Source organism: Streptomyces jeddahensis, from assembly GCF_001642995.1.
In the GTDB taxonomy this organism is placed as follows: Bacteria; Actinomycetota; Actinomycetes; order Streptomycetales; family Streptomycetaceae; genus Streptomyces; species Streptomyces jeddahensis.
Genome location: NZ_LOHS01000027.1, coordinates 1 through 57,671 on the forward strand (window position 1 = coordinate 1; position 57,671 = coordinate 57,671).

Genomic DNA, 57,671 nt, shown 5'->3' on the forward strand with positions numbered 1-57,671 from the left:
CCCACACCCCCTACGGCACCCCCGACGCCCCCCGCATCGCCGTCCGCGGCGAAGCCCACATCGAAGCCGACCCCGAAATCGCCCGCATCGGCATCACCGTCACCGCCCGCGGCACCAGCCGCCGAGAAGCCCTCGACGACCTCACCCGCCGCAACACCGCCGTCCTCGACCTCGTCAAAACCTACGGAGAAGCCGTCGAGAAACTCGAAACCGGCGCCTTCTCCATCGCACCCGAACTCACCCGACACGGCCGCGGCGAACGCATCCGCGCCTACCACGGACGCGTCCACATCACCGCCGAACTCACCGACTTCACCGCCCTCGGTGAGCTCGCCACCCGCCTCGCCGACCTCGACCTCACCCGCGTCGACGGCCCCTGGTGGGCCCTCCGCCCCGACTCACCCGCCCACCGCCAAGCCCGCCAACAAGCCGTCCACGACGCCGTCCAACGCGCCCGCGAATACGCCGCCGCCCTCGGCACCACCCTCGCCGCCCTCATCGAACTCGCCGACATCGGTGCCGAAACCCCCACCCCCTACACCGCCATGCAACCCACCGCCGCCCGCATGCGCACCGCCGCCTACGCCGCCGAAGCCGCAGACGAAGCCGCACCCCTCGACCTCGAACCCCAACGCCAGCACGTCTACGCCGAGGTCAACGCCCGCTTTACGATGACGCCACCCCGACTGGAGGCCTAGCGGAAAAGACCCGGCAAAAGACCCGGAAAAACCACAGGAACACCCATACGGGCGGCACATCGAATGCTCATCGGAGCACCCCCGCGCGCAATTCAACCCTTGTCAAGAGACCTTCACGCAAAGGTTGTTGTGTAGTCATGCGCAGCCAATTCCCTACCCGCCGGTAAGGCCTACGCTCGACGTATGCGCCGAGCAAAGATCGTCTGTACCCTGGGCCCCGCCACCGACTCATACGACCAGATCAAAGCCCTGGTCGAAGCCGGAATGGACGTCGCCCGCTTCAACCTCAGCCACGGCACCCACGCCGAACACGAGGAGCGCTACCAACGCGTCCGAAAAGCATCCGACGAAACCGGCCGCAGCGTCGGAATCCTCGCCGACCTTCAAGGCCCGAAGATCCGCCTCGGCCGCTTCAGCGAAGGCCCCGTACTCCTTGAACGCGGCGACCAATTCACCATCACCGTCGAAGAAGGCACCCAAGGCGACCGCCACACCTGCGGCACCACCTACGCCGGCCTCGCCACCGACGTCACCCCCGGCGAACGCATCCTCGTCGACGACGGCAAAGTCTGCCTCCACGTCACCGGCGTCGACGGCCCCCGCGTCCACACCACCGTCATCGAAGGCGGCATGGTCTCCGACCATAAAGGCCTCAACCTCCCCGGCGTCGCCGTCTCCGTCCCCGCACTCTCCGAAAAAGACGAAGACGACCTCCGCTGGGCCCTCAACACCGGCTTCGACATCATCGCCCTCTCCTTCGTCCGCAGCGGACGCGACATCATCGACGTCCACCGCATCATGCGCGAAGAAGGCCGCCGCCTCCCCGTCATCGCCAAAGTCGAAAAACCCCAAGCCGTCGAGAACATCGACGACATCGTCGCCGCATTCGACGGCATCATGGTCGCCCGCGGAGACCTCGGCGTCGAAATGCCACTCGAACAAGTCCCCCTCGTCCAAAAGCGCGCCATCAAACTCGCCAAACGCAACGCCAAACCGGTCATCGTCGCCACCCAAATGCTCGACTCGATGATCGACAACTCCCGGCCCACCCGCGCCGAAGCCTCCGACGTCGCCAACGCCGTCATCGACGGCACCGACGCCGTCATGCTCTCCGGCGAAACCAGCGTCGGCAAATACCCCATCGAGACGGTCAAAACCATGTCGAGGATCGTCGAGGCGGCTGAGGAAGACATCCTCGCCAAGGGCCTCCCGCCCCTGACCGAACGCAACAAGCCCCGCACCCAGGGCGGCGCCGTCGCCCGCGCAGCCGCCGAAATCGGCGACTTCCTCGGCGCCAAATACCTCGTCGCCTTCACCCAGTCCGGCGACACCGCCCGCCGCCTCTCCCGCTACCGCTCACCCATCCCCCTCCTCGCCTTCACCCCCGACGCCGCCACCCGCTCCCAGCTCAACCTCACCTGGGGCGTCGAAACCTTCCTCGGCCCCCACGTCGACTCCACCGACGCCATGGTCGACCAGGTCGACGAACAGCTCCTCAAGATCGGCCGCTGCGAGAAGGGCGACATCGTGGTCATCACGGCCGGCTCGCCGCCCGGGGTCCCCGGCTCGACGAACCTGGTGCGCGTGCACCACATCGGCGAGGACGACTCGCCGAAGTAGGGGCAGGGGAGAGGGCGCGGGTGCCTCCTCAGACGGGCCGGAGACATGCGGCTACTCTGCGTCACGCAAAGTGGCCGAAGGTATCAAAAAGCGGATATTCACGAGAACGTGAACATCCGCTTTCCAGGGTGCCGGGTGCGGGATTCGAACCCGCAAGCCCTCACGGGCAGAGGTGTTTGAGACCTCCGTGTATGCCGTTCCACCAACCCGGCTCGGCACTTCGGGAAGTGTACCGGGTCACCGCAGCTCCCCGCCGCTAGGTACTCTGCATAGGCAGCAGTAACATGCCCGACCTGCGCAACGAGGAGCCCACGTGACCGCCCCCGAGTCTCCCCAGCCCGTAGCCGATGACGACGACAAGTCGCACGTGCCTCCGCTGACGACCCGTGTCGTCATCGCCGAGGACGAGGCGCTCATCCGTATGGATCTGAAGGAGATGCTGGAGGAGGAGGGCTACACCGTCGTGGCTGAGGCCGGTGACGGTGAGGAGGCGGTGGAGCTGGCGCGGGAGCACAAGCCGGATCTGGTGATCTTGGATGTGAAGATGCCGAAGCTGGATGGCATCTCGGCGGCGGAGAAGATCGGTGAGGAGTCGATTGCTCCGGTGTTGATGCTGACGGCGTTCTCGCAGCGTGATCTGGTGGAGCGGGCGCGGGATGCGGGTGCGATGGCGTATCTGGTGAAGCCGTTCAGTAAGAGTGATGTCGTGCCGGCGATCGAGATGGCGGTGTCGCGGTACCAGCAGTTGAAGACGTTGGAGAAGGAGGTCGCGGACCTTGCTCAGCGTTTGGAGACGCGGAAGCTGGTGGATCGGGCGAAGTCGATTCTGCAGACGGAGTATGGGCTGACGGAGCCGGCGGCGTTCCGTTGGATTCAGAAGACGTCGATGGATCGGCGTTTGTCGATGCAGCAGGTTGCTGAGGCGGTTATTCAGGATTCTGAGGAGAAGAAGGCGGCGAAGGGCCAGTAGGCCGGGCCGGTTTTTTCAGTGGCGAGGCCCGCCTCCCTTGTGGGGGAGGCGGGCCTCGTCGTTTTTTTGTCGGCTGGTGCCGGTCGGCGGGGTTTAGTCCTCGCCGAGGTACGCCTTGCGTACGGATTCGTCGTGGAGGAGGTCCTGGCCGGTGCCGGAGAGGACGATCTTGCCGACCTCCATGACGTGGCCCTGGTCGGCGAGGGAGAGCGCGGCCTGGGCGTTCTGTTCGACGAGCAGGATCGTGGTGCCCTGGGCTTTGAGCTCGGCGATGGTCGCCATGATCTTCTGCATCATGATCGGGGAGAGGCCCATGGAGGGCTCGTCGAGCATGAGGAGCTTCGGCTGGGACATCAGGGCGCGGCCCATCGCCAGCATCTGCTGTTCGCCGCCGGAGAGGGTGCCTGCGGCCTGCTTGCGGCGTTCGCCGAGGATGGGGAACAGCTCGTAGGCGCGCTGGATGTCCTTCTCGATTCCCGCTGTGTCTTTGCGGAGGAATGCTCCGAGTTGGAGATTTTCCGCGATGGTGAGGCGGGGGAAGATGTGGCGGCCTTCGGGGGAGTGGGCGAGTCCGAGGGCGACGATTTTGTGTGCGGGGACGCCGGTCAGGGGCTTTCCGTCGAAGGTGATTTTGCCGCTGAGGGGCTTGAGGAGGCCTGAGAGCGTCCGCAGTGTGGTGGTTTTTCCGGCGCCGTTGGTACCGATGAGGGTGACGACCTGGCCGGCTTCGACGCTGAAGGAGATGCCTTTGACGGCTTCGATTTTGCCGTAGGCGACCTTGAGGTCTTCGACCTCGAGGAGTGCGGTCACTTCTGGTCTCCTTCAACTTCAACGCTGGTGGTGCTGGTGGCGCTGTGGGCCTCGGCGGCTTCGACTTCGTCGAGTGCGCTGTCCTCGGGGACGCCTTCGAAGGGGGTGCCGAGGTAGGCGGCGACGACGCGTTCGTCGCTCTGGACGACGTCGGAGGTGCCTTCGACGAGCTTTTCGCCCTGGACGAGGCAGGCGACGCGGTCGCAGAGGTTGAAGACGAAGCGCATGTCGTGCTCGATGAGGAGGACGGCGATGCCCTTGTCGCGGATGGCGAAGACGAGTTCTTCGGTGGCCCGGGTCTCCTGGGGGTTCATGCCGGCGGTGGGCTCGTCGAGGAGGAGGAGTCCGGGTTCGCTGGCGAGGGCGCGGGCGATTTCGAGCTTGCGTTGTTCGCCGTAGGGGAGGTTGCGGGCGAGGTGGTCGCGCTTGTTGGCGAGGCCGACGAACTCGAGGAGTTCCATGGCGCGTTCTTCGCTCTCGCGTTCGGCCTTCTTGAAGCCGGGGCCGCGGAGGAGGGCCGACCAGAGGCCTTCCTTGGTCCGGGTGTGGCGGCCGACGAGCACGTTTTCCAGGACGGTCATGTTGGCGAAGAGCCGGATGTTCTGGAACGTGCGGGCGATGCCGGCCTTGGTGACGAGGTGCGGCTTGGGCGGCAGGACGGTGCCCTTGTAGGAGACGGTGCCTTCGGTGGGGACGTACAGGCCGGTGAGGCAGTTGAAGAAGGTCGTCTTGCCTGCGCCGTTGGGTCCGATGAGGCCGACGATTTCGCCGCTGTTGACGGTGAAGTCGACGGAGCGTACGGCGGTGAGGCCGCCGAAGCGCATCGTGACGTTGGTGGCTTCGAGTACCGGGGTGCCGGTCGTGGTGGTAGTGGTCATGGTGATCACGCCCCCGCCTTGGTGACGCTGACGGCGGTGTCGTCGGTGTCGTCGATTCGTTGTTCGGGTACGTCGAGTTGGCCGGTTTCGTGGAACTCGAGCTGCTGGCGGCGGTTGGCGATGACGCCTTCGGGCCGGAAGCGCATCAGCAGGATGAGGGCGATACCGAAGGCCAGGAGCGACTTGTCCTGCAGGAAGACGAGCTTCTCGGGGAGCAGGTAGAGGAGTGCCGCGCCGAGCAGGGGGCCGGCGACCGTACCCATGCCGCCGAGGACGACGGCGGCGAGGAGGAATGCGGAGTTGGGCGGGGTGGAGCCGGCGAACTGGTACGGCGTGGGGACGACGCTGTAGGTGACGTGGGCGCTGACGGTGCCGGCGAGGCCGGCGAGGGCGGCGCCGAGTGCGAAGGCGATGAGTTTGACGCGGAAGCCGTTGATGCCCATGGCGGTGGCGGCAGTTTCGTCTTCGCGGATGGCAATCCAGGAGCGGCCGATGCGGGAGTCGGCGGCGCGGGTGTAGACGAGGACGACGATGGCCATGATGAGGACCATCAGCAGGTAGTAGTTGGCGAAGCGGCCGAGGGTGAATCCGCCGATGTCGTGTGACTGCCCGAAGTTGAATCCGAGGAAGTTCAGGTCGGGGATGGACGGGATGCCGTTCGGGCCGTTGGTGATGTCGGGGCCGGAGTCGCCGTCCATGTTGTTGACGGCGATGCGGAAGATCTCTCCGAAGCCGAGGGTGACGATGGCGAGGTAGTCGCCGCGCAGTCGCAGGGTGGGGGCGCCGATGAGGACGCCGAAGATGAGGGATGCGGCGGCGCCGGTGAGGGCGGAGGCCCAGAACGGGAACTGGACGCCGGAGAAGCGGGAGAATTCGGAGCCGGAGACGAGGGCGGCGGTGTAGGCGCCGACGCCGAGGAAGGCGACGTATCCGAGGTCGAGGAGGCCCGCGAGGCCGACGACGATGTTCAGGCCGAGTGCGACGGTTCCGAAGATGAGGATGTTGACGCCGATGTTGGCGTAGTGGTCGTCGGTCTGGGTGAAGGGGAAGGCGATGGCGGCGACGAAGCCCATGGCGAGCGTGAAGCTGCGGTTGTGGGCGACGAGGCGGGAGAACCGGTCGAGGAGGCCCGCGGTGTGGAGGGCCCACATGGCGAAGACGACGGTGATGAGGTAGCCGACGAAGAGTTCGCCGTATTCGGTGTCGATGCCGTAGGTGAAGACGCCGAGGCCGATCGCGGTGACGACGGTGATGACGAGTCGTTCGATCCAGGGGGAGACGGCCGCGGGGGCGGGGATCTTCTCGGCCTTGGCGATGGAGGCTTTGAAGGTTTCCTTGGCGTTGCCGGTGTTCTCCTGGGGGAGGGCGAGGGCGCCGAGGAGGGGGAGTGCGGCGGCGATGGCCGCGATCCAGCCGCCGGGTTCGAGGTTGGCGAGGCCGCCCAGTTCGACGCTGATCGCGATGATCGTGAACCAGGTGGTGGCGAAGGCGCCGAGGGCGGTGAGGACGAGCGGTGCGGTGTTGCGGGCGGGCAGGAGCCAGCCGAGGCCGCGGATGTCGTACGACGCCAGGGTGAACAGGACGGTGAGGATGCCGGCGACGACGGTGAGCCATTGCAGGCCGCCGGGGTAGCCGTTGATGGTGAGGTCGCCGGGGAATTCGGCGGTCCAGGTCCAGGCGAGGAAGGCGGAGGCGGCGGTGGCGATGCCGCCGGCGAGGAGGAGCGGGCGGGCGGCTGCGGTGGGCAGCGGCAGGACGCCGCGCGTGGTGGGGGCGGGGGTGACCGGGGTGGTCTTGGTGTCGGTCATGTGATCACGCCCTGTCCGCGACTCGTTCGCCGAGCAGGCCTTGGGGCCTGACGAGGAGCACGATGATGAGGAGGCAGAAGGCCCAGACGTTGGCCCAGCTCTGGCCGCCGAGCTGCTGCATGCCGGGGATTTCGTCGATGTAGGCGGAGGCGAGGGTTTCGGCGATGCCGAGGACGAGGCCGCCGAGCATGGCGCCGTAGATGTTGCCGATGCCGCCGAGGACTGCTGCGGTGAAGGCCTTGAGGCCCATGAGGAAGCCCATGCGGTAGTCGACGTTGCCGTATTTGAGGCCGTAGGCGACGGCGGCGACGGCGGCGAAGAAGCCGCCGATGGCGAAGGCGATGACGATGATGCGGTTGGTGTCGATGCCCATGAGCTGTGCGGTGTCGGGGTCCTGGGCGGTGGCCTGCATGGCGCGGCCGGTGCGGCTCTTGCGGACGAAGTAGGCGAGGGCCGCCATGCAGACGACGGCCGACACGATGAGGAAGATGTCGGCGTCCTTGATGGTGATGGAGCCGAGGTCGTGGGTGGCGTCGAGGCCGGGGAAGGCGCGGGCTCGGTCGGCGCCGGGGTAGAAGTTGCGGACGACTTCCTGGAGGGCCAGGGAGAGGCCGATGGCGGTGATGAGTGGTGCCAGGCGTGGTGCTCCGCGCAGTGGTCGGTAGGCGAACCGTTCCGCTCCGACGGCGATGAGGATGGCGACGATGCCGCCGCCTATCAGCATCAGGGGGACCGCGACGGCCATGGGGGTGCCGTCGGGCAGGATGTAGAAGTAGACCGTGAGGGCGCCGAACGCTCCGGTCATGAAGATCTCGCCGTGCGCGAAGTTGATGAGCTGGACGATGCCGTACACCATCGTGTAGCCGATGGCGATCAGCCCGTACATCGAGCCTAGGAGCAGCCCGTTGGCCAGCTGCTGCGGCAGGGTGTTCACCGCGTGGCCTCCATGTCGCTGGTGGTCGTGTGCACTGGTCGTGTGCTGGGTCTGGGTGTGAGAACGGGCCGCGCGGTCGGGGTCCTCCTCCGCGCGGCCCGTGTGTGGCGTGCTGGGGGGCCTGGACTACTTGGCGGTGCCGGTCTTCACGGCCTTCCACTCGCCCTTTTCGACCTGGTAGACCGTCAGCTGCTTGTTGGTGGTGTCGCCGTACTCGTCGAAGGAGACCTTGCCCGAGATGCCTTCGAAGTCGGACTTCTGGACGGCGTCGACGACCTTGGAGCGCAGGTCGTTGATGTCGGTGGGCACCTTGCCGCCGTTGGCGTCGGCGACGGCCTTCACGGCGTTGATGATGGCGGTGGCGGCGTCGTAGGAGTAGGCGCCGTAGGCGCCGTAGTCACCCTTGTAGCCCTTGGCCTTGTAGGTCTCGATGAACTGCTTGGCGGCGGGCAGGGTGTCGGCGGGGACGCCGATGGCGGTGGCGAGGTCGCCTTCGGCGGCCTTGCCGGCGGTCTCGATGTAGGTGGAGGCGAACATGCCGTCGCCGCCGAACAGCGGGATGTTGACGCCGGCGTCCTTGAGCTGCTTGGTGATCAGCGAGGACTCGTCGTACTGGCCGCCGTAGTAGAGCAGGTCGGCACCGGAGTTCTTGATCTTGGTGACGAGGGAGCCGAAGTCCTTGTCGCCCGTGTTGACGTGGTCGGTGCCGACGACCTTGCCGCCGAACTCCTTGTACTTCTCGTTGAAGATCTTCGCCAGGCCGGCGCCGTAGGTCTGCTTGTCGTCGACGACGAAGGCCGTCTTCTTCTTGAGGCCGTTGTAGGCGTAGTCGGCGGCGAAGCTGCCCTGGAGCTCGTCGGTGGTGGCGGTGCGGAAGTACGTCTTGAACGGCCGCTTCTTGTCCGTCTGCCAGTTCTTGCCCTGGGTCAGCTCGGGGGCGGTGTTCGACGGAGAGATCTGGACCATGTTGGCGGAGGCGAACACCTGCTGCATCGTCTGGGCGACGCCGGAGTTCAGCGGGCCGACGGCGCCGACGGCGGTCTTGTCGCCGGTGATGGCGGTGGCGTTCGACTGGCCGGTGGCGGGCTGGGCCTTGTCGTCGTAGGCCTTGAGCTTGAAGGTCACGCCCGGCACGAGCTTCTTCTTGTTGGCGTCGTCGACGGCGATCTGGGCGCCGTACTGGATGCCGAGGCCGGTGGTGGAGTTCTCGCCGGAGAGCGGGGCGTCGACACCGATGGTGAGGGTGGTGGTGCTGCCGCCGCTGTTGTTGGAGTCGCCGCCCTTGTCGTCACGGGAGCCGCAAGCGGTGAGGGTCAGAGCTCCGGTGGTGAGAACGGAGGTAAGTATCACCAGAGAACGCTGTCGCACAATCAGTCCTTTCGGCAGGCATGATCGTCCCCCTTCTGGGACGACCTGTGCCGCGCTGGTACCGAACTCCCCATGGAGCGGTGACTGGGCGTGACTCTAAGCCCGGTCCCTGGCCAGAGGCATCTACGCGGGCTGCCTTGTGACTTTCTTGTTATGCCGCGCCGGAATCGACCATTCCGCAAAGGTGACTCTCGGCCGGTTTGGTGGAATTCCCAAAAGTCCACATTTTGAGAATCCGCACTTCCCCTCGTGGGTGGGCCGACCTGGGGGGAATGTCGTCGGGGGCGCTGTGGAGTGGCCGGGAAAGATCACGTGAGTACGCTCCGCCGGAGATAAATCCGGGCTGCTGTATTGCGCGCGTGTTACGGAGCGTTACATTCAGGAAGGCGAGCCTGGCGTGCAGGGGGAGCCTCGCGCGCCGGGTCACGGATATCCGTGGCGTCTGTATCCCGGCCGAGCCGGCTGCTTGGACAGGCCGACAAGATGGCCGATGCCGGCCGGTTCGGTGCGGCTGAACCGGCCGGCGGGCTCGGCCCGGGCGTCGGCCGGACGGCGGCCGTGGCGGGAAAGGTCCCAGGCGGCGGCCGTGGCTGGAACGGCGCCGTTCCGCCGGGGGCCCGCGCGGGGTGCGGGCCCGCGGGGTCGCTAGGGCAGCTTCACGTACGGCGCGAGGAAGGCCCGTGCGGCGGGAGTGTCCAGCCGGTACGTCACGTTCGTCGCGTAGCACGGGGTGTCGCCGGTGATGGTCGTGGCGGCGAGGATGTTCTTGCCGTCGATGACCGCGAAGTTGGGGCCGCCCGAATCGCCGTAGCAGGCGCCTCCGTTGCCCTGAGGGGCGGTCATGGCGAGGCGCACCCAGGCGTCGTTGAGGGCGTCGAAGGTCTCGGGGGCCTTCATGCGGACCCCGCCGCCGGGGTGGGTGTGGCCGCCGGGGCCGTTGACGGCCTCCTGCGTGCCGTATCCGGCGACGAACCAGTCCGTGGAGTTCAGGCCCTGCGGGCGGAGCGCGCCCAGCTGGTTCGCGGTCGGCAGGGTGGCCGGGGTGAACGACCAGCGGGACTTGACCTTCGCGGCGGGCAGTTCGACGACCGAGATGTCGTGCGTGTCCGAGGCGGGGCCCGGGTAGTCGGGGTGGCTGTGGGCGGTGCCCTGGACGGCGACGGCGTTCGCCTGGGCGGCCGGGTCGCCCGGGTACTTCTTCGCGGCGGCGTCGAGACCGGCCTGCACGTCCTGATCGAGCGAGACGTAGAACTTCACGTTGTCCGGCCAGTCGGTGGTGCAGTGCGCGGCGGTCAGGAACGTGTCGGAGTCGATCATGGTGCCGGAGCAGACCCAGTCGACCCGGTCCGGGGTTGCCGGGTCGTCGTCGTTGTCCCAGGTGGCGACGAGCGCCCCGACCTCGGTGCGTTCGGGTGCCGGCGTGGCGTTGTAGGAGTTGATCGCGGAGGAGGGCAGCGCGGTGGCGAGCACGGCGGCACAGGCCGCTGCGGTGACGGCGGTGGCGCGTATGGCGGTCAAGAAGTACCTCTTCGATGGAAGTGGGACCGGATGTTCTCCTGTGGGGGGTGAGCGCCAGTGAAGCGTCTGGGGAGGTCCCCGACAAGTGGGGATCTCCCTAGGCCCTGTAAGCGGGTGGGGAGTTGAGTCGCCCCGCCGTGTCGGAACCGGTTCGTCGGCGGGCAGGAGCGGCCGCCCTGCCGGGCTGGAGCGGAGGCTGACCTGCACCGCCCGGCGGGGTGCGCGCCGGGCGTCAGCCCGCGGCGCGGATGTGCTCCTCGTCGCTGGGGCCTACGTCCCGCAGCAGGCACGTCAGCCGTGCCGTGCAGACGCGCTTGTCCTGCTCGTCCGTGATGACGATCTCGTACGTGGCCGTGGAGCGGCCCCGGTGCAGCGGCGTCGCGACGCCGGTCACCAGGCCCGAGCGCACCCCGCGGTGGTGCGTGCAGTTGAGGTCGACGCCGACGGCGATCTTCGTGCTGCCGGCGTGCAGCATCGAGCCGACCGAGCCGAGGGTCTCGGCGAGCACGGCGGAGGCGCCGCCGTGCAGCAGACCGTACGGCTGGGTGTTGCCCTCGACGGGCATGGTGCCGACGACGCGGTCCGCCGACGCCTCCTTGATCTCGATGCCCATACGGGTGCCGAGGTGCCCCGCGGAGAAGAGCGCGGGCAGGTCGACGCCGAGCGAGGCGTACTCGTCGATGACCTCTTGCGGGAACTTGACCGTGTGCTGTTCGCCCATGGGGTGGCCGGGCTCCGTTCGTTGTCTCGCCGCCGTAGCCGTACGGCGGTGCATGGCAGGTGCACCGTTCTATCAGGACAGCTGAGCGAACGCTTAGCCCGGGTGTTCTGTTCCCGCCGGGGGGCCTGCTGTGCTGCAGCTCACCGGGATGTGCTCAGCGCCGCTCCAGGCGTATGACGACGGACTTGCTCACGGGCGTGTTGCTGGTGTCGGCGGTCGCGTCGAGCGGGACCAGGACGTTGGTCTCCGGGTAGTACGCCGCGGCGCAGCCGCGCGTGGTGGGGTAGTGCACCACCCGGAAGCCGGGCGCACGCCGCTCCACGCCGTCCTCCCACTCGCCGACCAGGTCCGCGTACGCCCCGTCGGCCAGGCCGAGCTCGGCCGCGTCGTCCGCGTTGACCAGGACGACCCGGCGGCCGTTCTTGATGCCGCGGTAGCGGTCGTCGAGGCCGTAGATCGTGGTGTTGTACTGGTCGTGCGAGCGCAGTGTCTGCAGCAGCAGACGGCCCTCGGGGACCTCGGGGTACTCCACGGGGGCGGCCGTGAAGTTGGCCTTGCCGGTGGCCGTCGGGAAGCGGCGCTCGTCGCGCGGGGCGTGCGGCAGGACGAAGCCTCCGGGGCGTGCCACGCGCGCGTTGAAGTCCTCGAAGCCGGGGACGACGCGTGCGATGCGGTCGCGGATCGTCGCGTAGTCCTTCTCGAACTCCTCCCACGGGGTGCGGCTGTCCTCGCCGAGGACCCGCCGCGCGAGACGGCACACGATGGCCGGCTCGGACAGCAGGTGGGGGCTGGCCGGCTCCAGGCGGCCGCGCGAGGCGTGCACCATGCTCATGGAGTCCTCGACGGTCACGAACTGCTCGCCACTGCCCTGCAGGTCCCGCTCGGTGCGGCCCAGCGTGGGCAGGATCAGGGCCCGGGCGCCGGTGACCGTGTGGGAGCGGTTGAGCTTCGTCGAGACGTGCACGGTCAGGCGGGCGCGGCGCATCGCCGCCTCGGTCACCTCGGTGTCGGGCGAGGCCGACACGAAGTTGCCGCCCATCGCGAAGAAGACTTTCGCCTCGCCGTCGCGGAGCGCGCGGATGGCCCGTACGACGTCGAAGCCGTGCTCGCGCGGGGGCGCGAAGCCGAACTCCCTCTCCAGCGCGTCCAGGAAGGCGGGCGCGGGGCGCTCGAAGATGCCCATCGTGCGGTCGCCCTGCACGTTCGAGTGACCGCGCACGGGGCACACGCCCGCGCCGGGGCGGCCGATGTTGCCGCGGAGCAGCAGAAAGTTGACCACCTCGCGGATGGTCGGCACCGCGTGCTTGTGCTGGGTCAGGCCCATCGCCCAGCACACGACCGTGCGCTTCGAGGCCAGCACCATGCGCAGGGCTTCCTCGATCTTCTCGCGTGTGAGGCCGGTCGCGGTGAGCGTCTCGTCCCAGTCGGCGGCCCGCGCGGCCTGAGCGAACTCCTCGTACCCATGGGTGTGCTCGCGGACGAACTCCTCGTCGACCGCGCCGTCTGTCTCGAGGATCAGCTTGTTGAGGAGCCGGAACAGGGCCTGGTCGCCGCCGATGCGGATCTGCAGGAACAGGTCCGTGAGCGCCGCGCCCTTGGTGAGGCCCTTGGGGGTCTGCGGGTTCTTGAACCGCTCCAGCCCCGCCTCGGGCAGCGGGTTGACGGAGATGATCCGCGCGCCGTTCGCCTTCGCCTTCTCCAGGGCCGTGAGCATCCGGGGGTGGTTCGTGCCCGGATTCTGCCCGGCCACGATGATCAGGTCCGCCTGGTAGAGGTCCTCCAGCAAGACGCTGCCCTTGCCGATGCCGATGGTCTCGGTGAGCGCGGAGCCCGAGGACTCGTGGCACATGTTGGAGCAGTCCGGCAGGTTGTTCGTACCGAACTCGCGGGCGAACAGCTGGTAGAGGAACGCGGCCTCATTGCTGGTGCGGCCCGAGGCGTAGAAGACGGCCTCGTCCGGCGAGGCGAGGGCCTCCAGCTCCTCGGCGATGATGTCGAAGGCCCGCTCCCACGGCACCGCCTCGTAGTGATCGGCGCCCTCCGCCAGATACATGGGGTGCGTGAGCCGGCCCTGCTGGCCCAGCCAGTAGCCGCTGCGGGTCGCGAGGTCCGCCACAGAGTGCTCGGCGAAGAAGTCGGGCGTGACGCGGCGCAGCGTGGCCTCCTCGGCGACCGCCTTCGCGCCGTTCTCACAGAACTCCGCCGTGTGCCGGTGCTCCGGCTCGGGCCAGGCGCAGCCGGGGCAGTCGAAGCCGTCCTTCTGGTTCACGCGCAGCAGCGTCAGCGTCGTGCGGCGCACGCCCATCTGCTGCTGGGCCATGCGCAGCGAGTGGCCGATCGCGGGCAGGCCCGCGGCAGCGTGCTGGGGGGCCGCGACCTGCGGCGCGTCCTGGACCGGGTCGCCGGCGGGCGGCTTGGTGGCCATCGCTGCTCCTCTTCGGGACCCCCTGCGGCCCCTTTCGATCGCATGTGTGGCGTACGTCTCCGATCCTTGCACGTCCCGCTGACAACGGCGGTGGGTGGGCGGCCACGGCGCTGCAAGCATGGGTTGGCCCGGCTGCGGTGGCGGGCTCGGTTGTCAGTGGGCCGTGGCAGGATCGGGGGCGTGGCAGAGACAGCATCGAAGAAGACCGAGAAGACGACCGCCGGGGACCGGCCGCGCCTGATGCTCATGGACGGGCACTCGCTGGCGTACCGCGCGTTCTTCGCGCTGCCCGCGGAGAACTTCACCACCGCGACAGGACAGCCGACGAACGCGATCTACGGCTTCGCGTCGATGCTGGCGAACACGCTGCGCGACGAGTCGCCCACGCACTTCGCGGTGGCGTTCGACGTGTCCCGCAAGACCTGGCGGGCGGAGCAGTTCGCGGAGTACAAGGCGAACCGCTCCAAGACCCCGGACGAGTTCAAGGGCCAGGTCGAGCTGATCGGCGAGCTGCTCGACGCGATGCACACCGAGCGGTTCGCGGTGGACGGCTTCGAGGCGGACGACGTCATCGCCACACTCGCCACACAGGCCGAGGCCCAGGGCTTCGAGGTGCTGATCGTCACCGGGGACCGGGACGCGTTCCAGCTGGTCAGCGACCATGTCACGGTGCTGTATCCGACGAAGGGCGTCTCCGAGCTCACCCGGTTCACGCCGGAGAAGGTCCAGGAGAAGTACGGCCTGACGCCCGCGCAGTACCCCGACTTCGCGGCGCTGCGCGGCGACCCGTCGGACAACCTTCCGGGCATTCCGGGCGTCGGCGAGAAGACGGCCACGAAGTGGATCAACCAGTTCGGTTCGTTCGCCGAGCTGGTGGAGCGCGTCGACGAGGTCAAGGGCAAGGCCGGGCAGAACCTCCGCGACCACCTGGAGGCGGTGAAGATGAATCGCCTGCTCACGGAGATGGTGCGGGACGTCGAGCTGCCCAAGACCGTCGACGACCTGGCCCGCGCCCCGTACGACCGCAAGGCCGTCGCGCTGTTCCTGGACACTCTGGAGATCCGCAACCCGTCGCTGCGCGAGCGGCTGCTCGCCGTCGACCCCGGCGCACAGGAGGCCGAGGAGGCACCGGTCAGCGAGGGTGTCGAGCTGCACGGTGCTGTGCTGCGTGCGGGTGAGGTGGCGCCCTGGCTCGCCGAGCACGGCAAGGCGGTGCTGGGCCTGGCCACGGTCGACTCCTGGAAGCTCGGCAGCGGCGCGGTCGCCGAGATCGCGCTCGCGGCCGCCGGGGGAGCGGCCGCCTGGTTCGACCCGACGCAGCTCGACGAGGCCGACGAGACCGCGTTCGCACAGTGGCTCGCCGACCCCGCCAAACCCAAGGTGCTGCACAACGCCAAGGGCGCCATGCGCGTCTTCGCCGAGCACGGCTGGAGCGTCGAGGGCGTGACCATGGACACGGCCCTCGCCGCGTATCTGGTCAAGCCTGGCCGCCGCTCCTTCGCGCTGGACGCCCTGTCCCTGGAGTACCTGGGCCGTGAGCTGGCACCGGCCGCCGCGGCCGACGGGCAGCTCGCCTTCGGCACCGACGAGCAGGCCGAGGCCGAGGCGCTCATGGTGCAGGCCCGCACCATCCTCGACCTGGGCACCGCCTTCGGCGATCGGCTGCGGGACGTGGGCGCCGCCGAGCTGCTGCGCGACATGGAGCTGCCCACGTCCGAGCTCCTCGCCCGCATGGAGCGGCACGGCATCGCCGCCGACCGCCCACACCTCGAGGCCATGGAGCAGATGTTCGCGGGCGCCGTGCAGCAGGCTATAAAGGAGGCGCACGCCTCCGTCGGCCACGAGTTCAACCTCGGCTCGCCCAAGCAGCTCCAGGAAGTCCTCTTCGGCGAACTCGCCCTGCCCAAGACCAAGAAGACGAAGACGGGCTACACGACGGACGCGGACGCGCTCGCCTGGCTGGCCGCGCAGACCGACCACGAACTGCCCGTGATCATGCTGCGCCACCGCGAGCAGGCGAAGCTGCGCGTCACCGTCGAGGGCCTGATCAAGACGATCGCCGAGGACGGCCGCATCCACACCACCTTCAACCAGACGGTGGCGGCGACGGGCCGGCTGTCCTCCACCGACCCGAACCTGCAGAACATCCCGGTGCGCACGGACGAGGGCCGCGCCATCCGCCGCGGCTTCGTCGTCGGCGAGGGCTTCGAGTCCCTCATGACCGCCGACTACAGCCAGATCGAGCTGCGCGTCATGGCCCATCTGTCCGAGGACGAGGGCCTTCTCGAGGCGTTCACCTCCGGCGAGGACCTGCACACCACCGTCGCCTCGCAGGTGTTCTCTGTGGAGCGGTCCGCGGTCGACGCCGAGATGCGCCGCAAGATCAAGGCCATGTCGTACGGCCTGGCGTACGGTCTTTCGGCCTTCGGCCTCTCGCAGCAGCTGAACATCGAGGCCGCCGAGGCGCGCGGGCTGATGGAGACGTACTTCGAGCGGTTCGGCGGAGTGCGCGACTATCTGCGCCGTGTCGTCGACGAGGCCCGCGCCACCGGGTACACGGAGACGCTGTTCGGCCGCCGCCGCTATCTGCCCGACCTGAACAGCGACAACCGGCAGCGCCGCGAGATGGCCGAGCGGATGGCGCTCAACGCGCCGATCCAGGGCACCGCTGCCGACATCGTCAAGCTCGCGATGCTCAAGGTGGACCGGGCGCTGACCGAGGCGCAGCTGAAGTCGCGCATGCTGCTCCAGGTCCACGACGAGATCGTCCTCGAGATCGCCCCCGGCGAACGGGAGGCGGCCGAGGAGATCGTCCGCCGCGAGATGGCGTCGGCGGTGCAGCTGCGGGCGCCGCTGGATGTTTCGGTGGGCGTGGGGGCGGACTGGGAGTCGGCGGCGCATTAGCCCCTGGCGGGGCGGCTTCTGGTGTGGGCCGTCGTCTTACTCGCGGGCGACTGACGCCTCCGCGGCCGCGGAGGCGTCAGCAACGGCGGGGGCGACCGGCCTCGCCGCCCGCAGCCCCCGCACCCCCACCCCGTACACGACAACCCCCACAGCCAAACCCGCCCCCGCCCCAAAACACAGCGTCGGGATCAGTTCCCAGGGCTTGGCGGTCTCACCCCAGTAGGCCCACCAGCGCAGTGCCCGATGCGTCGCGCCCACAGCCGCGCATCCGCCGATCAGAAGACCTGCCAACCACCGCCCACCAACGGACAATTCAGGCACACCCACCCGCTCGGCGGGCGGTACCCGACGCAGCGCGGAGGCGACGAACACGGCGATCACCACCAGGGCCAGCGCCGAACCGCCGTACTGCGCGTACCAGTACAGCGGCGAGCCCGCGACCTCCTCGCCGAGCACCGGGAACACCCGCATCCCCCACCGGTCGAGATGTGTGAACGTATCCCACACGGCATGCGTGACCGCCCCGAGCACCGCGGAGAGATACCCCCACACGATCAACGGCCCCAGCGACCGCCGCACCCGCTCTCCGGATCCGCCGCGCAACAGCGCATACGTACGGCCCTGCCAGGCGCGCGGCAGCAGCGCCACCAATGGCTCGCGCAGCACCCGCCAGACACCGACGAGCGCCGCCGCGATGAGGGCGTCGACCGTGAACACCCCTACGGCGGAGTGTGTGACATCCCCGAACTCCATGGCTCCGGGAAGAACACTCGCCGCGAAGTACGTCATGTCGGGCGCAAAGGAACCCGCGACGAGCATCGACGGAATCAACGGGCCCCGCCCGGTTCCGTCACGGCGGATCACCGGCAGTACTGCGGCCGCATGGCTGAGCGTGAACGGCAAGAGGCCCCCCTCGGACAGTTCCATTGATCGCGCCGCCCCGAACGTTCTCCGGTGCCTGCGCCCCTTCACCGTGTCGCGATCAGCGCCGCCCAGTATGCGGGACGCGCCGATCGGCCCGATGCGGGCGGCGCGGACGTGAACGATGGCCGAAATCGGGAGGTGGCCAACCGGTGAATATCGGGCACGAACAGGTGTCCTGGGGCCCCAAGTTGTCGTAGTGTCACGTGGGTCGACGCGCTGGGGAGCGCGGACGGTCCCGCACGATCGGCAATGGGAGGGGTTCTCGGAATGGCGGCGCTCTTCGGCAGGAGGCTGCGCAAGGGCATGGCATCCGCCGCCCTGGCGGCGGCCGCGGTCGCGGCATTGTCCGCGTCCCAGGCTCCCGGCCTGACCGACTCCGACACCGGCCGGCACCGCACGGACACTCCCGCGGCCGATACCGACACCGATCCGGGCGCGACCGACGACTCGTACTACACCGATCTGCCGCCCCTCAACAGTCCCACCGAGACGCCGAGCTCCGACGACAGCGACGGCAACACCGGTGACACGGAAGCCGGCATACCCGCCACCGTCCTCGACGCCTACAAGAAGGCCGAGGCCGCCCTCGCCGAGTCCAAGCCCGGCTGCAACCTCCCCTGGGAACTGCTCGCGGCCATCGGCTGGGTCGAGTCGGGCCAGGCCCGCGGCGGACGCGTGGACGCGAACGGCACCACGCTGTCGCCCATCCTCGGACCTCCCCTCAACGGCAACGGCTTCGCGAAGATCACCGACACCGACGGCGGCGCGTACGACGGCGACACGGTGCACGACCGCGCCGTCGGCCCCATGCAGTTCATCCCCTCGACCTGGGAGAGCTGGGGATCGGACGGCAACGCCGACGGCAAGAAGGACCCCAACAACATCTACGACGCGGCGCTCGCCGCCGGCCGCTACCTGTGCGCGGGCGACCGCGACCTGTCGGTCACCTCGCAGCTGCACGCGGCCATCCTCAGCTACAACCACTCGCAGGACTACCTGAACACGGTCCTGAAGTGGCTCGAGTACTACCGCAAGGGCACCCACGAGGTTCCGGACGGCAGGGGCGCCCTGCCGACCGACCGCAGCGACGACAGCGACGGTCCGAGCCCCAGCCCTTCACCGACCCCGCCCGTTACGACCACGCCCAATACGCCCAAGCCGGGCGGCACCAAGCCGGGCGGCGGTACGACGAGCCCCGCCCCGGCCGAACCCGGCTCGCCCTCGCCCAGCCCCACGCCGCCCACCGCCACCGAAACCGTGGCGCGCCTGGAGGACGCCGGCACCGGAGAGCTGACCGCGATGGCTGGTGACGCGTTCGGCGAGCGGGTGTCCGTACGGGCCGAGTCCGCCTCGGGCGTGGGCGTGCCCAAGGTCAGGGTGCGGTTCACGATCGTCGGCGACACGGACGCGACCTTCACCGGCGGCGAGACCGTCGCCACGGTCACCACGTCCGCCACCGGCACGGCCACGGCTCCCACGCTCCAGGCTGGGGAGAAGACGGGTGACTTCACCGTCCGCGCCGCCGTCGTGGGCCGCACGCTCTCCGGCCTCGACTACACGGCGACGGTCACCGAACGCCAGGCCGACACCCTCGTACGCACCAGCGACACCACGCTGACCTGCACGCCGGGCGGCCAGTTCGCCGAGGCCGTCGAGGTCAAGGCCACCTACAAGGGCGCCGTCGCGGACGGTGTCGCGGCCACCGCGACCCTCGTCAAGTCGGCGGACGACCCCACGCAGAACGACAAGGGCCCCTACTTCAAGGACGCCGACGGCAACCCCGTCCGCACCCTCACGGGCCTCGAGACGGACGCGAACGGTCTGCTGAAGCTGCCGCAGCTGTACGCGGACGACACCACCGGCACGTTCCTGCTCCGCATCAACACCACGGGCGGCGCGACGCTCACCGTCGAACTGACAGTGGAGGCGGCCACCGCCTCGTAAGCGTAAGCACGGCCCTCGCACACAGCGGCGCCCCTCTGCCACCGCCGGCAGAGGGGCGCCGCCGTTCTGCATGTGCAACGTGTTCTCATCTCGCGCGGCCGTTGCTACGGTGCCCCAGCCCTGACGCTCCATCAGTTACCGTCTACGAGCCCGCCGGGAGGCCCCATGCGTGCCCTCATCGCCGCCGCCACCGGTCTCGCCCTCGCCCTCGCCCTGGTGCTTGCGCTCACCGCCGTCGGTTCACCGCCCGGCAAGACCTCACCGAAGCCGCTGCTCACCACCGTCCCCGCACACCCCTGACCCCGTAGGAGGGCCGTCGAGATGCGCCGCAAGGCCAGCCTGGTCCTGCTCGCCCTCGCCGTGTTCTGCACGGCGCTGTCCCCGCTCGTGCGCTGGTACGCCTTTCCGCGGCTGGCGAAGATCCCGGCCAGTCACTACCAGACCATGGTGCTGGAGGCGAAGCCCGCGACCCTCCTCGACTACGGCACCATGCGGGCCAAGAAAGTCGACAAGGTCACCATCGTGCAGACCCTCAAGGGCAATGTGGAGGAGTCCGAGAAGATCGAGAAACGTGTCGGCCGCGACGTCGTGGTCTGGGACGGGCTCTCCTACGTCCAGGGACCGGACGGCAAGATGGTCTCCAAGATTCCTGAGCGGTACATCTTCGACGCGCACACCCAGGAGCCCGTCCACGCGGCGGGGGAGATGGTCGACGGGGACCGGGTCAAACGCGCGGGCATCGAGTTCAAGTGGCCTTTCCTGACCGAGAAGCGGGACTACGAGTACTTCGACGCCCAGGCCCGCATCACCGCGCCCATCCACTACAAGGGGACGCAGAACTTCCGCGGCGTCGAGGTCTACTACTTCGAGCAGACGATTCCCTGGACCAAGGTCAGCATGCCGAAGACGATGCCCGTCGAGGGCATCACCCCCGAGTCGGTCGCCGAGACGGGCACCACGCGCTGGTACTCGACCGTGCGGAAGTTCTGGGTCGAACCCGTCACCGGCGCTCCCGTCTACGGCGAGGAGATCCACAAGGAGGAGCTGCGCGGCGGCACGCTGCTCGGGGGCCGCGACAGGGTCACGGCCTTCGCCGGACACGTCAAGATGCGCGAGGACTACATCAGGTCGACGGTCGACCTGGTCTCGTCCCAGCGCACCCTGGTGATGCTGCTGACCTCGTATCTGCCGTGGGGCTTCCTCGGCCTCGGCGCCGCGCTGCTCACGCTGTCGCTCGTACTTGAGGCGCGCGGCCGCAGGCCGGGGGACCCGGCGCCGGCGGGGCAGCGCGACCCGGCACCGGAACCGGAACCGGTCAACGTCTGAGCAGCCGGTGGCCGATCGGTCAGCGCCTGAGCCGGGCGTTCGTGTGGCGGGTGGGCTCGGCGGTGGCCGGGTCCTCCGGCCACGGATGTTTGGGGTACCGGCCGCGGAGTTCGGCGCGCACGGACCGATAGCCGTCGCGCCAGAAGGAGGCCAGGTCGGCGGTGACGGCCGCCGGGCGGCCTGCGGGCGAGAGCAGATGGACGAGCAGCGGCACTCCGGCCACGCGCGGAGTCTCGGCCAGGCCGAACATCTCCTGCAGCTTCACGGCGAGCACGGGCTGGTCGGGGTCGCCGTAGTCGACCCGGATGCGGGACCCGCTCGGCACCTCGACGCGTTCCGGCGCCAGCTCGTCCAGCCGGGCCGCCTCACCGGACGCCCACGGCAGCAGCCGCGTGAGCGCCTGCCCGGCGTCGATGCGCTCCAGATCGGCTCGCCTGCGGGCACGGCTCAACTCGGGCTCCAGCCACTCGCCCACGCGCGCGTGGAGGGCGTCGTCCGACACGTCGGGCCAGGGCGCCCCCCTGTGCCGGTACAGAAAGGCCAGCCGCTGCCGCAGCGCTTCCGCGTCCCGCGTCCAGCGCAGCAGCCTCAGCCCCTCGCGCCGCAGCCCGTCCAGCAGCGCCTCGCGTACGAGGGCCGAGTCGGCATCCTTGAGGGGGCTGACCGCCAGCTCCACGGCACCCAGCCGCTCGACACGCCGGGCGACGACGTCGCCGTCCGCCCAGCCGACCTCCTCCGCCTCGTCGTACAAGGACGCGGCCGCGCGGCGCGCGGTCGACTCGTCAATCACGGCGCCGAGCTGCACGCGCGCGTGCCCGGCGCCAACGGGCCGGTCGGCCACGGCCACCGCGATCCACGGTGTCCCGCGCAACGCGGAACCCTCGCCGAGCTCGGCGCCGGTCCCCGACACCATGCGGTACGCCCCTTCGCCCCGCACCCGCGCCACCCGCTCGGGAAACGCCAGAGCGGCGATGAGCCCGGCAGCAAGGTCGTCGGTGTACCCGCCACAGGCTGCACCGCCGTCCGCAGCCGGGGCGGGCTGCCCAACCCCGTTGCGCGCGCCGCTTCCGCGCCCGGCACCACCACGCCCCAGACCGCCGCCCGTGTGCCCGTCTGCCGTGTCCCCGCCGTCCGACGGCACGGCGGCTGCGGGCGCGGCGGTCTCAGGCACGGCGCCTGCCGGCATGGCGCCCTCAGGCACAGCGCCGCCTGCCGGCTCGGCGGCCTCGGTGCCGGAGTTGCCGGAGTCGGGCTTCGCGCCCGCGGCGGCTCGGGTGGCTGTCTCGCCCCGGCCGGGTGCGGCACCGGGGCGCGCGGCACCGCCGTAAGGGCGGTCGCGGTCCGGGGTCCCGCCATCCCCGTGTCCGCCGTCCGTGCCGCCGCTGTTCGCGGGCACGGCGTGAGTCGCGTCGTCGTGAGCCGCGTCGTCGGCGGCCGGGCCGGGTCCCGCCGCCCCGGCGGGTCCGACCATCCCGGTGTCCGCCTCGCCCCCGCCCGAAGCCCCGACGGCGGACGCCAGACGCCGTGCCTCCGCACGCCAGCGCGCCCCGTAGGCGTCACGGCCGCGGCGCGCGGCCCGCCAGGCCGCGGCCAGGTCGTCGCCGTACTCACGCGGCGGCTCCTCGCTCAGCAAGGCGACCACCTCCGCCGCCCGCCGCGCGCCCACTTCGCCTGCCCCGTCGAGCAGGGCGCGCGCCAGCCGCGGATGGAGCCCGAGCCGTGCCATGCGGGTGCCCCGCTCGGTGGCCCGGCCGGCCGAGTCGACGGCACCGATGGCGTGCAGGACCTCACGCGCCGCGCCCATCGCCCCGCCCGGCGGCGGATCGAGCAGCGCCAGACCGGACGCGTCCGGGTCGCCCCAGCACGCCGCCTGCAGAGCGAACGAGGCCAGATCCGCCACCCTGATCTCCGGCGCGGGAAACCGTGGCAACCGCCCGTCCTCCGCCTCCGACCAGCACCGGTACACGGCACCCGGCGCCTCACGCCCGGCCCGCCCCGCCCGCTGCCGGCCCGCCGCCTGCGAGGCCCACACGGTGGTCAGGGCGCTCAGCCCGCGGGCGTGGTCCACCCGCGGCTCCCGCGCGAGCCCGGAGTCGACGACCACCCGCACCCCCGGCACGGTCAGGCTCGACTCCGCGACCGACGTCGCCAGCACCACCCTGCGCGTACCGTCCGGCGAGCCCGCCAGCACCGCGTCCTGCACCGCCGCCGGCGCCCGGCCGTGCACCTGAAGCACCTCGACCCCGCCCAGGTCCCCCAGCCGGCCGGCCACCCGGGCGATCTCCCCGACGCCCGGCAGGAAGCAGAGGACGTCCCCGTCCCGCTCCGCCAGGGCCCGCCGTACCACCGACGCCACATGCGTCAGCAGCACCGGATCCACGCGCATCCCGTGCGGCGGCCGCACCGGCTGCGCGGGCGGCGCCCACACCACCTCCACCGGATACGAGACGCCCTCGGCCTCGACCACCGGCGCACCGCCCAGCAGCCGCGCCCAACCCTCCGCGTCCGTCGTCGCCGAGGCCGCCAGCAACCGCAGCTCCGGCCGCAGCGCCGCACGTACGTCCAGCAGAAAGGCGGCCACCGTGTCCGCGTCCAGATGCCGTTCATGGCACTCGTCGATGACCACGGCGTCGACACCGGCCAGCTCCGGATCCCGCTGCAGCCGCTGCAGCAGGACACCGGTCGTGACGACCTCCACGCGCGCGTGCCGCCCGACCACGCGCTCACCACGCACCGTGTAACCCACGCGCTGCCCGGCCTGCTCGCCCAGCAGCCATGCCATCCGCCGGGCGGCGGCACGCGCGGCGATGCGCCTCGGCTCGGCCACGACGACACGCCGCAAAGGCCCCCTCGCGTCCGCCGGAGCGTCGCCCAGCAGACCGGCCAGCGCCAGCGGCACGAGCGTCGTCTTGCCCGTCCCAGGCGGCGCGCACAGCACCGCGGTGCCGTGTTCTTCCAGCGCCTCCCGCAGGGCGGGCACGGCGGTACGGACGGGCAGCTGCGCGAGGGCGTCGGTACGGATCACGCCCCCAGTCTCCAGCCCCGCACGCACATCACCTCACCGGTCCCGTACGTCACCTCACCGGTCCCGTAGGTCACCTGACTGGTCCCGTACGTCACCTCGCTGATCCCGCAGGTCAGCTCACTGATCCCGTACGCAGACGAAGATCGCCGTCCCCGGGATCAGATTCCCGCGCAGAGGGGACCAGCCGCCCCACTCCTGGCTGTTCCAGGCCGGCCATTCCGGCTCGACCAGGTCGACCAGCCGGAGACCCGCCGCGACCACGTCACGGACCCGGTCGCCCAGCGTCCTGTGGTGCTCGACGTACACGGCACGCCCCTGCTCGTCCTGCTCCACGTACGGCGTGCGATCGAAGTACGAGGCAGCCACCGAAAGACCCTCCGGGCCCGGCTCGTCCGGGAACGCCCACCGGATGGGATGCGTGACCGAGAAGACGAACCGGCCGCCTGGACGCAGCACCCGGCGCACCTCCCGAAGGACCTGCACCGGGTCAGCGACGAACGGCAACGCCCCGTACGCCGAGCAGGCCAGGTCGAAGGAGCCGTCAGCGAACGGCAGCGCCCCCGCATCGGCCTGCACGAGCCCGAACCCCTCGGCGCCGATCCGCAGCGCGTGCTGCAGCTGCCGGTGCGAGAGGTCGAGCGCGACGGGCCGGGCACCCTGCGCCGCCAGCCACCGCGAGCACTGCGCCGCGCCCGCACCGATCTCGAGGACGTCCTTGCCCTTCAGCTCGGCCGCGGGGCCGAGCAGCGCCGCCTGCGCCTCGTCGAGCCCTTCCGGGCCCCAGACGAAACGGTCGTCGCCGAGAAAGGCGCCGTGATCGCGCTGGTACTCGTCCGCGTTCCGGTCCCACCAGCCGCGACTGGCGCGACTGCTCTCCGCGACATCCGCCCCACGTCGGGTGGCTTCCGGTTCGGGCAGCTCCGGCTCTTGGATGATCGGCTCCCTCGTCGTACTCTTCGGTCACCTGCTGCTGATCTGTCGTGACGGGTCTCGACGGCGCCGTACCGCGGTGGCTCGCTGCCGTGTCGGCCGTGACGCTGCGTGCGTGTCGCGACCGCGTGTGGTGTGGCTCCTGTGGCCTCAGACAACAGGTCTTGTGCCGGGAATGCGGCGATCCGCCCCGGGTGTGCGCGTTCGCGCATTGACCCTGCCCGGCTGCCCCCGTATGCTACAAGTTGCGCTGCGGGCCTGCGCACCTCAGACATAGCAGGCTGCGCTCGCATCTGTTGTATGTCCCCTCGGTTGTCGAGGCGCTTTCCGTTTCTTCAATGGAAAACCGGAAAACGTGCCTCCTAAGCTGTCCGGCTTCTGCAGAGCGAAACGGGCTCCCGGCGTAAGCAGTACCTACGACTCAATGTCCGTACCGGAGCCCTTTCCCACATGACGAGCAGCACCGAGACCACCGCCACCACCCCGCAGGTTGCGGTCAACGACATCGGTAACGAGGAAGCCTTCCTCGCCGCGATCGACGAGACGATCAAGTACTTCAACGACGGCGACATCGTCGACGGCGTCATCGTGAAGGTCGACCGGGACGAGGTCCTGCTCGACATCGGTTACAAGACCGAAGGTGTCATCCCGAGCCGCGAGCTCTCGATCAAGCACGACGTCGACCCGAACGAGGTCGTCGCCGTCGGTGACGAGATCGAGGCCCTGGTCCTCCAGAAGGAGGACAAGGAAGGCCGCCTGATCCTCTCGAAGAAGCGCGCCCAGTACGAGCGTGCCTGGGGCACCATCGAGAAGATCAAGGAAGAGGACGGCATCGTCACCGGTACCGTCATCGAGGTCGTCAAGGGTGGTCTCATCCTCGACATCGGCCTCCGCGGCTTCCTCCCGGCCTCTCTCGTCGAGATGCGCCGCGTCCGCGACCTCCAGCCCTACGTGGGCAAGGAGCTCGAGGCGAAGATCATCGAGCTGGACAAGAACCGCAACAACGTGGTCCTGTCCCGCCGTGCCTGGCTGGAGCAGACCCAGTCCGAGGTCCGCCAGACCTTCCTCACCACCCTCCAGAAGGGTCAGGTGCGGTCCGGTGTGGTCTCCTCGATCGTCAACTTCGGTGCCTTCGTGGACCTGGGTGGCGTCGACGGTCTGGTCCACGTCTCCGAGCTGTCCTGGAAGCACATCGACCACCCGTCCGAGGTCGTCGAGGTCGGCCAGGAAGTCACCGTCGAGGTCCTCGACGTCGACATGGACCGCGAGCGCGTCTCCCTGTCGCTGAAGGCGACCCAGGAGGACCCGTGGCAGCAGTTCGCCCGGACCCACCAGATCGGTCAGGTCGTCCCGGGTAAGGTCACCAAGCTCGTTCCGTTCGGTGCGTTCGTCCGCGTCGACGAGGGCATCGAGGGCCTGGTCCACATCTCCGAGCTGGCCGAGCGCCACGTGGAGATCCCGGAGCAGGTCGTCCAGGTCAACGACGAGATCTTCGTCAAGGTCATCGACATCGACCTCGAGCGTCGCCGGATCTCGCTGTCGCTGAAGCAGGCCAACGAGTCCTTCGGCGCCGACCCGATGGCCGTCGAGTTCGACCCGACCCTGTACGGCATGGCCGCGTCCTACGACGACCAGGGCAACTACATCTACCCCGAGGGCTTCGACCCGGAGACCAACGACTGGCTGCCGGGCTACGAGAAGCAGCGCGAGGAGTGGGAGCGCCAGTACGCCGAGGCGCAGGCCCGCTTCGAGCAGCACCAGGCGCAGGTCGTCAAGTCCCGCGAGGCCGACGCCCAGGCTGCGGCCGAGGGTGGCGAGGCGGCGGGTGCGGCTCCGGCCGCGTCCGGTGGGTCGTACTCCTCGGAGTCGGCGGACAACTCCGGGGCGCTTGCTTCGGATGAGGCGCTGGCTGCGCTTCGGGAGAAGCTCGCCGGTGGTCAGAGCTGAACTCCCCCAACCTTCGGCCGGGGGGACCCCCAGCCGCTAGGGCTTAGCCGGTAACACGGAACCCGCACCCCTTCTGGGGTGCGGGTTCCGTGCGTTTCCGGGTGGTCCCGGTGGCCCGACCTTTTCCGGTTGCCCGGCGTCGTGGTGCTGTGCCCACCCGTTCCGTACTGCGGAACGCCTGCCCACAGCGGTACGGCGGTACGGCGGTCCAGCGGCGCAGCGGCATCGCGGTCACCCCGCGTGAGAAATGTGGTAGATACACGAATCCCGGTTGGTCGTAACAGGTTCTTGTCAGGATCCCTTCATCAATCATGATCGATTAGGGGAGCCGGAACACATGGCACAGCCTCAGGCCGGTACGGGCACGAGCCGACGAGCGTTTCTCCGCAACGTGGGTCTCACGGGTGGTGCGGGCGCGATGTTCGCCACGATGGGTGCCCTGGGCCTCGCCCCCACCGCGCAGGCGGCGCAGCGGGAGCAGCCCTTCCGCGCCCCGCAGTCCGGGGACTTCACGCTCAGCGGCCGCGGCGCGGCCAAGGTGGTCATCGTGGGAGGCGGCATCGCCGGGCTCGCCGCGGCGTACGAACTCGGCAAGGCGGGCTACGACTGTACGGTCCTGGAAGCCAGGGACCGTACCGGTGGCCGCAACTTCACGGTGCGCGGCGGCGATTCCACGACCGATCTCAACGGCAATAAGCAGACTGCGCGTTTCAGCGACGGCGAGTACATGAACGCGGGGCCCGCCCGTCTGCCGCAGTGGATGGTCACGCTCGACTACTGCCGTGAACTCGGCGTACCCGTCGAGGTGTTCACGAACACGAACGCCGACGCCTACATCTTCAACGAGTCCGCCGGCATGACCAAGCCGATGCGCTACCGCACGGCCAAGGCCGATGTGTACGGCTACGTCTCCGAGTTCCTGGCCAAGGCGACCGACAAGGGCGCTCTGGACGCGCAGTTGACGACCGCCGACCAGGAGCGGCTGATCGAGTTCCTGAAGGACTTCGGCGAGCTCGGCGACAAACTGGACTACGAGGGCGGTCCGCGCCGCGGATACACCACCGTCCCGGCCGCGGCGGGCACCCCGGGCGTGCTCCTCGGCGACGTCCCGTCCGCGTCGGAGGTCTTCGCGACCGGCGTCGGACGCTACTTCTCCTTCGAGTTCGAGTTCGACCAGGCGATGCTGATGTTCCAGCCGGTCGGCGGCATGGACCGGATACCGAAGGCCCTGACGAAGGCGATCGGCGAGCACCGTGTCCGTACCGGTGCCGCCGTCACGAAGATCACCGACAGGGGAGACGGCGTCACCGTCACCTACACACAGGGCGGCCGCACCCACACCGTCGACGCCGACTACTGCATCGCCGCAACGCCCCCCAACATCCTCGCCAAGGTCCCGCACAACCTCGGATCCGGTGTGCAGAGCGCCCTCGAGGCCATCACGCCGCAGTCAGCCGGCAAGATCGGGCTGGAGTACAAGTCCCGCTGGTGGGAGCTCGACCACCACATCTACGGCGGCATCACCGAGACCGACCTCGACGTCAGCCACATCTGGCACCCCTCGTACGGCTACCACGGCGAGCGCGGCCTGATGATCGGTTACTACAACTACGACGAGGACGCGGACTCGTACGCCGCGCTCACCCCGAAGGAGCGTGAGAAGCGCGCCGTCGCCGCGGGAGTGAAGATCTACGGCGAGAAGTACCGCACCGAGCTCGCCTCCTCCTTCTCACACCACTGGCGGCAGACCCCGTATCTCGAGGCGGCCTGGCATGACACGCCGGACGGTCCCGACCACCCGCGGTACAAGCCCCTGAACGAGCCCACCGGGCGCGTGTACTTCGCGGGCGACTGGCTGAGCTACACCGACGCGTGGCAGCACGGCGCCTTCATGTCGGCACGCAAGGCTGTTACCGCGCTCCACGCGCGCGTACTGGCATCGTGAGGCAGGCAACGCACTGCTGAGAGCAGAGGTGCAGGGGCGCGGGCGGGAATGCCCGCGCCCCGTCGCGCGTTCTGCTGTACGAACACGAGGAGGAGCGGTCACAGTGCTTGATCCGCAGGGTTTGTACGCATGGGAGCCGAAGGGGCTCGCCGCCGTCGACATGGCGCTCGCACAGGAGTCGGCGGGACTGGTCATGCTCTACCACTTCGACGGTTACATCGACGCGGGTGACACCGGCGAGCAGATCGTCGAGCGCCTCCTCGACTCCTTGCCGCAGCAGGTCGTGGCGCGCTTCGACCACGACCGCCTCGTCGACTACCGCGCCCGCAGGCCGCTGTTGACGTTCAAGCGCGACCGCTGGACCGGCTACGAGGTGCCCACGCTGGAGGTGCGGCTCGTCCAGGACGCCACCGGGGCGCCCTTCCTGCTGCTGTCGGGCCCCGAACCCGACGTCGAGTGGGAGCGCTTCGCGGCCGCCGTCCGGCAGATCGTCGAACGGCTCGGCGTGCGGCTGTCCGTGAACTTCCACGGCATTCCCATGGGGGTCCCGCACACGCGTCCCGTCGGGCTCACCCCGCACGGCAACCGCACCGACCTCGTCCCAGGCCACCGCAGCCCCTTCGAAGAGGCACAGGTGCCCGGAAGCGCCGAGTCGCTGGTCGAGTACCGGCTCTCCGAGGCCGGACACGATGTGCTCGGCGTCGCGGCACACGTTCCGCACTACGTGGCTCGCTCCCCGTATCCCGACGCCGCGCTGACCGTCCTGGAGGCGATCACGGCCGCGACCGGCCTCGTACTGCCCGGCGTCGCGCACTCCCTGCGCACCGACGCGCAGCGCACGCAGACCGAGATCGACCGGCAGATCAGGGAAGGCGACGAGGAGCTCGTCGCACTGGTCCAGGGCCTTGAGCACCAGTACGACGCCGCGGCGGGCGCCGAGACCCGCGGCAACATGCTGGCGGAGCCAGCCGACATCCCGTCCGCCGACGAGATCGGCCGCGAGTTCGAAAAGTTCCTGGCGGAGCGAGAGGGCGACGTCTAAGCAGGTCGGCCGAAGTCCGCTGCGGTTCGACAGCGCCCCGAAGGGGCGCGGGGAACTGCGCGACAAGCCACGACGGCGCTGCAGCGAACCGACGGCACATCGCGGCACTTCGAGCGGAGCGCTAGCGCGCCGGAGCAGTGCGTGAGGTGAGGGCCTAAGCTTCCGGACATGCTGAGAGTGGGCCTGACCGGGGGCATCGGTGCCGGCAAGAGCGAGGTGTCGCGGCTGCTCGTCGAGTGCGGTGCGGTGCTGATCGACGCGGACAAGATCGCACGTGAGGTGGTCGAGCCCGGAACTCCGGGGCTCGCCGCGATCGTTGAGGCCTTCGGCGAGGAGGTCCTGCGCGCGGACGGCTCCCTCGACCGTCCCAAGCTGGGTGCGGTCGTCTTCGCCGACCCCGACCGGCTCGCCGTGCTGAACTCGATCGTGCACCCGCTGGTGCGCGCCCGCTCGGCCGAGCTGGAGGCCGCTGCCCCCGACGACGCCGTCGTCGTCCACGATGTGCCGCTGCTCGCCGAGAACACCCTGGCCCCCCTGTACGACGTGGTGGTCGTCGTCGACGCGAGCCCCGGGACCCAGCTGGACAGGCTCGTTCGTCTGCGCGGCATGACGGAGGAGGACGCGCGGGCGCGCATGGCCGCGCAGGCGACCAGAGAGAAGCGGCTGCAGATCGCGGACATCGTGATCGACAACGACGTGCCGCTCGCTGAGCTGCGGCAACAGGTCCGGGCCGTGTGGCGGGAGCTGGCGGAGAGGGCGGGGGCGTCGGGCGCGGATCAGCGCTGAAGGCGCCGGTCCCGGTCGGCACGCGGTCCCGGGCGGTACACGGCCGCGGCCGGTACGCGTTCCGGCCGGTACACGTTCCCAGCCGGTACGCGCTCCCGGGGTACGCGCTTCGGGCCTGGTACGCCGTTGGCGGTCCCGGAATAGCAAGGGTTGTGGCGGGCGTTGAACAGGTGCAGTCAGGGAAGGACTCAGTCGTGCCCGAACACGCCGGACGTACGCCCGAAACCGATGTCATCGACTTCCGTGCGGCCGAGCAGCTGCTGGCCGCCCGTGACCCGCGCGGTGCGGTGAAGCTTCTCGACCGGGTCATCGCCGCCCACCCGGAGAACACCGCGGCGCGGCTGCTGCGTGCCCGTGCGTTCTTCGCCGCGGCACAACTGCGCCCCGCCGAACTCGAGTTCACGATCGTCCTGGAGCGCGAGCCCGACAACGCGTTCGCCCACTTCGCGCTCGCCCGCACCTATGAGCGTTCGGGCAAGTCCGACCAGGCGCTGCGGCACTTCCGGCTCGCCGCGGCGCTCGACCCGCGCCCGCAGTACGTCAAGGCGGCGCGGTTCGATTCCTGACGCAACCGGTGACACGGACGGGGAACGGGCGGGAAACGGGCGGCATCACCAGCGGTCGCCGGGCGGCGGGTACGGCGGGACGTCGCGCCCCGGCTGGTAGTGCGGACCCTCGCGCAAGTGCTTGAGGATCAGCGCCATGTCGATGATGGTGATCAGCCACAGAGCCGCGCAGGCCGCCGCCCATCCCGGACGTCCCGCCAGGGCGAACGCCACCGTACCCGCGACCGTGACGATCACGCCCCAGACGCTGAGCCAGAAGCGCATCCGCAGGGGACTGCGCGCGGTCACCGGTTCACTGCCTGTACGCATCGTCATCACTGCTCCCTGCCGCCGGAGTACCCATGTGGGGGTGCGGCGAACGCGGCAGGGACGAGGGAATGCGGGCGAATCCGGTCCTGGAACGATGAGTTCGGTGTCCGGGGCCGGTCTTTCTCGGTGACAGCCGAACGGCGCCTGCTCACCGAGGAGACCCTGATGTCCGAGACCACCAACCCCGCCGCAGACACCCCCGCCGCCGGAGCCACCGAGAGCGACGCCGCCGGGCAGCGCGGCCGCCGCCTGCATCTCGCGCTGCTCGTCCTTCAGGTGCTGCTCGCCCTGTTCTTCGCGTTCGCGAGCGCTCTGCCCAAGCTGATCGCGCATCCGTCGGCGGCCGAGTCCTTCGACACGATCGGGTGGGGTGCCGGCGGCATGTACACCATCGGCGCCCTGGAGCTCGCCGGGGCCATCGCCCTGCTGATTCCGGTGCTGTCGTCGGTGGCGTCCGTGGCCTTCGTCGGACTGATGATCGGGGCGTTCATCACGCAGGTCGTGGTCTTCGACGGCCAGTACGCGGCCACGCCGGTGATCCTGGTCGTGCCGTTCGCTCTCATCGCCTGGGCGCGCCGTCAGCACAACGCCGAGCTGCTGCGCCTCGTCCGGCGACGCGCGCGAGCGTGAGCAGCCCTGTGCGCTCCATCGGCGCCGGCCGGGCAGCCCTACAGCCCGGCCGACAGCCCTACTGCCCGGCGGGCGGTCCGTCAGGGCGGCCCAGCCCGCGCAGTCGCTCCATCTCGCGGCGGTCGCGCTTGGTCGGGCGGCCGGTGCCCCGGTCGCGTACGCCTGCCGGGGCGACGGCCTCGCGCGGCGGAGGCGGCGGGCTGTTGTCGACGTAGCACTCGACGGCGACCGGCGCGCCGACGCGCTTGCGGATGATGCGCTTCACCACGACGATCCGCTCCCGGCCATCGTGCCGGAGCCGCACCTCGTCGCCGACGCGCACACCGTGAGCGGGCTTCACGCGCTCGCCGTTGACCCGCACATGCCCGCCGCGGCAAGCGGCGGCCCCCATCGACCGGGTCTTGACCAGCCGTACGGACCAGATCCAGCTGTCGACGCGCACGGAGCCCTCACCGGCGGCCCCCGCCGTGCCGCCCGCGGCCCCTGGAGCCTCTGAAGCCATGTCTCGACCAGCCATGTCTCGACCTTAGTGCCCCGGGACGGCAGGCCCGGACCCCTTTTACGCCGCGCGTTTACGGTGGAAGCGTGCGCACCCTAGCCGAGCTCGACGCCGCCCTCGTCGACTGCCGTGCCTGCCCACGGCTGGTCGCGTGGCGCGAGCAGGTCGCGGAGACCAGGCGCGCTTCCTACGCGGACTGGACGTACTGGGGCCGGCCGGTACCCGGCTTCGGCCCGCCCACCGCGTCGCTGCTGGTCATCGGCCTGGCGCCGGCCGCGCACGGCGGGAACCGTACCGGACGGATGTTCACCGGAGACCGCTCGGGCGATGTGCTGTACGCGGCGCTGCACGACCTGGGCCTCGCATCCCAGCCCGACGCCGTCTCGCGCGACGACGGCCTCGCCCTGCGGGGCGTCCGTGTCACCGCGCCCGTGCACTGCGCGCCCCCCGCGAACAAGCCGACGCCTGAAGAACGCGACACCTGCCGCTCCTGGCTGGTGCAGGAGCTGGAGCTGCTGCGTCCGCATCTGCGCGCGGCTGTCATCCTCGGTGCCTTCGGCTGGGGCGCCGCGCTTCCCGCGTTCGAAGCAGCCGGGTGGGAGGTGCCCCGGCCGCGTCCGGCCTTCGCGCACGGGGCGAGCCTGACGCTGCCCGCCGCGGACGGCGGTCCACCGCTCGAGGTCTTCGGCTGCTTCCATGTCAGCCAGCGCAACACGTTCACGGGGAGGCTCACCCCCGGCATGCTGCGGGACGTGCTCGGGACGGCAGCCCGCGCGGCGGGCTTGAGTCCGCAGGGGCCGTTGCCCATGGAGCAGCGGACGGGGGGACCTCCTCGTATGGAGCAGTAGATCGGGCTTCCCAGGGCGGCTGTTCCTAGCGTGGGGGCGTGAAAGACACGAAGACCGCCCCCGCGGTCGCCGAGGGCGGCCCGGCGACCGCTCCCTCGGCGGCCGCGTACCGGAATCTGATCATGGCCACGATCGGGTTCGGGCTCACGTTCTGGGCCTGGAACCTGATCTCGCCGCTCAGCGGAGAGTTCAAGGAAGGTCTGGGCCTGAGCTCCTTCCAGCAGTCCTTCCTCGTCGCGATCCCGGTCCTGGTCGGCTCGCTGGGCCGCATCCCCGCGGGCGCGCTCACCGACCGCTACGGCGCGAAACTGATGTTCCCGCTGGTCACGGCGCTCACCATCATTCCGGTGCTGCTGGTCATTCCCGCCCGGGGCAGTTACGGGGCGATGCTCGTCGTCGGCTTTCTGCTCGGCCTCGGCGGCACGACCTTCGCGATCGGCGTTCCGCTGGTCAACTCGTGGTTCCCGCCGGCCCACCGGGGCTTCGCGCTCGGTGTGTTCGGGATGGGCATGGGCGGTGTGGCGCTGTCCGGATTCTTCACGCCGCGTATCGCCAAGCAGGGCGAGAACCTGCCGTTCATCGTGGTCGCGATCGCGCTCGCCGCCTTCGCCGTGCTGGGCGCGTTCCTCATCACCGACCGGCCCGGCCGGCCGGTCCCGTCCACCTCGCTCGCCACCCGGCTCGGTCAGGCGGGCCGGCTGCGGGTGACCTGGGAGCTGTCGGCGCTGTACGCGATCGGGTTCGGCGGAATCGTCGCCTTCGGCGTATACCTGCCGACGTACCTGAAGACCTGGTACGGCCTGAGCGCCACCGAGGCCGGTACCAAGGCGGCCGGATTCGCGCTGGTCACCGTCATCTTCCGGCCCATCGGCGGGTGGCTCTCGGACCGCATCCACCCCGCGGTCGTCACCTCCGTCGCACTCGGTGTCGTCGCGCTGTTCGCCATCGTCCAGTCCTTCGACCCCGGCCTCTATCCGGTCGGCACGCTCTGCTTCCTCGTGATGGCGGCCGGCCTCGGCACCACGAGCGGCAGTGTCTTCGCGCTCGTCTCCAGGGTCACGCCGCAGCCGCAGGTCGGCTCCGTCACCGGAATCGTCGGCGCGATGGGCGGCCTCGGCGGCTTCGTCCCGCCCCTGGTCATGGGCGCCATCTACAGCGCCAAGGACTCGTACTCGGTCGGCTTCATGCTGCTGTCCGACCTGGCGCTCGCGGGCTGCGTGTACGCGTACGGGCGGATGAGGAATGTGCAGGCGACGCAGTCGTGATGCGGGCTAGATTGCCCGGATGGGCCTCTACCCGGACATAGATCCGTACGACCACGGCATGCTCGACGTCGGTGACGGCAACCACGTGTACTGGGAGGTGTGCGGCAATCCGCGCGGCAAGCCCGCCGTGGTGCTGCACGGCGGGCCGGGCTCCGGCTGCACGCCGTATTTCCGCCGCCTCTTCGACCCTGCCGCGTACCGCGTCGTCCTTCTCGACCAGCGGGGTTGCGGCCGTTCGACTCCGTACGCGAGCGCGTACGACACCGACATGAGCGTCAACACGACGGCTCATCTGATCGCCGACTTGGAGCTGCTGCGCCGTCGTCTCGGCATCGAGCGGTGGCTGGTGTGGGGCGTTTCGTGGGGCTCGGTGCTCGGTCTGCGGTACGCGCAGACGCATCCGGGGAGCGTGTCGGAGCTGGTCCTCACGGGTGTGGCCACGGGGTCGAGTCCCGAGGTGGCGCTGCTGACGCGCGGTCTCGGGCAGATCTTCCCCGAGGCGTTCGCCCGGTTCCGCGATCACGTGCCCGAGGACGAGCGCGACGGCGACCTCGCGGCCGCGTACAACCGGCTCCTCGAGTCGCCGGACGCCGAGGTGCGGGCGCGGGCCGCCCGCGCCTGGACGGACTGGGAGACCGCGATGGCGCCCGCGCCGCCGCGCTCCATCCCGCGTTACGAGGACCCCGTCTTCCGCGCCGGCTTCGCCCGCACCGTCACGCACTACTTCGGCAACGACCACTTCCTCGGGGATGGCAACGACGAGGGTGTCGTCCTCCGCGACGCCCCGCTGCTCAAGGGCATCCCGGGCACGCTCGTCCAGGGCAGCCTCGACTTCGGCAACCTCCTGGGCATCGTATGGCGGCTGCATCACGCCTGGCCGGACAGCGAGTTGGTGATCGTGGACGACGTCGGGCACAACGCCGGGGCGCCGGACATTCAGGAAGCGCTGGTGGCGGCCACGGACAAGTACGCGGCCGCGTATCGGGAGGGCGCGGACGACAGGGCCTGAGCCACCGAGCCCCGGGCGGGAACCGGAGAGGAACCCGCCCGGCTGTTTCAGGCGTCAGCCTCGCCGAACAACTGCCGTACCGTCGACCCGTAGTAGGTCCGCACGTGCGCGAGCGCGCTCGCGCGGGCCCGCTCCGGGTCGCCGGACGCGATGGCCTCGTACAACTCCCGGTCCTCGGCGAGGCCTCGGTACGTTCTGACCCCGGTGCGACGCTCGGCCGGAAGGGGGACGCGCCCGAGACTCCCGGCGAATTCGGTTGGCGCGTGGCCTCGGGTTACGTGCGCCTGCGGGGCCACCGAGCGTGGGCGGTCGGCTACGCGCCGTGAGTCGCCGGGATACCGTGGGAGCGTCCGGCCGGAGCGGCGACGAGCGACAAAGGGGGCTCGGTGGACGCGGAGTTGAGTGCACTGGCGGCGGCGGGGGCGACGGCGCTCGTGCAGCAGATGGTGACCGACGGATGGGCGCAGGCACGCGACCGCGCGGTCGCGTTCTTCTCGCGGCGGCGCCGCGGCGACGAGGCGGTGGTCAAGGGTGAGCTCGAGGCCTCGCGGGCCGAACTCGTCGCGGCACGGGGCGCAGAGGACCAGGACGCCGAGGCCGGCGTACAGGCGGAGTGGCGCAACCGGCTGCGCCGCACCCTGCGGTCGGACCCGACCGCAGCCACCGAACTGCGCGTACTCCTGGCTGAGTTGGGGCCCGATCCCTCCGCGCAGCGGCGAGGTGCCGCACATGACAGGATGAGCGGCGGCGTGCAGCACGGCACGGCGTTCCGGGCCCGGTCGGTCGGCAGTCCGACCGTCGGGACCATCCGCCCGCCCGCCACGAGATGACCGACGAAACCTTCCTCGACCACGTGGCCGACCACCTTGCGGCCCTGCGACATACGGGACAGACCGGGATCCGGGAACAGAAACGAGCCGTCAGAGGCTGTCACATGACGGAAATGTTCACGTCCCGATTCCTTCAAGACTATCCCCTATCGTCGCACTGACAGCCCAGGCCGAAGTCGTCCGAAGGCGTACCCCGCCCCCGCCCGACAGGAGCCCCGTGCACGTCCCCGCCCGTATCTCCTCCGCCGTACCGCCCTGGCTGGCCCACACCCTGCGCGCCCAGCGCGGACCCGTGCCCTGGAGCGCCGTCGTCCGCGGCGCGCTGGCCGCCGGGCCCCTGCTGCTGGCGGCGGTGCTGTGGGGGCGGCCGTCCGCCGGTGTCGTCGCCGCGCTGGGGGCCATGCTGGCCGGGATCAACGACCGGCGGGGGAGCAGGCGTTCCGCGGTGCAGCGACTGGGTGTGCCGGCCGTCGCCGGGGCGTGTGGGCTGCTTCTCGGTTCGTACGCCCAGGAGTACGCGGCGAGCGCCGATGGACAGACGGGCGCTGTCGCGCTGATCGCGGGGCTCGCCGGGCTCGGACTCGTCGCGGGTGCCGTCAGCGCCGTGGGGCCCGTCGCCTCCGCGGTCGGGACGCAACTGCTGGTGGGCGCGGCGGTCGGGGCCGGGATGCACCTGCCCGAGCCCGGCTGGCAGCGCGCCCTGTGCTATCTCGCCGGCGCGGGCTGGCTGATCGCGCTGCGCCTCCTGCTGCCGTCGCCGGGGGCCCCGGGCGCCGCCGGGTCCTTCCGGTTCGACGGCGAGCGTACGGCTGTCGCGGACGTCTACGCCGCCATCGCCGATCTGCTCGACGCGGCCGGAGGGCCCGACGCCCTCGCCCGCCGCGCCGCGCTCACTGGCGCCCTCGACCATGCGCAGGACGCCCTGTCGGGGCCCCGTCTGCGGGCCAGGCCGAGCTCCTCGGCCGAGCGGCGGCTGCATGCGCAGTATCTCGCCGCGCTGCCGCTCGCCGAGGCCGCGACCGCCCTCGCCTGGGCAGGCCGTACCCTCTCCGCGCAGGCCTCGGAAGGCCCGCGCAGGCTCGCGGCCGCCGTCCGCAGCGGTGATGCGCCCGGTCCGCTCCCCGCGCCCGCCCGCTACGACGCCGGGCTGCGCGCCCTCGACGACGCCCTGCTGCACGCGGCCGAAGCCTTCGACGGCGGGACGGGACACCTTCCCCGGAGCAAGAGCCGGCTGCTGCCCGCCGCCCGCCGGGCCCTCGGACCCGGGGGCCGCGAGTACGGCGTGCGGGTCGCCCTCTGCCTCGGCGCCAGCGCCGCCGTCGCGCAGGCCCTGCACCACGTGCACTGGTACTGGCTGCCCGCCACCGCCGTCTTCCTGGTCAAGCCCGACCTCGGCCCGCTCGTGTCGCGTGTGCTGTGCCGGGCCCTGGGCACGGTACTGGGCGCCGCGCTCTTCGCCGCCTGCGCAGCGCTGCTGCCCTCGCCGTACGGGCTCGTCGCCCTGGTCGCCCTCAGCGGTGCCCTGATCCCCGTCGCCACCCGGCACTTCGCCGCGCAGACCGCCGTCGTGACCGTGCTCGTGCTCGGCCTCGTCATGGTCGCCGGCGAACCGCAGGCGGCCTGGAGCCGGATCGGCGAGACGCTGCTGGCCTGCGCGATCGTGCTCATCGTCGGGCATCTGCCACTGCCCGGACACGGCGGCAGCGGCGTGCGGACCCGCCTGGCGGCAGCCATGCGTGCCGCGGACGCCTACCTCGGCCACGTGCTGAGCGGCTCCGATGACCGCGCGGCCCGTTGGGCGCTGCGCCGCGCGGCCTACCGTGCGCTGGCCCAGGCCCGCGCCGCCAGCGAGGTCTCCGCCGCCGAACTGCCCACACTTGCCCGGCACACGGCCGGTGCCGGGGAGGTCGCGGCCATGCTCGAACTGATCGTGGACACCGCGACGGCATGCGCCGTGCACCTCGACGACACCGGCCGCGTGCCCGAGCAGCACGCCCGGCACCTGGCCGCGCTGTGCGCGGACCTCGCCGAGCTCACCCGGCGCAAGGAGCTGGCGGAGCCCCGCTCCTGGATCACGACGGCCTGACCCCGAGGCCGTGACCGTGTGCCGCTCGACACCGTAGGCAACGGGCCGCCCCACTCTCCGAACACAGTGAGTAAGGAGAGGGCCACGGTACGAGAGTGAACCGGGGGTACATTTGGCGTTTCAACTAGGTTTCAGTACCGTCACGTCGCAGACCGAACAGGCTGGCGATGCGTTCTAGTTCCTGAACGGTCCTCGAAGGTGTGGGCCGGGCACGAGAACGGGAGAGTGCGGTGAACGGACGCGTGGTGCTGGAGCGCTTTCCGGCCGGTGGCCCGCGAGGGTCCTGGCCGGCAGAGGAGTTCGCGAACGCACTCCGCCTGGAGGGGCAGCCCGCCGAGGTCGTCATGGATCTGGCGTCGGATGCGTTCCTGGTGATCGTGCGCCCGCGGGAGGCCTCGGACTAGCCGCCTGGCCGCATCGGTCAACCGCCGCGACCGGCTGACCGCTTGACCAGTGGGGGACTTGCTGACCGGTGAGGTGACCGGCTAACCGGTGACCGGGCGCGACCAGGCGGGCCTCGTCCCCGTGATCTGGCACACGGCGAGATAGAGCGGGATCGGCGGGGTGTACGCCACGGACGTACCGTCCGGGCGGTGGACCAGCCCCGGCCGGGCGCAGGCGTCCGGAACCACCGCACCCGCGGCATAGTGCGCGGGAGCGGGCCACTCCATCGCGACGTCGGAATCGGACGGCACGAGCCACCACCAGAGCGCTCCGTCGCCGTAGATGCCCCCCGCCCGCGGCAGCCGCGCCAGCAGCTGCCGCCCGTACACCGCCGGCACCGCCACCGCGTCGCAGCCCAGGGGCGCCGACATTCCGGAGGGAACAGCCAGCCGCAGCGGCGGTACACAGAGCGGACGCCGACGCGCCAGGCCGGCCAGCGTGTCGGCGGTCAGCGCCCGCGGCCTCGTCACCGCCATGCGGTCCCGTGGCCGCGGACCCCGTCCGCCCCGGTCCCCGTCTCGGGGGCACCGTCACGCGCCCGCGGCAGGTCGGCCCACACGAGCAGGCCGGATCCGGCTTCCTGCGCGCCCCACGCGCTGCTCACGGCTTCGACGAGGAGCAGTCCCCTCCCATGCTCCTCCTCGGGCCGCCGCGGAGACGGGTGCGGCTCACCGGGCGTACATCCCTCGTCGCGTACGGATATCCGGAGTTGACGCGCGTCGTCGTGCAGCTCGCACACGATCACCCGGGACGCGGTGTGGACCAGTGCGTTCGTGACCAGCTCGGAGACGACCAGGGCGGCCGTCTCGCAGGTTTCCTCGCCGACGGACCAGCCGGTCAGCCGGGCGCGCGTGAGCCGTCGGGCCTGCCCCGCGGAGCGCGGATGCACCGCCAGTTCGAAGCTGAACCGGCGTCCGGCGGCCGCCTCGGCATACGTCTCGGCGGGCGTGCCGGGGCGCGCCTCGGCGGCGTCTGCTCCTAACCGCGCGGAAGTAGTCACGTACGCAACTATCTCCCCGCCCCGAATACTTGGCAAGAGCCACTCTGAAAAGTGCAGAGTGCCGTGTGCCCTGGTGAAGGGCCATGGCAGACTCTTCGCAACGGCCCACCGTGCAGGCCGAGTTGGCGTGGTTTCGAGTGGCTGACACAGCCGGTCGAGGGGATGGCCCGGTCGGTCAGGGCACGGCCCGGTCGGTCGAGGGGATGGCCCGGTTGGGCTGCGGACTGTCGTCGTGCTGGGGACTGTCGTCAGGCTGCTGGTGACCGGGCGGAGGTGGAGCGTGAGCGAGCCGCGGTCCGCGCCGACGGTCGGTCAAGTCGTCCTCGGCCGACGCAGGCCGACTTCACGCCGGACACCGCATCGGAGGCCGGTGACATGTACAAGGCCCGGTCGCTCACCATGGCGCTGTGCAGCCATGCCGAGGTCGTCCGCTTCTTCGACGGCATGGAACTCGTGGAGCCCGGCGTCGTGGTCCCGACCGTCTGGCACCCGGAGCTCGGCGACCCGGTCCCGGGGCAGGACGACGGGGCCGTTCCGGGGTATGCGGGAGTGGCGCGCAAGAGGTGAGGAGTCAGCGGTGAGGACTCGGCGGCCTGCACTCGGGCCGGGCGACCGGCCGCTCCGGGGACATTGCGAGCACTAGTGCCCCGGCAGGCAACGTTTGCCCGTCAAGGAGCGGCGTCCGGTGCGTGCTCTCGGCGTGCCGGCCGGAAGCCCTCGTTTACTCGGGTTTTCGGCCGGTGCGGCGAGAGTGCGTGCCGGGCGTCGCGACGGGGCGAACGTTGCCTGTTGGGGCACTAGGCGCGGAGCGGCATGTCGTACGGACCTATCGGGGCCGGGAGGCGGTCCGAGCCCGTCAGATGGCGGTCGACGGCCGCCGCCACCGCGCGGCCCTCGGCGATCGCCCAGACGATCAGTGACTGGCCGCGGGCGGCATCCCCGGCGGCGAAGACGCCCGGGACGTTGGTCGCGAAGCCCGCGTCCCGAGCGATCACGCCGCGCTCGTCGAGGGCGAGCCCCAGCTGATCGATGAGCCCGTCCCCTCGGTCGGGCCCGGAGAAGCCGAGCGCGAGCAGGACAAGATCGGCGGGGAGCGTACGCTCCGTGCCGGGCCTGGGGCGGCGCGCCGCGTCCACCTCGACGAGGTGCAGTGCGCGCACATGCCCGCTCTCGTCCCCCGTGAAGCGGAGCGTGGACGCCGCGAAGAGGCGTGCGTCCGCGTCCGCCGCGGGAGCGGTGGCGAGATCCCTGGCCTCTTCGTGCGCGGCCGACAGCCGGTAGATCTTCGGATACGTCGGCCAGGGGTCCGTCTCCGTCCGCTCGGTCGCCGGCTGCGGATAGATGTCCAGCTGGGTCACGGACGCCGCCCCTTCGCGTACCGCCGTGCCCAGGCAGTCCGCCCCGGTGTCGCCGCCGCCGACGATCACGACATGCTTGCCCCTGGCGGACAGGGGCGAGATGTCGAGATCGCCCTCGCACACCCGGTTGGCCAGCGGCAGATACTCCATGGCCTGGTGTATTCCGGTCAACTCCCGGCCGGACACCGGCAGTTCACGCCATGCCGTGGCGCCGACAGCCAGCACCACCGCGTCGTACCGCGCCCGCAGCTCCTCCGCCCCTATGTCCCGACCGATGGCCGTGCCCGGCCGGAACTTGGTGCCCTCCGCCTCCATCTGCCCCAGCCGCCGCTCCAGATGGACCTTCTCCATCTTGAACGCCGGAATCCCGTACCGCATCAGCCCCCCGATACGGTCGTCCCGCTCGTACACCGCGACGGTGTGCCCCACCCGCGTCAGCTGCTGTGCCGCGGCGAGCCCGGCCGGGCCGGAGCCGACGACCGCGACCGTGCGGCCCGACAGGCGGTCCGGCGGGCGCGGCGGTGTCAGCCCGTCGGCCCAGGCTCGGTCCGCGATGGCCGCCTCCACGTTCTTGATCGTGACCGCCGGCTGATTGATCGCCAGCACACAGCCTGCCTCGCAGGGAGCGGGGCAGAGCCGCCCGGTGAACTCCGGAAAGTTGTTCGTGGCGTGCAGCCTCTCGCTCGCCGCTCGCCAGTCCTCGCGCGAGACCAGATCGTTCCACTCCGGGATCAGATTGCCCAGCGGACAGGCGTCATGGCAGAACGGTATGCCGCAGTCCATGCAGCGGTTGGCCTGCCGGCTGATGATCGGGAGCAGGGCGCCGGGGACGTAGACCTCGTCCCAGTCCTGGACGCGCTCCTCGACCGGGCGCCGCGGCCATTCCTGGCGGGAGGTGGTGAGGAAACCCTTGGGATCGGCCATGGCCGTCTCCCTTGCCTACGGGGGACAGCGTCTTCCCGCCACCATACGTCGCGGTGCCACCTTGCGTCGCGGTGTGCGTCGCGCCATGTGTCGAGGCCGCGGTCAGACGGTGAGTGCCAGGACGAACGAGGCAGTCGCAGCGAGCGACGCGACGCTGCGTATGTGGTTCCACATGCTCCATTCGTCCACATATCTACGCCAGTACTCGGCACTCTCCGGCGCCTCGGGATCGAGCTTGGCAAGCGCCTCGTTCCGTGGGACGTTCGCCGCGACGGTCACCCCGAACGAGCCGACCAGATACAGCACGCAACCCAGCAGCAGCTCGATCCTCCCCTCGTCCGGCCACAGCACGAAGGTCACCACGGCCACCACGGCACACAACCCGGCCGCACCTATGAAGAGGACCATGAAGGCGGGGCCGACCGCCGTCACGTTTATCGCGTTCATCGCGGCGATTCCCTGAGGGGCGGGGAGCGCGGCGAGCGCCTTCATCACGAAGGTGGAGAAGGCGACGAAGACCCCGGCCACCAGTCCGCAGGCGAGTGCCCCCAGCAGAGCGAGGAAGAAGTAAGGCCCCTCGATCACGTCAACTCCCATACGCCTTGGTCCCCGCATTCCTGGCTGTGCCCGCATTCCTCGCTGTGCCCGTGCCCGTGCCCATGTCCGTCGGCAGGGCCCGTATCCGTGGCTGTGCCCGTAGCCGTTGCAGTGCCTGTGTCCGCGTCAGTGTCCGGGCCCGTGCTCGTGTCCGTACCCGCACGCCACGTCCGGAGCGTCGCCTCGACCGTCGGTCCGATCCTGCGGCGTGCCTCCTGCCTGGGTACGCCACTCATCAGCAGACCGTCGTACGGCGTGTCCAGGTGCCGTATCGCCGCCGCGACCGCCGCCGTCACCGCGGTCTCTGACAGAGCGCGGCCCGCGGCGCTGCGGCCGACCCGGCCGCTGCCCCGCACCGAGGCGTGAGCGGCGATCGCCCGTGCCCGGTCCGGTGGGCAACCGGGAAAGAGGCGGCATATCGCCTCTGCGAACTCCGCGGTGAAGCGCACGTCCTCCGCCTCCCGCCGCTTCGCGTCACGGGCCCGGCGTCGTGCCCGGACCTCGGCATCCGCCAGACACCGCTCCTCGGCCCGCGCGAGAGCGTCCTCCTCGACGAGGACGCCCTGCCGCTCGTACCGCCCCTGCCGCCGGTTGAAGCGGACGACGACTGCGGACAGCGCGCTGCCCTCCCGCGCCCGACGTGTGAGTGCGGTGTCGCCGCGCGGGAGGAACACCAGATGGCCGAGGTCGGCACAGTCGAGGCACCGTGGCGCGCCGCCCTCGAGCACGAGCAGCGACAGCGGCCCACCGCGGCACTCCGCACAGTGCCGCCGCCGCTTCACGGACTGGAAGACGAGAGGCCCACCGGGGCCAGAGGCAGTGGGGGAGGTCGCCATACGCGCTTCATGCCCACTGCGCACCCCTGACCTGCCACGGTCGACGGGCCTGCCGTGATCGACGGGCGAGCCGCGGTCGACGGACCTGCCGCGGTTGAAGGAGCTGCCACGGTCCGCTGGTGGAGGCCCGACTGCCCGACCGGCCGTGGCCGGGGTCGCGGCATGATGGAGCACGTGCGACTCGAAGCGATCACCTGGGAACGGCTCGGCGACTCGCTTGCCGACCGGCTGCTCGATCTGGAGCCCCACGACGGGAGCTCCTGGCCACGGATCGCCTTCGACGGGGCACCGGCCGCACGTCCCGGCGACCTTGCCCAGCGGGTCGCCGAGATCCTGCGCGCCCGGGGCCGCGCTGTGCTCGTCGTGGGCACCGAAGGATTTCTGCGGCCCGCGTCGCTGCGGTTCGAGTACGGGCGGGAGGACGTGGACACGTACTACGACGGCTGGTTCGACACCGGCGCGCTGTGGCGAGAGGTCTTCGGGCCTCTCGATCCCGGTGGCACCGGTCGTGTGCTGCCGGACCTCTGGGACGCGGCTGCCGACCGGGCGACACGCAGCGCCTACGTCCAACTCCCGCCCGGCGGCATACTGTTGCTGCACGGCCCCCTCCTCCTGGGACGTTGGTTCCCCTTCGACCTGACCGTTCACGTGCGGCTGTCGACGGGCGCGCTCCGGCGGCGCACGCCCGAGAACGAGCACTGGATGCTGCCGGCCTTCGAGCGGTACGAGTCCGAGGTGGATCCGGGCTCGGCGGCCGACGTACTCGTACGAGCGGACGACCCACGGCATCCGGCCTGGAACGGCTGAGGCGGTCGTCTGCTGGTCAAGATCTCCTGATACCCATCAACACTCGCCGAATACTCACTCCCCGAAGGCATGCCGCACGGAGCCGGCGCCGCCCCCGTGCGGCGGCGGCATCGCGGCGGGGCAACTCTGGCCGGCCGTCCGCCGTCTCACAGCCAGCCGCTCCGCCGGAAGCCGCGGTGCAGGACGAGACAGACCACGGCGGTCACGGTCAGGACGCCCGGGTAGCCGAACCGCCAGTGGAGCTCCGGCATGTAGTCGAAGTTCATGCCGTACACGCCGCAGACCATCGTCGGCACCGCGATCATCGCCGCCCAGGCCGTGATCTTCCGCATGTCCTCGTTCTGAGCCACCGTCACCTGTGCGAGGTGTGCCTGCAGGATCGAGTTGAGCAGCTCGTCGAAGGCGGCTATCTGCTCCGTGGCCCGCAGTAGATGGTCGGAGACATCCCGGAAGTACGCCTGTATCTCCGGGTCCACCACCCGCAGGGGCTCCGTGGCGAGCACCTGGACCGGTCGGCTGAGGGGGACCACGGCTCGCTTCAGCTCGAGCAGTTCACGCTTGAGCTGATAGATGCGTCCGGGATCGGCACGGGCCCCCGTCTCGGTGAACACGTCCGTCTCGACCTGGTCGATGTCGGCCTGCACCGCGTCCGTGCACGCCAGATAGTCGTCCACCACATGGTCGGCGATCGCGTGCAGCACCGCGGCCGGGCCCTTGGTCAGCTGCTCAGGGGCCGCCTCGAGTCCTTCGCGCACCGGTCCCAGTGAGCCGTGCCTCCCATGACGGACCGTGATGACGAAGTCCCGGCCGACGAAGACCATGATCTCGCCGGTGTCCACCACCTCGCTGGTCGCGGTCAGCTCGGCGTGATCCACGTAGCAGACGGTCTTGAACACGGCGAAGAGCGTGTCGCCGTATCGCTCGACCTTCGGGCGCTGGTGGGCGTCGATCGCATCCTCGACTGCCAGCGGGTGCAGGTCGAACAGCTCCGCTATCCCCGCGAACTCCCGTTCCGTGGGCTCGTGCAGGCCAAGCCACACAAAGCCCTCGTTGGTCTTGCGGACCAGCTCCACCGCCTCGACCAGGTCGCGACCTCCCGGTTGGCGGACGCCGTCCCGGTACGTCACGCAGTTCACCACCGCGGAGCCCAAGGGCGAGCGGGCGGGGTGACTCAGATCGACACGCGGCCTTCGCCGCGTCAGGCGCGCCACCTTCCGGAGACCGCCGACCTTGCGGAGACTGCCCACTTTCCACAGGTTCCCTGCCATCGACATGCGGAGCTCCTTGCGCTGGACTCGATGACTTGGCGAGCCAGTCTGCCAGGATGCGCCACATGCCGTGACGGCCTGTGGGAACGGAGTAATCCGCTTCGGTTCGCCCCTCAACTGCATGGGGTGAACCAGGTAAACTGGAATGATCGCGGCATGATGCGAACTGACGGTCATCTCCTCGACAGCAGCCAGTCACAGAAGCAGACGCAGACGCAGAAGCAGGCGCAGAACCCGACCGGGGAGATCGGGGCAGGGCGGCGATTCGACGCCCTGGCGGCGCTCTTCGACCCCACGACGTTCCGCCACCTCGAACGGCTCGGCATCGGCCCCGGCCGACGATGCTGGGAGGTCGGTGCCTACGGCACGTCTGTGCTGACCTGGCTCGCCAAGAAGGTCGGGCCGACCGGGCGGGTCCTCGTGACCGACACCGACACCTCCCGGGCGGCAACGGTCGCCCGCCCGCCCGTCGAGGTGCGCCGCCACGACGTGGGGACCGAGCCGTCGCCCGCCGAGAGCTTCGACCTCGTGCACGCCCGGCACGTCCTCGTCCATGTGCCGGACCCTGCACGGGCGCTGCAGTCCATGGTGAAGGCCCTGCGGCCCGGCGGACACCTGCTCGTCGAGGACACCGACCCCGCCTTGCAGCCCCTTCTCTGCCCTGACGAGCACGGCCCCGCCCAGGAGCTGGCGAACCGGCTTCGCAAGGCATTCCGTGCGCTGCTCGCCGAGCGCGGCGCCGACCTCTCGTACGGCCGCACGCTGCCCCGGCTCATGCGTGAGGCCGGGCTGCGCCAGGTGGAGGCGGACGTCCACTTCCCGCTCGCCTCGCCGGCTTGCGCCGAACTGGAGACCGCCACTGTCCAGGAGGTGCGCGCCCATCTCGTGGCCGCGGGACTCGCCACCGACGAGGAGATCGACCGACACCTCATGAACGTGGCCGCCGGCGAGTTGGACCTCGCCTCCGCACCGATGATCTCCGCCTGGGGACGCAAGGCGTAAGTCGCGGGACGCTAAGCGCTCCGCTGGGAGTGCCGCACAGCCCCGCGCCCCTTCTGGGCGCTGGAACCGCAGCGCACCGGGGCTGGCGATTCCCGACGGGGGAAGGCGATTCCCGACGGGGGCAGGCGGCCGGGCGGTGTCTACCGCCCGAGCACGGAGCCTTGCCCCCATGCGGATCCCTCCTGAGCGGTTCCTTCCTGCGCGGATCCTTCCTGCGCGGATCCTTCCTGCGCGGATCCTTCCTGGGCGGATCCCTTCCGGGCAAAGGCCTCTGGAGTCGATGGAGCTGATGGAGCCGATGCGTCCCGAGCCGCTGAGTCCGCAGACGGCGCCTGCGCAGGCGCCGTTTCCGGCCTGGCGCCCACCAGTTGCACCGCCTGTGCCCCCGCGCGGCACCCCTCGATGGCCGCGGCCTCCGCCTCAGCGCCCCTGAGCAGGGCTGTGAGGAAGGCGCCGGTGAAGGCGTCGCCGGCGCCCGTGGTATCCCGTGCCGTGGCGGTCACTGCGGGAATCCGCGCCCGCACCGCTCCCGCGCGCGCCACCACTGCGCCTTCGGCGCCCCGCTTGACCACGACCAGGGGGAAACGGCGGCTCAGCTCGGCCGCCGCGTCGACGTCGTCCGGCAGGCCCGTCAGCCACCGCGCCTCGTCGCCGCTGGGCAGCAGCGCGTCGATGCCCTCGGCCAGTTCCAGAAAGCGGTCCGCGCCCAGCCCTTCAAGGAAGCCGGTCGAGGCGGGGTCCATGCTCACCGGCACCCCACGCGCGCGTGCCGACGCAACAGCGGTCCTCACCACGGCGCGGCTCGGCTCTGAGAAGCACAGGTAGCCGGACAGATGCAGCCGTGCGACGCCGTCCAGCAGTGACGGCGACCAGTCGGCGGGGGAGAGCCGCAGGGACGCTCCGCTGTCCGTGAGGAAGGTGCGCTCCGCCGATGCGCCGGCGTCGACCAGGCAGATCACCGTCCCCGTCGGCGCCTCCGGATCGACGACGAGGCGGGGGCGTACCCCCGAGGCGGTCAGGGCCTGCTCGTGCCACGCAGCGGATTCGGCACCCACACGTCCCAGCAGGCGTACGTCCGCGCAGCCGCAATGGGCCGCCCAGCAGGCGACGTTGGCGCCCGCACCGCCCGGCAGCGTCCGTACCGTGGCCGCCGTGTCCGTGCCCGGAGCCAGTGGCGCGCGGTGCCGGGCGACGACGTCTGTGATGACGTCGCCGACGACCAGCAGCGCACCCGGCGCGCTCGGCGTCTTCGGCACGCTCTGCTTCCCGGTTGCAGTCGGCGCCTCCGACGTCCCTTGCGCCCCCAGAGCACAGGTGCCTGTGCGCGTCAGCGTCACGGCGGATGCATGGTGATCGGTCGCGGTTGCGCGGGACGCGTCGTGATCGGTCTCGGTCACGCCGGGGACCAGGCCGTCGCGATGCGTGCCGCCAGCCGTACGTTGCCGCGCACGGCCGCGAGATTGGCGCGCAGCGAGGCCCCGTCGGTGTGCCGCACCAGATAGTCCAGCAGGAACGGTGTGACCGCCTGCCCCGTGATGTGCTGCTCGTCGCAGGCCCGCAGTGCGTCGGCGAGCACGCGCGCGTGCAGGGCGGGATCGAGTTGCTCGGCCTCGGGCACGGGGTTGGCGACGATCAGCGCCGACTCCGGGCCACCGAGCGCGTCCTGGGCGCGCATGACGTCCGCGACCTCGCCGGGCGAGTTCAGCGTCCATTCGACGGGATGTCCCGAGTCGGACAGGTAGAAGCCGGGGAAGCGCCCCGTGCCGTACCCGGCCACCGCTACCCCCAGCGTCTCCAGGCGCTGGAGCGTCGCGGCCACATCCAGGATCGACTTCACACCCGCGCAGACCACCGTGATGCGGGTGCGCGCCAGCAGCCCCAGGTCGGCCGACTCGTCCTGCGTGACCGTCCACTCGCGGTGCACCCCGCCGAGCCCGCCCGTCGCGAACACCCGTACTCCCGCGCGCGCGGCGAGCATCGCCGTCGCCGACACTGTCGTCGCTCCGCTCGCGCCCGCGGCGACCGCGAGGGCGAGATCCCGGTGCCCCAGTTTGCGGATCCCCTCCTCGTTGGCGACCCGCTCCAGCTGCTCCTTGTCCAGACCCACATGGGGCCGCCCGCCCAGCACGGCGATCGTTGCGGGAACGGCGCCCTCCGTGCGTACGACCGCCTCGAGTTCCAGCGCCACCTGCAGATTGCGCGGGCGGGGCAGCCCGTGCGCGATGATCGTGGACTCCAGCGCCACGACCGGTCGCCGTGCCGCGACCGCCTCCCGAACTTCCTCCGACACCACCAGCACGCGCCTGCCTCCTGACTGTCGGTCTCCCCTCATCCCTGGCAGCTGAGGCGCCCGGTCAAACCCTTGTGCGGCGCAGGAGACCGCAGCAGCCTGGGGGTATGAGAGACACCATGCGCCTCGACCATGTCGTCCTGTGGGTGAGCGACCCGCTCGCGTCGGCGGAGTTCTACGAGAAGGTGGTGGGGCTGACGCCGCTGCGACTGACGGAATTCGCCGAGGGGAAGGTCTCCTTTCCCTCCGTGAGGCTCAACGAGGAGACCATCTTCGACCTCGCGCCGCTGTCCCTGGCCGAGCGGATGGACGTAGTCCCCGGCGCGGCCGACAGCGCCGGGCACCCCGTGAACCATGTCTGCATCTCCCTGCCGGGAGAGGACTTCGACGCTCTGCACGCCCGGCTGGAGGAGCGCAACACGCCCGTTTCGGAGTTCTCCTACGACGCGTTCGGCGCCCGCGGAAACGCCCGGCGCAGTTTCTACTTCCGTGACCCGGACGGCAACATCTTCGAGGCCCGGCACTACGAACCGGCGTGACGCGGGGCGAGGCGTGAGGCCTGACGGCGTGCACAGCGAGCGCGGCACCGTGTGACGTCGGGGGTGGCGGGCCGCCGGGGCGTGGGCCGCTGGACCGTCGGCCGCCTTGGGCCGCCGTATGGCGTCAGCGGCGAACGCGTCCTCAGCGGCGAACGCGTCCCCGGTCGAGCAGCGCGACGCCCAGCGCCGCCAGGCCGATCTGGATCAGCCACTCGGCCCAGTCGACACCAGCGGTGTCGGCCACTCCGATTCCGGCAGCGATCGCAGAGCCGAGCAGCGCGGCAACGATGCCCACCAGAAGCGTCAACAGGATGCCGATCCGCTGCCGACCAGGAAGCACGAGGCGCCCCAGGGCGCCGATGACGATGCCGATCACTATCGCGCTGATGATTCCGGAGATCTCCATGCCTCCACGACTCCCTCTGAATACGGGTGAGTCCCTCTGCATACGGCGAGTAGGCAGCGTCAGGCTTCCGCCCCCGCCCCGCCTTCCCACACCGAGTGCGTTCACCAACCGCCTTCCCCATGGGGTGGGTTCCAGTCCGGGCGTGCGGAAGCACGACGGCGCTCTGGCCGGTGAAAGGGTGATCCAGCGCCTGGGGGCGACCGGTGCGGTCGTGCACCGTCCTGCACCTTGTACCGCTTGGCGAGTGGACCGCTCAGCGAGCGCGTGTGAACAGGGCGAGCGCGGCGAGCGGCAGCAGCAGGCCGGCGGCTATCAGGTTGAGCCAGCCATAGCCCGCCTGCGCCACCACGAGACCGGCCGCCGCGCCGCCGAGGCCCGCCGCGGTGTTCATGGTCAGGTCTGAAAGGCCCTGTGCAGCGGCCCGCGCGGGCCCCGCGACAGAGTCGGTGAGCAGCGCGGAACCGGAGACCAGCCCCGCCGACCAGCCCAGTCCCAGCAGAAACAGGCCCGCGGCGCTCTGCCCATGGCTGCCGTCGGCCGTGCCCGCGAGCAGCGCCGCGCACGCCAGCAGTCCGACGGACAGTCCGATCACGGAGAGTCGGCCGAATCGGTCCGAGAGCCGCCCCATCACCGGCGAGAACGCGTACATCCCCGCGATGTGCACACTGATCACCAGACCGATGAGGTCGATGCTCGCGCCGTGATGGCCGAGGTCGACCGGGGTCATCGACATGATGGCGACCATCGCGGTGTGCGACACGGCGACCGTCGCCAGCGCGAGCCGAGCGCGTGGCGAGGCGCGGACCGCGGCGACGCCCGCCCGGATGGAGCGGCCTTCGGCGGACTGCTCATCGGCGGGCGAGAGGGCGCGGGCGGTCAGCAACGGGTCGGGACGCAGCAGAACCAGCACCAGGACTGCCGCGACCAGGAAAACGCCCGCGGCCCAGAGGAAGGGTCCCGCGGTGGCGGGTATGCCAAGCCCTGTGGCGCTGGCGCCCGCAGGTGCAGCGATGTTCGGGCCCAGAACCGCCCCGATGGTCGTCGCCCACACGACGTTCGCAATGGCTCGGGCCCGCCGTTGGGGCTCCGCCAGATCCGCGGCCGCGAACCGTGCCTGCAGATTCGCTGACGAGGCCGCACCGAACCCGGCCATGCCCACCAGGAGGAGCGGAAAACTCCCCACGACCGCGGCCACGACGACGACCCCCGCGCCCAGCGCGCCGATCAGATAAGCCAGCACCAGACCGGGCCGACGGCCGCGGGCGGTCATCAGCGCCGCCAGCGGCACCGACAGCAGCGCCGTGCCCGCGACGGTCGCCGTGGGCGCGAGCCCGGCCAGTGCCTCGGTGCCGCTGACCTGCTGGGCCAGCACGGCGGCCAGGGCGATACCGGTGGCCACGCCCAGCCCGCCGAGTATCTGACTGGCTATGAGCACGACGGATATACGGCGGCGCAGGGCGGCCATCGCGTGCGGTGCGACGGACGCGGCGGCGGGGCGCGGCTCGGTCGCGCTCATCGCGCACACCCCTGGTCTCTCCCTGAGGCGGGTGCGGCCACGGAGACACCGCCGATAGGTAGCGCGGCCAGCGGCAGCCGCTGCCGGACCGGCAGCCACCGGGCGTACGCAGCCGGCTGGGGCACGGGGGACGTGGAAGAGGTCACCGACGCAGTGTGTCAGCCCGCACTGACATCCGACCCAGCGGTCGGATCGGGACAGCGGGCGGATCGGGAGGGGCCCTCCGCAGCCGCCGACGTACCCGGTCATCCCACCGGGCTCAGAACAGCGGCTGCGGCAGCACCCCTTCGAGTGCGAGGAGGTGCCGCTTGGTCTCCAGACCGCCGCCGAACCCACCGATGCCGCCGTCGCTCTCCACCACCCGGTGGCACGGCACGACGACCGGCAGGGGATTGGCGCCCATGGCCGCCCCGACCGCCTGTGCCGCGCGGGGCTGGCCGACGCGGGCCGCCAGGTCGCCATAGCCCACGACCGTGCCGTACGGAACGGCTGCCGCCAGTTCGCGCAGGACCTGGCGGTTGAAGCCGGAGATCAGGGCCCAGTCCAGCGGCAGCTCGAAATCGTGCAGCTCACCGGCGAAGTACGCGGCGAGCTGACGTATGGGCTCGGCCAGCAGCGGCGAGTCGGGTGCCTCGGCCGGTTCGGTGCCCAGACGCTCCGCGAGCCGTTCGACGGCTTTGTCACGCACCGTGTCCGAGGCGTGGAACACGACGTTGACCAGGCCGTCCTCGGTCGCGGCCAGCAGCAGCGGCCCGATGTCGGTGCCGACGACGGTCCACACGACCCGCTGCCCGGATCGCCCGTTCTGCTGCCCGTCCTGCCCATGGCTGTTCATGCGGACCACCGTACGACCCGGCACTGACAACGACCCGGCACGGCCGATGCCCCCGGGTGCGGACGCCACCCCGCCCGCCCGCACCACCGGAGCCCCGCCGGCCCGTCGCATGGCGATGAGCAGGGGGCCAGACCTCAGTCCTCGGCCACGGCCCTGCGCACGACGTCAGGAGTGTTCGTGATGATGCCGTCCACGCCGAAGCCCGCGGCCCGCCGTGTGTTCGCGGCGGTGTCGACGGTCCAGGTGAAGATCTCCAGCGGCTTGCCGTGCGGTCCCTTGAGGGCGTGGATCGCGGACACGTAGTCGGCGGAGATCGACGTATGCGTCGCATTGATCTGGTCGGCGAACTCGGCGTACTTCGGCAGGTCCGCGGTCGCCGGTGTGCCGAGGAAGCCCGTCTTGATGTCGGGCCGCAGAGCATGCACCGTCTGCACGCTCTGCGCGCTGAAGCTCTGGATGACGAGCTTGCTGCTGACGTGGGTGCGGTCGAGCCAGCCCTCGTTGCGCAGCACGCGCAGTGTCTGCTGCTCGATGCCTGGGTACAGCTCCGGCTTCTTGATCTCCAGGACGAGCTTCTGGTGGTTGTGCGAGACGCGGTTCATGTACTGCTTCAGCGTCGGCACGCGCGCGCCGGCGTACTCGGGGCCGAACCAGCTGCCCGCGTCGAGGCGGGCGATCTCTGCCGTGGTGAAGTCCGCGACCTTCCACGGGGCGCGGTCGGGGAAGACCTCCTCGACGTTCGTCGTCCGCTTCAGATTGTCGTCGTGGATCACCACCAGCTCGCCGTCCTTGGTGCGCTGGACGTCGTTCTCGACCCAGCGGAACCCCATGTCGGCCGCCCGGTCGACGGCTGCCAAAGTGTTCTCCGGGGCGTAGGCGGAGGCGCCGCGGTGGGCTATGACCAGCGGTTCGTCGTGCTCGGCGGCGTGAGCTGAGGCTGTGGGGAGGATGAGTGCGCTGACTCCCAGAAGCGCGGCGGTGGTGGCTGCGGCAGGGCGTGCGTACACGTGTGCTCCTCGCATTCGTCGGATCACGGTGTGAGATCACGGACTGCTCGAGCGTGACAGCAGAGGAGCAACGGAAGACAGGTGTCGGATGGCCAGCCGCTGAACAGAGGTGCCCTCCGCCGGTTGTGCGCCCCGCCCGCGCGCGATGGCTACCAATTCTTTGCAGGAAAATCGCTCACCCGTTCCGGGCGGGCCATACTCTGCCTCGAGTACGCCCGCTCAGGCGACCATGGGGCAGGGGCCCACAGAGATCGCAGGGCACAAAGGGTGGAAGGGTTGCACATGCAGGGCACGGTCGACGGATTCAGCTATGGACTCGTCACCCCGGTGGTGGCGTATGTGATGGCCTGTCTTGGCGGCGCGCTCGGCCTGCGGTGCACGACGAGAGCGCTCCGCACGCCGTCCTGGCGGCCGGGCTGGCTCGCACTCGGCTCGGCGGCGATCGGGGCCGGAATCTGGACCATGCACTTCGTCGCGATGATGGGATTCACCGTCAAAGGGGTTCCGATCCACTACGACAAGCCCACGACCTTCGCAAGCCTGGGCATCGCGGTCGTCATGGTCGGCATCGGAATCTTCATCGTGGGCTACCGGGGCGCCAAGGGAGCGGCCCTCTTCACCGGGGGCACCATCACGGGGCTGGGCGTCGCCTCGATGCACTACCTGGGAATGGCCGGAATGCGTCTGCCCGGGGAGCTGGAGTACAACACCCTTATGGTCGCCGTCTCCGTGGTGATCGCCATGGCGGCCGCCACCGCGTCCCTGTGGGCCGCCGGCCAGGTCAGGGGGTTCCGGTGGAGCCTGGGCGCGAGCCTCGTCATGGGCCTCGCGGTCAGCGGCATGCACTACACGGGCATGGCGGCCCTCCGTGTGCAGTTGCACGGTTCGACCGGATCTCCGGTCGACCACTCGTCCGCCGAGGTGCTCGCGCCCATGATGATCGGCCCACTTGTCATCCTCGTCGTAGCCGGCGCGGTGGTGATGCTCGACCCGCTGCTGGTGGCGGGCAGGCCTGCCTGGCAGGGCACCGCCGGCGCACCGCTCCCCACGACCCGCTCGCCCGTGCGCGCCGGCCACCGTCCGCCGCGCTCCGGCGACCCCCGCACCCCGCAGAGCTGGTGACCACGCGCTGACCTGCACAAACCCGCTGGCCGGCCCCCGTTGTCAGTGGGGGGTCGTACGGTGGACTCCATGCGGCCCGTATCCAAGATCGAACGCACGGTGGCGCCCTTCGAGGTCGTCAGCCCCTACCAGCCCAGCGGCGACCAGCCGGCGGCCATCGCCGAGCTGGAGCGGCGCATCACCGCAGGTGAGAAGGACGTCGTCCTGCTCGGCGCGACCGGCACCGGCAAGTCGGCCACCACCGCGTGGATGATCGAGAAGCTCCAGCGCCCCACGCTCGTGATGGCGCCGAACAAGACGCTGGCCGCCCAGCTGGCGAACGAGTTCCGCGAGCTGCTGCCCAACAACGCCGTCGAGTACTTCGTCTCGTACTACGACTACTACCAGCCCGAGGCATACGTCCCGCAGTCCGACACCTACATCGAGAAGGACTCCTCGATCAACGAGGAGGTCGAGCGCCTGCGCCACTCCGCGACGAACTCGCTGCTGACCCGCCGCGACGTCGTCGTGGTCGCCTCCGTCTCCTGTATCTACGGCCTCGGCACCCCACAGGAGTACGTGGACCGCATGGTCCCCCTCAAGGTCGGCGAGGAGATCGACCGGGATGATCTGCTGCGCCGCTTCGTCGACATCCAGTACACGCGCAACGACATGGCGTTCACCCGGGGCACCTTCCGGGTCCGCGGCGACACCATCGAGATCTTCCCGGTCTATGAGGAACTGGCCGTCCGCATCGAGATGTTCGGCGACGAGATCGAAGCCCTGTCCACGCTGCATCCGCTCACGGGCGAGGTCATGAGCGACGACGAGCAGCTCTATGTCTTCCCGGCCTCCCACTATGTGGCCGGCCCGGAGCGCATGGAGAAGGCCGTCAACGGCATCGAGAAGGAGCTCGAGGAGCGCCTCGCCGAACTGGAGAAGCAGGGCAAGCTCCTGGAGGCCCAGCGGCTGCGCATGCGCACCACCTACGACCTGGAGATGCTCCGCCAGATCGGCTCCTGCTCCGGCGTCGAGAACTACTCGATGCACTTCGACGACCGCGAGCCCGGCTCCCCGCCCAACACCCTCCTGGACTACTTCCCTGACGACTTCCTGCTGGTCATCGACGAGTCGCACAACACGGTCCCGCAGATCGGCGCCATGTACGAGGGCGACGCATCCCGCAAGCGCACCCTCGTCGAGCACGGCTTCCGGCTGCCGTCCGCCCTCGACAACCGCCCGTTGAAGTGGGAGGAGTTCCAGGAGCGCATCGGGCAGACCGTGTACCTCTCGGCGACCCCCGGCAAGTACGAGCTTTCCCGCGCCGACGGGTACGTGGAGCAGATCATCCGCCCCACCGGCCTCGTCGACCCGGAGGTCGTGGTCAAGCCCACGCACGGGCAGATCGACGACCTGGTGCACGAGATCCGCAAGCGCACCGAGAAGGACGAGCGTGTCCTGGTCACCACGCTCACCAAGAAGATGGCCGAGGACCTCACGGACTACTTCCTGGAACTGGGCATTCAGGTCCGCTATCTGCACAGCGACGTCGACACCCTGCGTCGCGTCGAGCTCCTTCGCGAGCTGCGGTCCGGCGAGTTCGACGTGCTGGTGGGCATCAACCTGCTGCGTGAGGGCCTCGACCTGCCCGAGGTCTCCCTGGTGTCGATCCTCGACGCCGACAAGGAGGGCTTCCTGCGCTCGGGCACTTCGCTGATCCAGACCATCGGCCGCGCGGCGCGCAACGTCTCCGGCCAGGTCCATATGTACGCCGACAAGATCACCCCGGCGATGGAGAAGGCCATCGAGGAGACCAATCGCCGCCGGGAGAAGCAGGTCGCGTACAACAAGGCGAACGGCATCGATCCGCAACCGCTCCGCAAGAAGATCAACGACATCGTGGCGACCATCGCACGCGAGGAGATCGACACCGAGCAGCTTCTGGGTACGGGATACCGCCAGGCGAAGGACGGCAAGGGCGGCAAGGTGCCGGTGCCCTCGCGCGGCGGTGCGGCGGCCGCGGCCGGCAAGGGCGCCAAGCCTGCCAAACCGGCCAAGTCGGCCAAGGGCAAGGTGAAGGAGGCCGTGCCCACCGACCGGCCGGCGGCCGAACTCGCCGGTCAGATCGAGGAGTTGACCGAGCGGATGCGTGCCGCTGCCGCCGATCTGCAGTTCGAGATCGCGGCGCGGCTGCGCGACGAGGTGGCGGAGATGAAGAAGGAGCTGCGCCAGATGAAGGAGGCGGGCCTGGCCTGACGACGGATTCCCGGGGTACCAAGGATCCCCGGGGTCTGGCTGCGAACTCCGATGTGTTGCAAGACCGACACAAAGTGCCGCCCGCCGGGCGGCACTGTCAGTGGCCGTGCATAGGGTGCTGAGCAACCGCACTGGCTGCGGTTCAGGGGAGAGTTCGAGAGGGGACAGCACGTGACGGTCAACATGACCAAGGGTCAGGCCATCAGTCTGCAGAAGAACGACGGGGGCACCCTGACCGCGGTGCGTATGGGACTCGGCTGGCAGGCGGCCCCGAGGCGCGGACTGTTCGGTTCGCGCACCCGGGAGGTCGACCTCGACGCCTCGGCCGTGCTGTTCGCGGACAAGCAGCCGGTCGACGTCGTGTTCTTCCGCCATCTCGTCAGCGACGACGGCTCTGTGCGGCACACCGGTGACAACCTCGTCGGCGGTGTGGGCCAGGGCGGGGACGACGAGGCGATCCTCGTCGACCTGCAGCGCATCCCGGTCCACATCGACCAGATCGTCTTCACGGTGAACTCGTTCACCGGCCAGACGTTCCAGGAGGTGCAGAACGCGTTCTGCCGGCTGGTCGACGAGACCAACGGCCAAGAGCTCGCTCGCTACACGCTCGACGGCGGCGGCGCGTACACGGCGCAGATCATGGCGAAGGTGCACCGCGCCGGCTCGGGCTGGCAGATGACCGCCCTGGGCACGCCGGCCAACGGCCGCACTTTCCAGGACCTGATGCCGGCCATCCTGCCGCACCTGTAGCCGCGTCGGGCGGGCACAGCCCAGCGGAAGCACCGACGGCACAACACGAGCACCACCGGGCGGGCACTCACAGGCGCGGGATCTCCAGCCCGTACACCAGGAGCGAGCTGGAGGATCCGCGTTCGCGCAACGACGCCACGAGCACCACGGGCGCCACAGCCCACGAGCAC

Annotated in this window: 48 protein-coding genes, 1 tRNA gene and 4 pseudogenes; 26 read left to right on the top strand and 27 right to left on the bottom strand. The window is 70.4% G+C overall.

Annotated elements, in window-relative coordinates; genetic code table 11:
* Positions 1-698 (top strand): SIMPL domain-containing protein (locus STSP_RS02505; RefSeq protein WP_232789500.1); only part of this gene is annotated, 698 nt, incomplete at its 5' end.
* 183 nt (positions 699-881) lie between these two features.
* A complete protein-coding gene (pyk, locus tag STSP_RS02510; RefSeq protein ID WP_067271368.1) occupies positions 882-2,318 on the top strand; it encodes a pyruvate kinase in 1,437 nt (478 codons plus the stop codon).
* A gap of 129 nt (positions 2,319-2,447) precedes the next feature.
* Here pyk and STSP_RS02515 read toward each other — a convergent pair.
* Positions 2,448-2,530, bottom strand: a tRNA-Leu gene (locus STSP_RS02515).
* A 101-nt stretch (positions 2,531-2,631) separates the two neighbouring features.
* Between STSP_RS02515 and STSP_RS02520 the strand changes: the two genes are divergently transcribed.
* Entirely contained in the window at positions 2,632-3,288 is a 657-nt protein-coding gene (locus STSP_RS02520; protein ID WP_067271372.1) for an ANTAR domain-containing response regulator, read from the top strand.
* A 93-nt stretch (positions 3,289-3,381) separates the two neighbouring features.
* Here STSP_RS02520 and STSP_RS02525 read toward each other — a convergent pair whose 3' ends face one another.
* The 8 genes from STSP_RS02525 to STSP_RS02560 form a co-directional block, all read right to left on the bottom strand.
* Positions 3,382-4,098 (bottom strand): ABC transporter ATP-binding protein, encoded by a 717-nt coding sequence (locus tag STSP_RS02525; protein WP_067271375.1) that lies wholly within the window; start codon positions 4,096-4,098, stop codon positions 3,382-3,384.
* Positions 4,095-4,976 (bottom strand): ABC transporter ATP-binding protein, encoded by an 882-nt coding sequence (locus STSP_RS02530; RefSeq protein WP_067271603.1) that lies wholly within the window; start codon positions 4,974-4,976, stop codon positions 4,095-4,097. The genes STSP_RS02525 and STSP_RS02530 overlap by 4 nt, the downstream gene beginning before the upstream one ends.
* 5 nt (positions 4,977-4,981) lie before the next feature.
* Positions 4,982-6,784 carry a branched-chain amino acid ABC transporter permease gene (locus STSP_RS02535; RefSeq protein ID WP_067271378.1) on the bottom strand — a complete coding sequence of 601 codons (1,803 nt, stop codon included), beginning with the start codon at positions 6,782-6,784 and terminating at the stop codon, positions 4,982-4,984.
* 4 nt (positions 6,785-6,788) lie between these two features.
* Positions 6,789-7,718 (bottom strand): branched-chain amino acid ABC transporter permease, encoded by a 930-nt coding sequence (locus STSP_RS02540; RefSeq protein ID WP_067271381.1) that lies wholly within the window; start codon positions 7,716-7,718, stop codon positions 6,789-6,791.
* Positions 7,719-7,844: 126 nt separating this feature from the next.
* A complete protein-coding gene (locus STSP_RS02545; RefSeq protein ID WP_067271605.1) occupies positions 7,845-9,071 on the bottom strand; it encodes a branched-chain amino acid ABC transporter substrate-binding protein in 1,227 nt (408 codons plus the stop codon).
* A 660-nt stretch (positions 9,072-9,731) separates the two neighbouring features.
* Positions 9,732-10,604: a trypsin-like serine protease gene (locus tag STSP_RS02550; RefSeq protein ID WP_198547242.1), complete on the bottom strand. Its 873-nt coding sequence runs from the start codon at positions 10,602-10,604 to the stop codon at positions 9,732-9,734.
* 232 nt (positions 10,605-10,836) lie between these two features.
* Positions 10,837-11,325 carry a PaaI family thioesterase gene (locus STSP_RS02555; RefSeq protein ID WP_067271383.1) on the bottom strand — a complete coding sequence of 163 codons (489 nt, stop codon included), beginning with the start codon at positions 11,323-11,325 and terminating at the stop codon, positions 10,837-10,839.
* 154 nt (positions 11,326-11,479) lie between these two features.
* Complete coding sequence (locus tag STSP_RS02560) at positions 11,480-13,750, bottom strand: FdhF/YdeP family oxidoreductase (protein ID WP_067271385.1); 2,271 nt, start codon at positions 13,748-13,750, stop codon at positions 11,480-11,482.
* 180 nt (positions 13,751-13,930) lie between these two features.
* Between STSP_RS02560 and polA the strand changes: the two genes are divergently transcribed.
* Positions 13,931-16,654, top strand: coding sequence for a DNA polymerase I (gene polA / locus STSP_RS02565; RefSeq protein WP_067271388.1), 2,724 nt, complete (start codon positions 13,931-13,933; stop codon positions 16,652-16,654).
* 36 nt (positions 16,655-16,690) lie between these two features.
* Here polA and STSP_RS02570 read toward each other — a convergent pair whose 3' ends face one another.
* Positions 16,691-17,557: a DUF4184 family protein gene (locus STSP_RS02570; protein ID WP_067271609.1), complete on the bottom strand. Its 867-nt coding sequence runs from the start codon at positions 17,555-17,557 to the stop codon at positions 16,691-16,693.
* Between the two features lie 288 nt (positions 17,558-17,845).
* Here STSP_RS02570 and STSP_RS02575 point away from each other — a divergent pair, with 288 nt between their 5' ends.
* From STSP_RS02575 to STSP_RS02580, 3 genes are all read left to right on the top strand, one after another.
* A complete protein-coding gene (locus tag STSP_RS02575) occupies positions 17,846-19,522 on the top strand; it encodes a lytic transglycosylase domain-containing protein (protein ID WP_067271391.1) in 1,677 nt (558 codons plus the stop codon).
* A 165-nt stretch (positions 19,523-19,687) separates the two neighbouring features.
* Positions 19,688-19,822 carry an SPW_0924 family protein gene (locus STSP_RS38140; RefSeq protein WP_107441172.1) on the top strand — a complete coding sequence of 45 codons (135 nt, stop codon included), beginning with the start codon at positions 19,688-19,690 and terminating at the stop codon, positions 19,820-19,822.
* A 21-nt stretch (positions 19,823-19,843) separates the two neighbouring features.
* The gene (locus STSP_RS02580; RefSeq protein WP_067271394.1) at positions 19,844-20,848 is read left to right on the top strand and encodes a DUF3068 domain-containing protein; all 1,005 of its coding nucleotides are present in this window, start codon (positions 19,844-19,846) and stop codon (positions 20,846-20,848) included.
* 19 nt (positions 20,849-20,867) lie between these two features.
* On the opposite strand, the gene STSP_RS02585 is transcribed toward STSP_RS02580, so the two are convergent.
* Together STSP_RS02585 and STSP_RS02590 are read right to left on the bottom strand one after the other, a co-directional pair.
* A complete protein-coding gene (locus tag STSP_RS02585) occupies positions 20,868-23,873 on the bottom strand; it encodes an ATP-dependent RNA helicase (protein ID WP_067271396.1) in 3,006 nt (1,001 codons plus the stop codon).
* A gap of 117 nt (positions 23,874-23,990) precedes the next feature.
* Positions 23,991-24,809: a class I SAM-dependent methyltransferase gene (locus STSP_RS02590; RefSeq protein ID WP_067271398.1), complete on the bottom strand. Its 819-nt coding sequence runs from the start codon at positions 24,807-24,809 to the stop codon at positions 23,991-23,993.
* 444 nt (positions 24,810-25,253) lie between these two features.
* Between STSP_RS02590 and rpsA the strand changes: the two genes are divergently transcribed.
* The 5 genes from rpsA to STSP_RS02615 all read left to right on the top strand — a co-directional run bounded on the left by rpsA (position 25,254) and on the right by STSP_RS02615 (position 31,089).
* Positions 25,254-26,750, top strand: coding sequence for a 30S ribosomal protein S1 (gene rpsA, locus STSP_RS02595; RefSeq protein ID WP_067271400.1), 1,497 nt, complete (start codon positions 25,254-25,256; stop codon positions 26,748-26,750).
* 418 nt (positions 26,751-27,168) lie between these two features.
* Positions 27,169-28,695, top strand: a complete 1,527-nt coding sequence (locus STSP_RS02600; protein WP_078066835.1) for a flavin monoamine oxidase family protein — start codon at positions 27,169-27,171, stop codon at positions 28,693-28,695.
* A 103-nt stretch (positions 28,696-28,798) separates the two neighbouring features.
* The gene (locus STSP_RS02605) at positions 28,799-29,737 is read left to right on the top strand and encodes a PAC2 family protein (protein WP_067271404.1); all 939 of its coding nucleotides are present in this window, start codon (positions 28,799-28,801) and stop codon (positions 29,735-29,737) included.
* A gap of 168 nt (positions 29,738-29,905) precedes the next feature.
* The gene (coaE, locus tag STSP_RS02610) at positions 29,906-30,523 is read left to right on the top strand and encodes a dephospho-CoA kinase (RefSeq protein WP_067271407.1); all 618 of its coding nucleotides are present in this window, start codon (positions 29,906-29,908) and stop codon (positions 30,521-30,523) included.
* Positions 30,524-30,717: 194 nt separating this feature from the next.
* The gene (locus tag STSP_RS02615; protein WP_067271409.1) at positions 30,718-31,089 is read left to right on the top strand and encodes a tetratricopeptide repeat protein; all 372 of its coding nucleotides are present in this window, start codon (positions 30,718-30,720) and stop codon (positions 31,087-31,089) included.
* A 45-nt stretch (positions 31,090-31,134) separates the two neighbouring features.
* Here the strand turns inward: STSP_RS02615 and STSP_RS02620 are convergent, their stop codons facing one another.
* On the bottom strand, positions 31,135-31,398 hold the full coding sequence (locus tag STSP_RS02620) for a DUF6343 family protein (RefSeq protein WP_067271612.1): 264 nt from the start codon (positions 31,396-31,398) through the stop codon (positions 31,135-31,137).
* 165 nt (positions 31,399-31,563) lie between these two features.
* Here STSP_RS02620 and STSP_RS02625 point away from each other — a divergent pair, with 165 nt between their 5' ends.
* A complete protein-coding gene (locus STSP_RS02625) occupies positions 31,564-32,028 on the top strand; it encodes a DoxX family protein (RefSeq protein ID WP_067271615.1) in 465 nt (154 codons plus the stop codon).
* 58 nt (positions 32,029-32,086) lie between these two features.
* Here STSP_RS02625 and STSP_RS02630 read toward each other — a convergent pair whose 3' ends face one another.
* Complete coding sequence (locus tag STSP_RS02630) at positions 32,087-32,530, bottom strand: RNA-binding S4 domain-containing protein (RefSeq protein WP_232789504.1); 444 nt, start codon at positions 32,528-32,530, stop codon at positions 32,087-32,089.
* Between the two features lie 83 nt (positions 32,531-32,613).
* Here STSP_RS02630 and STSP_RS02635 point away from each other — a divergent pair, with 83 nt between their 5' ends.
* The 3 genes from STSP_RS02635 to pip all read left to right on the top strand — a co-directional run bounded on the left by STSP_RS02635 (position 32,614) and on the right by pip (position 35,649).
* A complete protein-coding gene (locus tag STSP_RS02635; RefSeq protein ID WP_067271415.1) occupies positions 32,614-33,375 on the top strand; it encodes a uracil-DNA glycosylase in 762 nt (253 codons plus the stop codon).
* Between the two features lie 122 nt (positions 33,376-33,497).
* On the top strand, positions 33,498-34,640 hold the full coding sequence (locus tag STSP_RS02640; protein ID WP_078066848.1) for an MFS transporter: 1,143 nt from the start codon (positions 33,498-33,500) through the stop codon (positions 34,638-34,640).
* 19 nt (positions 34,641-34,659) lie between these two features.
* Complete coding sequence (pip, locus tag STSP_RS02645) at positions 34,660-35,649, top strand: prolyl aminopeptidase (RefSeq protein ID WP_067271420.1); 990 nt, start codon at positions 34,660-34,662, stop codon at positions 35,647-35,649.
* Positions 35,650-35,696: 47 nt separating this feature from the next.
* Here pip and STSP_RS36550 read toward each other — a convergent pair.
* Positions 35,697-35,831, bottom strand: a pseudogene (locus tag STSP_RS36550) (GntR family transcriptional regulator); the annotation flags it as partial.
* A gap of 204 nt (positions 35,832-36,035) precedes the next feature.
* Between STSP_RS36550 and STSP_RS02650 the strand changes: the two are divergent.
* The 3 genes from STSP_RS02650 to STSP_RS38150 all read left to right on the top strand — a co-directional run bounded on the left by STSP_RS02650 (position 36,036) and on the right by STSP_RS38150 (position 38,969).
* Positions 36,036-36,479: a hypothetical protein gene (locus STSP_RS02650; RefSeq protein WP_067271422.1), complete on the top strand. Its 444-nt coding sequence runs from the start codon at positions 36,036-36,038 to the stop codon at positions 36,477-36,479.
* Between the two features lie 217 nt (positions 36,480-36,696).
* Complete coding sequence (locus STSP_RS02655; RefSeq protein WP_067271423.1) at positions 36,697-38,565, top strand: FUSC family protein; 1,869 nt, start codon at positions 36,697-36,699, stop codon at positions 38,563-38,565.
* A 230-nt stretch (positions 38,566-38,795) separates the two neighbouring features.
* Positions 38,796-38,969: a hypothetical protein gene (locus tag STSP_RS38150; RefSeq protein WP_107441173.1), complete on the top strand. Its 174-nt coding sequence runs from the start codon at positions 38,796-38,798 to the stop codon at positions 38,967-38,969.
* A gap of 81 nt (positions 38,970-39,050) precedes the next feature.
* On the opposite strand, the gene STSP_RS02660 is transcribed toward STSP_RS38150, so the two are convergent.
* Entirely contained in the window at positions 39,051-39,485 is a 435-nt protein-coding gene (locus tag STSP_RS02660) for a hypothetical protein (RefSeq protein ID WP_067271425.1), read from the bottom strand.
* Complete coding sequence (locus tag STSP_RS36555; protein WP_232789501.1) at positions 39,476-40,009, bottom strand: ATP-binding protein; 534 nt, start codon at positions 40,007-40,009, stop codon at positions 39,476-39,478. The genes STSP_RS02660 and STSP_RS36555 overlap by 10 nt, the downstream gene beginning before the upstream one ends.
* Before the next feature lie 336 nt (positions 40,010-40,345).
* Here STSP_RS36555 and STSP_RS39935 point away from each other — a divergent pair.
* A pseudogene (locus STSP_RS39935) lies at positions 40,346-40,576 on the top strand (SAM-dependent methyltransferase); the annotation flags it as partial.
* 230 nt (positions 40,577-40,806) lie between these two features.
* On the opposite strand, the gene STSP_RS02675 reads toward STSP_RS39935, so the two are convergent.
* The 3 genes and pseudogenes from STSP_RS02675 to STSP_RS02685 form a co-directional block, all read right to left on the bottom strand.
* Positions 40,807-42,291, bottom strand: coding sequence for a glutamate synthase subunit beta (locus STSP_RS02675; protein ID WP_067271428.1), 1,485 nt, complete (start codon positions 42,289-42,291; stop codon positions 40,807-40,809).
* 102 nt (positions 42,292-42,393) lie between these two features.
* On the bottom strand, positions 42,394-42,876 hold the full coding sequence (locus tag STSP_RS02680; protein WP_067271429.1) for an anthrone oxygenase family protein: 483 nt from the start codon (positions 42,874-42,876) through the stop codon (positions 42,394-42,396).
* Positions 42,877-43,049: 173 nt separating this feature from the next.
* Positions 43,050-43,724, bottom strand: a pseudogene (locus STSP_RS02685) (DUF2293 domain-containing protein); the annotation flags it as partial.
* Between the two features lie 165 nt (positions 43,725-43,889).
* Here STSP_RS02685 and STSP_RS02690 point away from each other — a divergent pair.
* Positions 43,890-44,531, top strand: a complete 642-nt coding sequence (locus tag STSP_RS02690) for a nucleoside/nucleotide kinase family protein (protein ID WP_067271618.1) — start codon at positions 43,890-43,892, stop codon at positions 44,529-44,531.
* A gap of 146 nt (positions 44,532-44,677) precedes the next feature.
* On the opposite strand, the gene STSP_RS02695 is transcribed toward STSP_RS02690, so the two are convergent.
* Positions 44,678-45,805 carry a magnesium and cobalt transport protein CorA gene (locus STSP_RS02695; protein ID WP_067271430.1) on the bottom strand — a complete coding sequence of 376 codons (1,128 nt, stop codon included), beginning with the start codon at positions 45,803-45,805 and terminating at the stop codon, positions 44,678-44,680.
* Between the two features lie 150 nt (positions 45,806-45,955).
* On the opposite strand from STSP_RS02695, the gene STSP_RS02700 reads away from it, so the two are divergent.
* Positions 45,956-46,801, top strand: coding sequence for a methyltransferase domain-containing protein (locus tag STSP_RS02700; RefSeq protein ID WP_078066839.1), 846 nt, complete (start codon positions 45,956-45,958; stop codon positions 46,799-46,801).
* Between the two features lie 350 nt (positions 46,802-47,151).
* Here STSP_RS02700 and STSP_RS02705 read toward each other — a convergent pair.
* Positions 47,152-48,057 (bottom strand): annotated as a pseudogene (locus tag STSP_RS02705) (carbohydrate kinase family protein); the annotation flags it as partial.
* A gap of 137 nt (positions 48,058-48,194) precedes the next feature.
* A complete protein-coding gene (locus STSP_RS02710) occupies positions 48,195-49,100 on the bottom strand; it encodes a pseudouridine-5'-phosphate glycosidase (protein WP_067271431.1) in 906 nt (301 codons plus the stop codon).
* A gap of 98 nt (positions 49,101-49,198) precedes the next feature.
* Between STSP_RS02710 and STSP_RS02715 the strand changes: the two genes are divergently transcribed.
* Positions 49,199-49,630 carry a VOC family protein gene (locus tag STSP_RS02715; RefSeq protein WP_067271434.1) on the top strand — a complete coding sequence of 144 codons (432 nt, stop codon included), beginning with the start codon at positions 49,199-49,201 and terminating at the stop codon, positions 49,628-49,630.
* A gap of 142 nt (positions 49,631-49,772) precedes the next feature.
* Here STSP_RS02715 and STSP_RS02720 read toward each other — a convergent pair whose 3' ends face one another.
* The 4 genes from STSP_RS02720 to STSP_RS02735 form a co-directional block, all read right to left on the bottom strand.
* Positions 49,773-50,036, bottom strand: coding sequence for a GlsB/YeaQ/YmgE family stress response membrane protein (locus tag STSP_RS02720; protein WP_067271436.1), 264 nt, complete (start codon positions 50,034-50,036; stop codon positions 49,773-49,775).
* Between the two features lie 253 nt (positions 50,037-50,289).
* Positions 50,290-51,552 carry an MFS transporter gene (locus tag STSP_RS02725; protein ID WP_067271437.1) on the bottom strand — a complete coding sequence of 421 codons (1,263 nt, stop codon included), beginning with the start codon at positions 51,550-51,552 and terminating at the stop codon, positions 50,290-50,292.
* Positions 51,553-51,811: 259 nt separating this feature from the next.
* Positions 51,812-52,387, bottom strand: a complete 576-nt coding sequence (locus tag STSP_RS02730; protein ID WP_067271439.1) for a methylated-DNA--[protein]-cysteine S-methyltransferase — start codon at positions 52,385-52,387, stop codon at positions 51,812-51,814.
* 134 nt (positions 52,388-52,521) lie between these two features.
* Complete coding sequence (locus tag STSP_RS02735; protein WP_067271440.1) at positions 52,522-53,394, bottom strand: glycerophosphodiester phosphodiesterase; 873 nt, start codon at positions 53,392-53,394, stop codon at positions 52,522-52,524.
* 282 nt (positions 53,395-53,676) lie between these two features.
* Here STSP_RS02735 and STSP_RS02740 point away from each other — a divergent pair, with 282 nt between their 5' ends.
* The 3 genes from STSP_RS02740 (at position 53,677) to STSP_RS02750 (ending at position 57,501) form a co-directional block, all read left to right on the top strand.
* A complete protein-coding gene (locus tag STSP_RS02740) occupies positions 53,677-54,516 on the top strand; it encodes an MHYT domain-containing protein (RefSeq protein WP_067271442.1) in 840 nt (279 codons plus the stop codon).
* 69 nt (positions 54,517-54,585) lie between these two features.
* Positions 54,586-56,751: an excinuclease ABC subunit UvrB gene (uvrB, locus tag STSP_RS02745; protein ID WP_067271443.1), complete on the top strand. Its 2,166-nt coding sequence runs from the start codon at positions 54,586-54,588 to the stop codon at positions 56,749-56,751.
* Positions 56,752-56,922: 171 nt separating this feature from the next.
* Positions 56,923-57,501: a TerD family protein gene (locus STSP_RS02750; RefSeq protein ID WP_067271446.1), complete on the top strand. Its 579-nt coding sequence runs from the start codon at positions 56,923-56,925 to the stop codon at positions 57,499-57,501.
* Positions 57,502-57,671 lie beyond the last annotated feature (170 nt).

Excerpts from the sequence above, each read along its gene's own strand:
- STSP_RS02675 (WP_067271428.1), bottom strand. The coding sequence starts at position 42,291 with ATGGCCGATCCCAAGGGTTTCCTCACCACCTCCCGCCAGGAATGGCCG.
- STSP_RS02715 (WP_067271434.1), top strand. The coding sequence starts at position 49,199 with ATGAGAGACACCATGCGCCTCGACCATGTCGTCCTGTGGGTGAGCGAC.
- STSP_RS02625 (WP_067271615.1), top strand. The coding sequence starts at position 31,564 with ATGTCCGAGACCACCAACCCCGCCGCAGACACCCCCGCCGCCGGAGCC.
- STSP_RS02690 (WP_067271618.1), top strand. The coding sequence starts at position 43,890 with ATGGAGCACGTGCGACTCGAAGCGATCACCTGGGAACGGCTCGGCGAC.
- STSP_RS02530 (WP_067271603.1), bottom strand. The coding sequence starts at position 4,976 with ATGACCACTACCACCACGACCGGCACCCCGGTACTCGAAGCCACCAAC.
- STSP_RS02575 (WP_067271391.1), top strand. The coding sequence starts at position 17,846 with ATGGCGGCGCTCTTCGGCAGGAGGCTGCGCAAGGGCATGGCATCCGCC.
- STSP_RS02600 (WP_078066835.1), top strand. The coding sequence starts at position 27,169 with ATGTTCGCCACGATGGGTGCCCTGGGCCTCGCCCCCACCGCGCAGGCG.
- STSP_RS02720 (WP_067271436.1), bottom strand. The coding sequence starts at position 50,036 with ATGGAGATCTCCGGAATCATCAGCGCGATAGTGATCGGCATCGTCATC.
- STSP_RS02580 (WP_067271394.1), top strand. The coding sequence starts at position 19,844 with ATGCGCCGCAAGGCCAGCCTGGTCCTGCTCGCCCTCGCCGTGTTCTGC.
- STSP_RS02740 (WP_067271442.1), top strand. The coding sequence starts at position 53,677 with ATGCAGGGCACGGTCGACGGATTCAGCTATGGACTCGTCACCCCGGTG.
- STSP_RS02535 (WP_067271378.1), bottom strand. The coding sequence starts at position 6,784 with ATGACCGACACCAAGACCACCCCGGTCACCCCCGCCCCCACCACGCGC.
- STSP_RS38140 (WP_107441172.1), top strand. The coding sequence starts at position 19,688 with ATGCGTGCCCTCATCGCCGCCGCCACCGGTCTCGCCCTCGCCCTCGCC.
- pip (WP_067271420.1), top strand. The coding sequence starts at position 34,660 with ATGGGCCTCTACCCGGACATAGATCCGTACGACCACGGCATGCTCGAC.
- STSP_RS02695 (WP_067271430.1), bottom strand. The coding sequence starts at position 45,805 with ATGTCGATGGCAGGGAACCTGTGGAAAGTGGGCAGTCTCCGCAAGGTC.
- STSP_RS02560 (WP_067271385.1), bottom strand. The coding sequence starts at position 13,750 with ATGGCCACCAAGCCGCCCGCCGGCGACCCGGTCCAGGACGCGCCGCAG.
- STSP_RS02700 (WP_078066839.1), top strand. The coding sequence starts at position 45,956 with ATGATGCGAACTGACGGTCATCTCCTCGACAGCAGCCAGTCACAGAAG.
- rpsA (WP_067271400.1), top strand. The coding sequence starts at position 25,254 with ATGACGAGCAGCACCGAGACCACCGCCACCACCCCGCAGGTTGCGGTC.
- coaE (WP_067271407.1), top strand. The coding sequence starts at position 29,906 with ATGCTGAGAGTGGGCCTGACCGGGGGCATCGGTGCCGGCAAGAGCGAG.
- uvrB (WP_067271443.1), top strand. The coding sequence starts at position 54,586 with ATGCGGCCCGTATCCAAGATCGAACGCACGGTGGCGCCCTTCGAGGTC.
- STSP_RS02660 (WP_067271425.1), bottom strand. The coding sequence starts at position 39,485 with ATGGCGGTGACGAGGCCGCGGGCGCTGACCGCCGACACGCTGGCCGGC.
- STSP_RS02725 (WP_067271437.1), bottom strand. The coding sequence starts at position 51,552 with ATGAGCGCGACCGAGCCGCGCCCCGCCGCCGCGTCCGTCGCACCGCAC.
- STSP_RS02555 (WP_067271383.1), bottom strand. The coding sequence starts at position 11,325 with ATGGGCGAACAGCACACGGTCAAGTTCCCGCAAGAGGTCATCGACGAG.
- STSP_RS02640 (WP_078066848.1), top strand. The coding sequence starts at position 33,498 with ATGGCCACGATCGGGTTCGGGCTCACGTTCTGGGCCTGGAACCTGATC.
- pyk (WP_067271368.1), top strand. The coding sequence starts at position 882 with ATGCGCCGAGCAAAGATCGTCTGTACCCTGGGCCCCGCCACCGACTCA.
- STSP_RS02730 (WP_067271439.1), bottom strand. The coding sequence starts at position 52,387 with ATGAACAGCCATGGGCAGGACGGGCAGCAGAACGGGCGATCCGGGCAG.
- STSP_RS02630 (WP_232789504.1), bottom strand. The coding sequence starts at position 32,530 with ATGGCTTCAGAGGCTCCAGGGGCCGCGGGCGGCACGGCGGGGGCCGCC.
- STSP_RS02620 (WP_067271612.1), bottom strand. The coding sequence starts at position 31,398 with ATGCGTACAGGCAGTGAACCGGTGACCGCGCGCAGTCCCCTGCGGATG.